This is a genomic window from Streptomyces sp. NPDC046122 (assembly GCF_056429965.1).
This window is the reverse complement of the sequence record NZ_JBWKLQ010000002.1, coordinates 585,583-641,526: the sequence shown is the minus strand read 5'-3', so window position 1 is coordinate 641,526 and position 55,944 is coordinate 585,583. Positions and strand designations below refer to the sequence as shown.

General features: G+C 73.6%; 51 protein-coding genes and 1 pseudogene (2 of these 52 cut by a window edge). 24 read left to right on the top strand and 28 right to left on the bottom strand.

All coding sequences use genetic code 11. The features are described 5' to 3' along the window. Positions 1-68, top strand: partial view of a DUF2277 domain-containing protein gene (locus tag AC07FK_RS07760; protein WP_479103486.1) — the 3' portion only. 160 nt of this gene lie to the left of the window's left edge; only the last 68 of its 228 coding nucleotides appear in the window; its start codon lies beyond the left edge, outside the window; it ends in the stop codon at positions 66-68. Positions 69-72: 4 nt separating this feature from the next. Here AC07FK_RS07760 and AC07FK_RS07755 read toward each other — a convergent pair whose 3' ends face one another. The 4 genes from AC07FK_RS07755 to AC07FK_RS07740 all read right to left on the bottom strand — a co-directional run bounded on the left by AC07FK_RS07755 (position 73) and on the right by AC07FK_RS07740 (position 5,635). After that, the gene (locus tag AC07FK_RS07755; protein WP_479103485.1) at positions 73-723 is read right to left on the bottom strand and encodes a DedA family protein; all 651 of its coding nucleotides are present in this window, start codon (positions 721-723) and stop codon (positions 73-75) included. 228 nt (positions 724-951) lie between these two features. Further along, positions 952-2,868 (bottom strand): FAD/NAD(P)-binding protein, encoded by a 1,917-nt coding sequence (locus AC07FK_RS07750; RefSeq protein ID WP_479103483.1) that lies wholly within the window; start codon positions 2,866-2,868, stop codon positions 952-954. A gap of 313 nt (positions 2,869-3,181) precedes the next feature. Continuing rightward, positions 3,182-4,879: an alkaline phosphatase D family protein gene (locus AC07FK_RS07745; RefSeq protein ID WP_479103481.1), complete on the bottom strand. Its 1,698-nt coding sequence runs from the start codon at positions 4,877-4,879 to the stop codon at positions 3,182-3,184. Between the two features lie 99 nt (positions 4,880-4,978). Further along, positions 4,979-5,635, bottom strand: coding sequence for an HNH endonuclease family protein (locus tag AC07FK_RS07740; RefSeq protein WP_479103479.1), 657 nt, complete (start codon positions 5,633-5,635; stop codon positions 4,979-4,981). A 221-nt stretch (positions 5,636-5,856) separates the two neighbouring features. On the opposite strand from AC07FK_RS07740, the gene AC07FK_RS07735 reads away from it, so the two are divergent. Beyond that, entirely contained in the window at positions 5,857-6,690 is an 834-nt protein-coding gene (locus tag AC07FK_RS07735) for an ABC transporter permease (protein WP_479103477.1), read from the top strand. Between the two features lie 256 nt (positions 6,691-6,946). After that, positions 6,947-7,528, top strand: a complete 582-nt coding sequence (locus AC07FK_RS07730; RefSeq protein ID WP_479103476.1) for a TMEM165/GDT1 family protein — start codon at positions 6,947-6,949, stop codon at positions 7,526-7,528. A 39-nt stretch (positions 7,529-7,567) separates the two neighbouring features. On the opposite strand, the gene AC07FK_RS07725 is transcribed toward AC07FK_RS07730, so the two are convergent. Together AC07FK_RS07725 and AC07FK_RS07720 are read right to left on the bottom strand one after the other, a co-directional pair. Next, positions 7,568-8,233 (bottom strand): HAD-IA family hydrolase, encoded by a 666-nt coding sequence (locus AC07FK_RS07725; RefSeq protein WP_479103474.1) that lies wholly within the window; start codon positions 8,231-8,233, stop codon positions 7,568-7,570. 124 nt (positions 8,234-8,357) lie between these two features. Beyond that, positions 8,358-9,338, bottom strand: a complete 981-nt coding sequence (locus AC07FK_RS07720) for a peptidoglycan-binding domain-containing protein (RefSeq protein ID WP_479103472.1) — start codon at positions 9,336-9,338, stop codon at positions 8,358-8,360. Positions 9,339-9,482: 144 nt separating this feature from the next. On the opposite strand from AC07FK_RS07720, the gene AC07FK_RS07715 reads away from it, so the two are divergent. Beyond that, positions 9,483-11,546, top strand: a complete 2,064-nt coding sequence (locus AC07FK_RS07715) for an MDR family MFS transporter (protein ID WP_479103471.1) — start codon at positions 9,483-9,485, stop codon at positions 11,544-11,546. A 92-nt stretch (positions 11,547-11,638) separates the two neighbouring features. Here AC07FK_RS07715 and AC07FK_RS07710 read toward each other — a convergent pair whose 3' ends face one another. After that, positions 11,639-12,115, bottom strand: a complete 477-nt coding sequence (locus AC07FK_RS07710; protein WP_479103469.1) for a GNAT family N-acetyltransferase — start codon at positions 12,113-12,115, stop codon at positions 11,639-11,641. 99 nt (positions 12,116-12,214) lie between these two features. Here AC07FK_RS07710 and AC07FK_RS07705 point away from each other — a divergent pair, with 99 nt between their 5' ends. Together AC07FK_RS07705 and AC07FK_RS07700 are read left to right on the top strand one after the other, a co-directional pair. Beyond that, on the top strand, positions 12,215-12,856 hold the full coding sequence (locus AC07FK_RS07705) for a hypothetical protein (protein ID WP_479103467.1): 642 nt from the start codon (positions 12,215-12,217) through the stop codon (positions 12,854-12,856). Beyond that, on the top strand, positions 12,853-13,488 hold the full coding sequence (locus tag AC07FK_RS07700; RefSeq protein WP_479103466.1) for a hypothetical protein: 636 nt from the start codon (positions 12,853-12,855) through the stop codon (positions 13,486-13,488). Before AC07FK_RS07705 ends, AC07FK_RS07700 begins: the two co-directional genes overlap by 4 nt. Positions 13,489-13,515: 27 nt before the next feature. Here AC07FK_RS07700 and AC07FK_RS07695 read toward each other — a convergent pair whose 3' ends face one another. Further along, positions 13,516-13,851 (bottom strand): antibiotic biosynthesis monooxygenase family protein, encoded by a 336-nt coding sequence (locus AC07FK_RS07695; RefSeq protein ID WP_479103464.1) that lies wholly within the window; start codon positions 13,849-13,851, stop codon positions 13,516-13,518. Positions 13,852-14,135: 284 nt separating this feature from the next. Between AC07FK_RS07695 and AC07FK_RS07690 the strand changes: the two genes are divergently transcribed. The 6 genes from AC07FK_RS07690 to AC07FK_RS07665 all read left to right on the top strand — a co-directional run bounded on the left by AC07FK_RS07690 (position 14,136) and on the right by AC07FK_RS07665 (position 20,942). Beyond that, positions 14,136-16,169, top strand: coding sequence for a bifunctional glycosyltransferase 87/phosphatase PAP2 family protein (locus tag AC07FK_RS07690; RefSeq protein WP_479103936.1), 2,034 nt, complete (start codon positions 14,136-14,138; stop codon positions 16,167-16,169). Positions 16,170-16,425: 256 nt separating this feature from the next. Then, positions 16,426-18,171: an ATP-binding protein gene (locus AC07FK_RS07685; RefSeq protein WP_479103463.1), complete on the top strand. Its 1,746-nt coding sequence runs from the start codon at positions 16,426-16,428 to the stop codon at positions 18,169-18,171. 120 nt (positions 18,172-18,291) lie between these two features. Next, complete coding sequence (locus tag AC07FK_RS07680; RefSeq protein ID WP_479103934.1) at positions 18,292-18,711, top strand: roadblock/LC7 domain-containing protein; 420 nt, start codon at positions 18,292-18,294, stop codon at positions 18,709-18,711. Continuing rightward, a complete protein-coding gene (locus tag AC07FK_RS07675; RefSeq protein ID WP_479103461.1) occupies positions 18,708-19,070 on the top strand; it encodes a DUF742 domain-containing protein in 363 nt (120 codons plus the stop codon). Before AC07FK_RS07680 ends, AC07FK_RS07675 begins: the two co-directional genes overlap by 4 nt. Continuing rightward, the gene (locus tag AC07FK_RS07670; protein WP_479103459.1) at positions 19,051-19,677 is read left to right on the top strand and encodes a GTP-binding protein; all 627 of its coding nucleotides are present in this window, start codon (positions 19,051-19,053) and stop codon (positions 19,675-19,677) included. The genes AC07FK_RS07675 and AC07FK_RS07670 overlap by 20 nt, the downstream gene beginning before the upstream one ends. Next, a complete protein-coding gene (locus tag AC07FK_RS07665; RefSeq protein WP_479103458.1) occupies positions 19,674-20,942 on the top strand; it encodes a cytochrome P450 in 1,269 nt (422 codons plus the stop codon). The genes AC07FK_RS07670 and AC07FK_RS07665 overlap by 4 nt, the downstream gene beginning before the upstream one ends. A gap of 71 nt (positions 20,943-21,013) precedes the next feature. On the opposite strand, the gene AC07FK_RS07660 is transcribed toward AC07FK_RS07665, so the two are convergent. Continuing rightward, the gene (locus AC07FK_RS07660; RefSeq protein WP_479103456.1) at positions 21,014-22,237 is read right to left on the bottom strand and encodes a cytochrome P450; all 1,224 of its coding nucleotides are present in this window, start codon (positions 22,235-22,237) and stop codon (positions 21,014-21,016) included. A gap of 249 nt (positions 22,238-22,486) precedes the next feature. Continuing rightward, positions 22,487-23,731 (bottom strand): cytochrome P450, encoded by a 1,245-nt coding sequence (locus AC07FK_RS07655; RefSeq protein ID WP_479103933.1) that lies wholly within the window; start codon positions 23,729-23,731, stop codon positions 22,487-22,489. Positions 23,732-23,966: 235 nt separating this feature from the next. On the opposite strand from AC07FK_RS07655, the gene AC07FK_RS07650 reads away from it, so the two are divergent. Then, positions 23,967-25,136, top strand: a complete 1,170-nt coding sequence (locus AC07FK_RS07650) for a steroid 3-ketoacyl-CoA thiolase (protein ID WP_479103455.1) — start codon at positions 23,967-23,969, stop codon at positions 25,134-25,136. 146 nt (positions 25,137-25,282) lie between these two features. Here AC07FK_RS07650 and AC07FK_RS07645 read toward each other — a convergent pair whose 3' ends face one another. The 7 genes from AC07FK_RS07645 to AC07FK_RS07615 all read right to left on the bottom strand — a co-directional run bounded on the left by AC07FK_RS07645 (position 25,283) and on the right by AC07FK_RS07615 (position 32,608). Beyond that, on the bottom strand, positions 25,283-25,690 hold the full coding sequence (locus AC07FK_RS07645; RefSeq protein WP_479103453.1) for an aggregation-promoting factor C-terminal-like domain-containing protein: 408 nt from the start codon (positions 25,688-25,690) through the stop codon (positions 25,283-25,285). A gap of 275 nt (positions 25,691-25,965) precedes the next feature. Further along, the gene (locus AC07FK_RS07640; protein ID WP_479103451.1) at positions 25,966-26,793 is read right to left on the bottom strand and encodes an ECF transporter S component; all 828 of its coding nucleotides are present in this window, start codon (positions 26,791-26,793) and stop codon (positions 25,966-25,968) included. Next, positions 26,790-28,628: an ABC transporter ATP-binding protein gene (locus tag AC07FK_RS07635; protein WP_479103449.1), complete on the bottom strand. Its 1,839-nt coding sequence runs from the start codon at positions 28,626-28,628 to the stop codon at positions 26,790-26,792. The genes AC07FK_RS07640 and AC07FK_RS07635 overlap by 4 nt, the downstream gene beginning before the upstream one ends. After that, the gene (locus AC07FK_RS07630) at positions 28,625-29,749 is read right to left on the bottom strand and encodes an energy-coupling factor transporter transmembrane protein EcfT (protein ID WP_479103448.1); all 1,125 of its coding nucleotides are present in this window, start codon (positions 29,747-29,749) and stop codon (positions 28,625-28,627) included. Before AC07FK_RS07630 ends, AC07FK_RS07635 begins: the two co-directional genes overlap by 4 nt. Continuing rightward, the gene (locus AC07FK_RS07625) at positions 29,746-30,450 is read right to left on the bottom strand and encodes an SCO2322 family protein (RefSeq protein ID WP_479103446.1); all 705 of its coding nucleotides are present in this window, start codon (positions 30,448-30,450) and stop codon (positions 29,746-29,748) included. The genes AC07FK_RS07630 and AC07FK_RS07625 overlap by 4 nt, the downstream gene beginning before the upstream one ends. Continuing rightward, positions 30,447-31,694, bottom strand: coding sequence for a prenyltransferase/squalene oxidase repeat-containing protein (locus tag AC07FK_RS07620; RefSeq protein WP_479103444.1), 1,248 nt, complete (start codon positions 31,692-31,694; stop codon positions 30,447-30,449). The genes AC07FK_RS07625 and AC07FK_RS07620 overlap by 4 nt, the downstream gene beginning before the upstream one ends. A gap of 320 nt (positions 31,695-32,014) precedes the next feature. Continuing rightward, positions 32,015-32,608, bottom strand: a complete 594-nt coding sequence (locus AC07FK_RS07615; protein WP_479103442.1) for an MBL fold metallo-hydrolase — start codon at positions 32,606-32,608, stop codon at positions 32,015-32,017. A gap of 103 nt (positions 32,609-32,711) precedes the next feature. Between AC07FK_RS07615 and AC07FK_RS07610 the strand changes: the two genes are divergently transcribed. Beyond that, a complete protein-coding gene (locus tag AC07FK_RS07610) occupies positions 32,712-33,656 on the top strand; it encodes a GlxA family transcriptional regulator (protein WP_479103440.1) in 945 nt (314 codons plus the stop codon). Here AC07FK_RS07610 and AC07FK_RS07605 read toward each other — a convergent pair. Then, positions 33,637-34,674: an MBL fold metallo-hydrolase gene (locus tag AC07FK_RS07605; protein WP_479103438.1), complete on the bottom strand. Its 1,038-nt coding sequence runs from the start codon at positions 34,672-34,674 to the stop codon at positions 33,637-33,639. The genes AC07FK_RS07610 and AC07FK_RS07605 overlap by 20 nt on opposite strands. A gap of 186 nt (positions 34,675-34,860) precedes the next feature. On the opposite strand from AC07FK_RS07605, the gene AC07FK_RS07600 reads away from it, so the two are divergent. The 6 genes from AC07FK_RS07600 to AC07FK_RS07575 all read left to right on the top strand — a co-directional run bounded on the left by AC07FK_RS07600 (position 34,861) and on the right by AC07FK_RS07575 (position 43,240). After that, entirely contained in the window at positions 34,861-36,327 is a 1,467-nt protein-coding gene (locus AC07FK_RS07600) for an aldehyde dehydrogenase (RefSeq protein WP_479103436.1), read from the top strand. Positions 36,328-36,380: 53 nt separating this feature from the next. Next, positions 36,381-36,560 (top strand): ferredoxin, encoded by a 180-nt coding sequence (locus AC07FK_RS07595; RefSeq protein ID WP_479103932.1) that lies wholly within the window; start codon positions 36,381-36,383, stop codon positions 36,558-36,560. Positions 36,561-36,721: 161 nt separating this feature from the next. Beyond that, the gene (gene lanKC, locus AC07FK_RS07590) at positions 36,722-39,301 is read left to right on the top strand and encodes a class III lanthionine synthetase LanKC (RefSeq protein ID WP_479103434.1); all 2,580 of its coding nucleotides are present in this window, start codon (positions 36,722-36,724) and stop codon (positions 39,299-39,301) included. Positions 39,302-39,382: 81 nt separating this feature from the next. Beyond that, entirely contained in the window at positions 39,383-39,502 is a 120-nt protein-coding gene (locus tag AC07FK_RS07585) for a SapB/AmfS family lanthipeptide (protein WP_107357889.1), read from the top strand. A gap of 164 nt (positions 39,503-39,666) precedes the next feature. Then, positions 39,667-41,388: an ABC transporter ATP-binding protein gene (locus AC07FK_RS07580; protein WP_479103432.1), complete on the top strand. Its 1,722-nt coding sequence runs from the start codon at positions 39,667-39,669 to the stop codon at positions 41,386-41,388. Further along, positions 41,378-43,240, top strand: coding sequence for an ATP-binding cassette domain-containing protein (locus AC07FK_RS07575; RefSeq protein ID WP_479103430.1), 1,863 nt, complete (start codon positions 41,378-41,380; stop codon positions 43,238-43,240). The genes AC07FK_RS07580 and AC07FK_RS07575 overlap by 11 nt, the downstream gene beginning before the upstream one ends. On the opposite strand, the pseudogene AC07FK_RS07570 reads toward AC07FK_RS07575, so the two are convergent. Both AC07FK_RS07570 and AC07FK_RS07565 read right to left on the bottom strand, forming a co-directional pair. Further along, positions 43,166-43,654, bottom strand: a pseudogene (locus AC07FK_RS07570) (LuxR C-terminal-related transcriptional regulator); the annotation flags it as partial. The gene AC07FK_RS07575 and the pseudogene AC07FK_RS07570 sit on opposite strands and share 75 nt — an antisense overlap. 228 nt (positions 43,655-43,882) lie before the next feature. Continuing rightward, positions 43,883-44,497, bottom strand: coding sequence for a TetR family transcriptional regulator (locus tag AC07FK_RS07565; protein WP_479103428.1), 615 nt, complete (start codon positions 44,495-44,497; stop codon positions 43,883-43,885). Positions 44,498-44,727: 230 nt separating this feature from the next. Between AC07FK_RS07565 and AC07FK_RS07560 the strand changes: the two genes are divergently transcribed. The 3 genes from AC07FK_RS07560 to AC07FK_RS07550 all read left to right on the top strand — a co-directional run bounded on the left by AC07FK_RS07560 (position 44,728) and on the right by AC07FK_RS07550 (position 47,984). Next, on the top strand, positions 44,728-46,044 hold the full coding sequence (locus AC07FK_RS07560; protein ID WP_479103426.1) for a glycosyltransferase family 4 protein: 1,317 nt from the start codon (positions 44,728-44,730) through the stop codon (positions 46,042-46,044). 114 nt (positions 46,045-46,158) lie between these two features. After that, a complete protein-coding gene (locus AC07FK_RS07555; protein WP_479103424.1) occupies positions 46,159-46,905 on the top strand; it encodes a class I SAM-dependent methyltransferase in 747 nt (248 codons plus the stop codon). After that, positions 46,902-47,984 (top strand): prenyltransferase/squalene oxidase repeat-containing protein, encoded by a 1,083-nt coding sequence (locus AC07FK_RS07550; RefSeq protein ID WP_479103422.1) that lies wholly within the window; start codon positions 46,902-46,904, stop codon positions 47,982-47,984. The genes AC07FK_RS07555 and AC07FK_RS07550 overlap by 4 nt, the downstream gene beginning before the upstream one ends. A 42-nt stretch (positions 47,985-48,026) precedes the next feature. Here AC07FK_RS07550 and AC07FK_RS07545 read toward each other — a convergent pair whose 3' ends face one another. Beyond that, on the bottom strand, positions 48,027-48,320 hold the full coding sequence (locus tag AC07FK_RS07545) for a hypothetical protein (protein ID WP_479103420.1): 294 nt from the start codon (positions 48,318-48,320) through the stop codon (positions 48,027-48,029). Between the two features lie 72 nt (positions 48,321-48,392). Between AC07FK_RS07545 and AC07FK_RS07540 the strand changes: the two genes are divergently transcribed. After that, a complete protein-coding gene (locus AC07FK_RS07540) occupies positions 48,393-49,175 on the top strand; it encodes a maleylpyruvate isomerase family mycothiol-dependent enzyme (RefSeq protein WP_479103418.1) in 783 nt (260 codons plus the stop codon). Between the two features lie 15 nt (positions 49,176-49,190). Here AC07FK_RS07540 and AC07FK_RS07535 read toward each other — a convergent pair whose 3' ends face one another. The 7 genes from AC07FK_RS07535 to AC07FK_RS07505 form a co-directional block, all read right to left on the bottom strand. Further along, the gene (locus AC07FK_RS07535) at positions 49,191-50,201 is read right to left on the bottom strand and encodes an LLM class F420-dependent oxidoreductase (protein WP_479103416.1); all 1,011 of its coding nucleotides are present in this window, start codon (positions 50,199-50,201) and stop codon (positions 49,191-49,193) included. Positions 50,202-50,322: 121 nt separating this feature from the next. Further along, positions 50,323-51,189: a DUF5336 domain-containing protein gene (locus AC07FK_RS07530; RefSeq protein WP_479103414.1), complete on the bottom strand. Its 867-nt coding sequence runs from the start codon at positions 51,187-51,189 to the stop codon at positions 50,323-50,325. Positions 51,190-51,309: 120 nt separating this feature from the next. Then, positions 51,310-52,299 carry an N-acetylmuramoyl-L-alanine amidase gene (locus tag AC07FK_RS07525; protein ID WP_479103412.1) on the bottom strand — a complete coding sequence of 330 codons (990 nt, stop codon included), beginning with the start codon at positions 52,297-52,299 and terminating at the stop codon, positions 51,310-51,312. Positions 52,300-52,321: 22 nt separating this feature from the next. Next, on the bottom strand, positions 52,322-52,966 hold the full coding sequence (locus AC07FK_RS07520) for a class I SAM-dependent methyltransferase (RefSeq protein ID WP_479103410.1): 645 nt from the start codon (positions 52,964-52,966) through the stop codon (positions 52,322-52,324). 302 nt (positions 52,967-53,268) lie between these two features. Beyond that, the gene (locus tag AC07FK_RS07515; RefSeq protein ID WP_479103408.1) at positions 53,269-53,700 is read right to left on the bottom strand and encodes a hypothetical protein; all 432 of its coding nucleotides are present in this window, start codon (positions 53,698-53,700) and stop codon (positions 53,269-53,271) included. Positions 53,701-53,801: 101 nt separating this feature from the next. Next, positions 53,802-54,722 carry a hypothetical protein gene (locus tag AC07FK_RS07510; protein ID WP_479103406.1) on the bottom strand — a complete coding sequence of 307 codons (921 nt, stop codon included), beginning with the start codon at positions 54,720-54,722 and terminating at the stop codon, positions 53,802-53,804. A gap of 11 nt (positions 54,723-54,733) precedes the next feature. Continuing rightward, positions 54,734-55,944 carry the 3' portion of a hypothetical protein gene (locus AC07FK_RS07505; protein ID WP_479103404.1) on the bottom strand. It continues 19 nt past the right edge of the window, so the window shows 1,211 of its 1,230 coding nt (coding positions 20-1,230); its start codon lies beyond the right edge, outside the window; its stop codon occupies positions 54,734-54,736.

Genomic DNA, 55,944 nt, shown 5'->3' with positions numbered 1-55,944 from the left:
TGGCCGAGGCGACCCGCACGCTCCTCGACGGACTCGAAGTGCGAGGAGCGGGCAAGGCGGCCGGGTAGCCGGCTAGAGCGCCGCGGGGGATTCCGCCGGCGCCCCTGCCGGGACCGGGCGGCGTACGAACAGGGCCGCCAGCGAGCCCGCCGCGAACAGCGCCAGCAGCGAGACCGCCGCGCCCAGCCAGGACGCGCCCAGCCACTGCCCGCCCAGGTAGCCGAGGCCCACGCTGTATCCGGCCCACGCCACGCCCGCCAGGGCCGACCACGGCAGGAACTCCTTCACCTTGCGGTGTGCGGCGCCCGCGCCCAGGGAGACCACGGAGCGGCCCGCCGGAGCGAACCGGGCGATGACGACCAGGACGCCGCCGCCGCGGCTGAGCGCGGTGCCGAGTCGTTCCTGCGCGGTGGTCAGACGGCGCGAGCGGGCGATGGCCCGGTCGAGACGGTCGCCGCCGCGCCAGGCCAGCCGGTACGCCGCGAAGTCACCCAGTACGGAGGCGGTCGTCGCGCACGCGAGCAGCGCGAGGATGTCGGGCACCTGGTGCGCCACCTGGCCCGCCGCCGCGACGGTCGTGGTGCCGGCGGCGGCCGCGGTGGCGGCCGTGATCACCAGGACCCCGCTGGGAAGGACCGGCAGGAAAACGTCCATGACCACACAGAACGCGACCACCGCGTAGATCCATGGGCTGCCGGTCAGCGCCCCCACACTTTCGAACAACGTGACTCCCCGGTTCGTGACAACGCCGCGACGTCGCAGGGGAGCGGCAGGGGCGGCTGTACAGCCATACAGCGTACGCCTGCCATATCGGGGGAGATCGTCAGGGTCGCGACGATGTTGGACATGTCACGTTCAGGGTGCGGACGGGAATACGCCGTCGCGCCGGACGGACAACACGCCGCGAAGACGGCCGCCCCGTCCGTCCGCCACCCCCTGCGCCAGCGCCGCTCAGCCCGGTGTCCGGTGCGACGGCGGGGAGCTGAGGACCGCCGGTGTGCCGGCCGTCGCCGCCGCCCGCAGCGCCGCGCGCGCCACCGCGTCCGCGTCGGTCAGCGTCACCGAGTCGACCCCGGGCCTGGCGCCCGCCGCCGTCACCCAGTGCACGCCCTCGGTGGGCACTCCGAACGCGAACCGCCGCGGGTGCGCCCTTCCCTGACCGTCCACCAGATGGTACGGGCGGCGGGTGACGTCGAGGCCGCCCGTCTCGTACCCGTCGACCGTGTGGGGCCGGCACTCGCCGGTCTTCAGCAGGCGGGCGAGGAGTTCGTCCGCGGTGCGCCGCAGGTCGGGCTCCGGCAGCCGGGCCTCCACGAGGGTCGTGGCCTCGACCCGGGAGCCGGCGATGTCGGGGGACCGGGCGGCGAAGGCGCCGCCGGCCGCTTCCACCGTCATGCGCGGGCCCACCACGTCCAGTACGCCCGCCTCGATCAGCGCCGTCATCTCCTCGATCCGGCGGCGCGGCGGGCCGATGGAGAGGAAGGCGTTCAGCGGCGTGTACCAGCGGTCGAGGTGGTCGCGGCGCGAGGCTCCCGGCAGGCCGGCGTGGTCGACGATCTGCCGCAACTCGTTGCGCAGGTCGCGCAGTACGTCGAGGGCCGCCTTGCGCGGACCCGCGACATTGCCGAGCGCCGCGTGCGCCGCGTCCCGCCGCAGGTGGCGCAGCAGCCAGGCGCGGTGGTCGGCAGGGTTGCGGAAGGTGTGACCGGCGTACGGGCGGGCGGTCAGGTCCCAGCACCAGCGTTCGTCGTGCGGTACGCCGAACTCGGCGAGCACCTCCGCCTCCTGGGCGCTGCGGTGCCCCGTGGCGAGGAACCGGGCGCGGAAAGCGGTACCCCGCGCGGCGGCGCCGAGCAGCACCTCGTAGTAGACGGTCTCCACTTCCTTGGCGACCAGCGGCCATATCTCCGCCAGGAAGTCGGGCGGGTCGCCCGCGTCCGCGCGGGCGCGGAAGGCGGCTGTGACGCGGGGGGTGAGGAGCAGGGGCTCGTGCCTGCCGTACGGGCCCTTGGCGTTGTCGCCGCGCGCCTGGTGCGGTACGCCGCGCCGCGACCCGGCGTACAGGCGCGGCTCGCGGCCCGACGGGTGGTAGACGAGACCGCCGCCCGGAGCGCGGGTGAACGTTCCGCCGCGCCCGGCCGTCAGCAGCGCCATGTGGTCGAAGAAGTTGAGACCGAGGCCGCGCAGCAGGACCGGCTCACCGGGGGCGAGACCGGAGAGATCGAGGTCGGCCGGGTTCGCGGGCGGCAGGTGGCGCAGGCCGTGGCGGGCGGCGTACGCGGCGAGGTGCGACGCGGACGGGTCCTCGTGCACCGGCAGATGGCCCTGGGCGAGGACGACCGCGCCGAGGCCGGTGAGCGTCTCGCCGTTGTCGAGGGTGAGGGCCTGGGGGGAGCCCGGGCCGCCGGAGGAGTCCTGGAGGCTCACCGCCCGGGCCGCGTGTACCTGCACGGTGACCGACTCCGGGGCGCCGCGCACCACCTGGCGGAAGACCCACTCCAGGTACCGGCCGTAGCAGGCGCGGGTGGGGTAGTCGTCGGGGCCGAGCGCCGCCTCGCCGCGCGCGGTTCCGCCGCCCCCGGAGGCGGCCCACTCGTACAGGCTCGGGCCCCGGCGTATCGGGCCCTCGCAGGCGACGCTCGCGTCGGTGAAGAGCGTGACCTGGGAGGCGACCGTGTTCATCAGCAGTTCGGAAGGCTGTCCGGTACGCCAGACCTGTCCCGCTCCCGGCGGCGCCGGATCGACGACGTGCACGGTCAGCCTGGTGTCCGGAGCCAGCGCGGGCACGGAGGCGCAGAGCCGTTCGAGCACGCTGGTGCCGCGGGGGCCGGCGCCCACGACGGCGAGGGCTTGGTGCACTGCGGACAAAGCGGTGACTCCCGGGGCGAGCGTGGCGTGGGGGGCGCTGGAAGCGGAGGGTCCGCATCATCATGCCGGTGGGGTGAGGCAAGTCATAACCCTGTCACGCGGGATCCCCGCCGCTGTGGGGAGGATCACGGCGCGGGCGCGCGAGGGCCGCGGGGAGCGGCCGGGGGCGAGGCCGCGCGGGCGTTGCCCCCGCTCCCCGGGACGGCCGGGGGCCGGTGACGCGGAAGCACGCGCCGCGGCCCGCCCCGCGCCGCCGGCGCCGCACTCACCGCCCGCCCCTCGCCGCCGGGCGCGCGGTCATGGCCCCGTCCGCTCAACGCCGCGCCGCCCGGTCGGCGTTCACGTCCGCGAGTTCCCGCTCCAGTACGGTCGTGAGCCCCGCGCGCCCGCCCTTGCGCGCCCGCGCCTGGTCCAGTCGCAGGACCGCCGACCGGCCCCGCAGCGTCAACGTCATCAACTGGTTGCCGAACCACGGCCCCGACGTCTTCCGCCAGCCGATGCGCGGCTTCCCGAGCCGGCCGTGCCGCGCCAGGAAGCGGCCGAGGCGGCGGCCCGTCCGGCTCCATCCGAAGCGGAAGCCCAGCCGTATCGAGGCGGGAATGCTGTTGTGCACGGGGGAGCAGGTCAGCTGGGCCACCCGCGCCGACGGGCTCCTCCCGTCGTGCCAGTCCGGTTCGGCGACGTACGCGTGGTGCACGTCGCCGGACAGCACGCACACCGTCGCCGGCGCCGAGGGGCCCGAGCCCGCCTCGGCGACGAGGTCCGTGAGCTGGTCGAACGACGCCGGGAACGCCGCCCAGTGCTCCAGGTCGGACCTGCGGCGCAGGCCCTCCCCGAAGCGCGCCCAGCGCCCGCCGGGCCCGCCCCGCTCGCCCCGGCACAGCGCCGCGTTCCAGCCCTCCGCGTCGTGGACGAGCGGCGGCAGCAGCCACGGCAGCGACGTCCCGATCAGCAGGTGGTCGTACGAGCCCGGGTCGTCCAGCGCCTGTTCGCGCAGCCACCGCGCCTCGGCCTCGTCGAGCATCGCGCGCCGGTCCTCCGCCAGCACGCGGGCCGCCCGCGTGTCCACCATCAGCACCCGCACCCGCCCGAAGTCGCGCCGGTAGCTCCAGCGCACGCACGCCGGCTCGGAATCGGCCCGCGCCGCGAACGCGCGCAGGCTGTCCGTGCCGTCGGGGGAGGCCCGTACGGCCGCGTAGAGCTCGTCCGCCGCCAGTTCGGCCGGTGAGAGGTTGCCCAGGTGCTGGTAGACCCAGTACGACATCAGGCCGCTGAGGATCCGCTCGCGCCACCACGGCGTGGCGCGCATCCGCTCCACCCACGACGCGCTGGTGTTCCAGTCGTCTATCACGTCGTGGTCGTCGAAGATCATGCAGCTGGGGACGGTGGAGAGCAGCCAGCGCACCTCAGGGTCCAGCCAGGATTCGTAGTACAGCCGGGTGTACTCCTCGTAGTCCGCGACCTCGGCGCCCGGCGGCTCGCGCAGATCGCGCCGGGCCGCGAGCCAGGTCCGCGTCGCCTGCGAGGTCTCGTCGGCGTACACTTGGTCGCCGAGCAGCAGCAGTACGTCGGGACGCCGCGCCGAGGGGTCCGCCGCGAGACCCGCCGCGAGCGTGTCCAGGGCGTCCGGGCCCACGGGGTCGTGCTCGCCCTCGGCCGGAGCGGCCCAGCGGCACGAACCGAAGGAGACGCGCACCTCCTCGGCGGGCCCGGCGGGCGTGCGGATGGTGCTCGGCGGGAAGGGGGAGCCCTCCAGGGGCCACACCCGCCGCCCGTCGAGCAGCACCTCGTACGCCGTCTGCGAGCCGGGGCGCAGCCCGGTCACGGTGATCAGCGCGTAGTGGTGCCCGGCGATCTGGAACGTACCGGACGAACCGCCCGCACCGCCCGCGCCGTCGTCGCACCGCACCTCCGCCGTGCAGGGCCGGTCCGTCTCGATCCAGACGGTCGCCGTGTCACCGGCGTCGCGGTCGACGTACCGCAGCAGTGGTCCCAGCCGAAGCCCGGCCATAAGTCGTCCTCCTCAGTCGCCCCGAAGGGTACGGAACGCCGGGGGAGGACGGGTGGGTTTCTGCGTTCCCGTTCCTGGTCAGCGGTTTCCCGGGCCCGGTCAGCAGGTGTTGAGGACGCCCTGGAGCGCGCTCTTCTCGGCGGAGTCCACGGTCAGGTTCCAGTGGTGCTTCACGTGCACCCACATCCGCGCGTACGTGCAGCGGTAGGCGGTGCGCGACGGCATCCACTCCGCCGGGTCCAGGTCGCTCTTGGCCTGGTTCACGTTGTCGGTGACGGTGATGAGCTGCGGGCGGGTCAGGTCGTTGGCGAAAGCCTGCCGCTGGGACGTCGTCCAGCCGCTCGCGCCGGAGCGCCAGGCCTCGGCGAGCGCCACGACGTGGTCGATGTCGAGGTCGGAGGCGGCCGTCCAGGTGGCGCCGTCGTATTCGGAGTACCAACTTCCGCCGACGGCGGCGCAGCTGGAGTCCTGCTGGACGTTGGTGCCGTCCCGCTTGAGGACGACCTCGCGGGTGTTGCACGCCCCCGACTGGGTGATCCAGTGCGGGAACTTGTCGCGGCTGTACCCGGTCGACGAGCCCTCGGCCCGTTCGGTCAGCTGGCCCAGGTACGTGCGGGCGGTGGCCGCGCTCACGGGGGTGGGCGGGGACGCCTGGGCCGTGGGGGCGGTGAGCAGGACGCTCGTGCCGGCGAGGGCGGCGGACGCGGCGAAGACGGCTATGCGGCGCCCTGCTCGACGCGCGTAGACACCAGACATGGGGAACTCCCTTGTTGTGGGGGGACCGGCCGGGACCGGGGTCGGGCGGGTACGCGGGCGAGGTAGGACGCACCGGTACCGCCCGTCGCCGGGCTCGGTCAGCTTGGCGGCGCCGGGTTACCGGTGGGTGGGCGCCGGGTAACAGCGTGACGACATGAGCACGTCACATCAAGACGTACTGACGTTCCGACACCGTTCCTCCACGGGCCTAGGGTTGACCGGTGACCGCCCTGCCGGCGACGGCCCTCGCCACCGACGCCCACGTCCTGCTGCCCGTCGACTCGACGCTCGCGGCGGTGCTCGCCGTACTGCTCGCGGTCGCGGTCACGGTGGTCGCCTGGGCGCGCCTGTCCGACGACGGGTCGCGCCGCCGGGCCCGCTCGGTGGCCGCCGCCGGCGTGCGGGCCGCCGTCCAGCTCGTCGCCGTGTCGCTCCTGATCGGCTGGGTCGTACGCTCCGGATGGCTGCTGCTCGCGTTCCTTCTCTTGATGTACGCCGTCGCCGTGCGCACCGCCGGACGCCGCGTCACCCCCAACGCCACCTGGTGGTGGGCCGCCCCACCGATCGCCGCCGGGGTCTTCCCGGTCGTCGCCGCGCTCGTGCTCACCGGGCTCGTACCGGTCGACGGCATCGCGCTCGTCCCCGTCGCCGGCATCCTCATCGGCGGCGCGCTCACCGCGACGGTGCTGGCCGGCAGGCGTGCCCTCGACGAGCTGGGACTGCGGCGCGGGGAGGTGGAGGCGGGCATGGCGATCGGCCTCCTGGACCGCGACGCCAGGCTGGAGGTCGCCCGCCCCGCCGCCTCGGACGCGCTGCTGCCCGGCCTCGACCAGACCAGGACGGTGGGCCTGGTCACCCTGCCGGGCGCCTTCGTCGGCATGCTGCTGGGCGGGGCGTCCCCGCTGCTCGCCGGGATGGTGCAGCTGTTCGTCCTGGTCGCGCTGCTCGCGGTGCAGGCGGTCGCGGTCGCGACGGTGCTGGAACTGGTGGCGCGGGGGCGGCTGCACCGGGACGAGCCGCAGGCGGCGGCGGGGCAGGGGGACGAAGGGCCCTGACCGGGACCGGAACGGGTCGCGTACCCTGTTCGGAGCAGAAGGGGAGTAGCTCTTCGCCGGACCGTCGACATACTGCTGAGCACGCCTCAGCCGGCGCCCGGAGGCGGACGGGGACCCATCAGGACCCCGGCCCGCCAGCGAGACCTTCGGCCGCAGTGTTGTTGTCTTTCACGACGCTGCCGTGCCGAAGCGACCCCTGATTCACGCAGGTTTCTCTCGGCGCGGGCAGCCCGACCGATTGAGGAACCCCACCCCCGTGATCAGTTTCACCATCCTGGCGATCACCTTCGGCACCGTCTTCCTCGCCGAGCTCCCCGACAAGACCGCCCTGGCCGGTCTCATGCTCGGCACCCGCTACCGCGCGTCGTACGTCTTCGCCGGCGTCGCCGCCGCCTTCGCCGTGCACGTGGCCCTCGCCATCGCGGCGGGCAGCGTGCTGACCCTGCTGCCGCACCGTCTGGTGCAGGCGGTCGTGGGTGTCCTCTTCCTCGCCGGCGCGCTGGTCCTGCTCTTCAAGAAGGACGACGAGGAGGAGGAGATCAAGGCCCCCGCCGACCAGTCGTTCTGGAAGGTCTCGGGCGCGGGCTTCATGCTCATCCTGGTCGCGGAGTTCGGCGACCTCACCCAGATCATGACGGCCACCCTGGCGGCCCGCTACGACGACCCGGTGTCGGTGGGCATCGGCGCGGTGCTGGCCCTGTGGGCGGTCGCGGGCATCGGCATCGTGGGCGGCCGCACCCTCATGAAGTACGTGCCGCTGGCCCTGATCACGAAGGTCGCGGCGGCGCTGATGCTGGCCCTGGCGGCGTTCAGCCTGTACGAGGCCGTGACCGGCTGACCGCGGGCGCCCGCCCCGTCGGGGCGGGCACGTCCGCGCTCAGGCGGTGATGTGCAGGTTCAGCGTGCCGTCGGGCAGGGCCTCGACCCGTACCCGCGTGAGGTCGTCCACGTGCGCCGTCGGGCTGTGGACGGCCGCGCGCGGCCCCACGCCCACCACGCGCATGCCGGCCGCCCGGCCCGCCGCGATGCCCGCCTGCGAGTCCTCGAACACGACGCAGTCGGCCGGGTCGTGGCCGAGCTCCGCCGCGCCCTTGAGGAACCCCTCGGGGTCGGGCTTGCTCGCGCCCACCAGCTCGGCCGTGACGCGCGTGACCGGCATCGGCAGCCCGGCGGCCGTCATACGGGCCTGCGCCAGCGCCTCGTTCGCCGAGGTGACGAGGGCGTGCGGCAGGCCGGAGAGGGCCGCCATGAAGGCGGGGGCGCCGGGGACCGGTACGACGCCGTCGACGTCGGCGGTCTCCTGGGCGAGGAGCTCGCGGTTGTCGGCGTAATTGCGCTCGACGGGGCGGTCCGGCAGGAGCACGGCCATGGTGGCGTAGCCCTGGCGGCCGTGCACGACCTTGAGCGCCGCTTCCGGGTCCAGGCCGTGTGCGTCGGCCCAGCGCCGCCAGACGCGCTCCACGACGGCGTCGGAATCGACCAGCGTGCCGTCCATGTCCAGGAGGAGCGCGCGGGCGTGCAGAACAGTGGCGGGGGCCGGCATCGGCGTACTCCAGAGCGCGGAAGAAAAGACAAGCGGCCCCGCCCGCCGGTCAGGGAAAACGGGCGGAGGCCACTTTGTTCCTCCACGATACAAAAAGTGGGGGGCGAACGCCACCCCGCGCGTTTCAGGACGTCTCCGCCTCCAGTGCGCTGCGCGTCTGCGGTCCGTACGTGCCCGGGGCGTCGCCCTGGATGCCCCGGGACTCCTGGTACGCCCGCACGGCCTGCTCGACGCGGTCGTTGTACCGGCCGTGCCCGGGGCCGCTGTAGAACCGGGCCTGCGCCAGCCGGTCCTGCAGTTCCGCGACCTCGGAACCCCGGTCGCCCCGGCTCAGGACGGGGGCGGTCTGCGGCGGCTGCTCCGCCGGGCCGGTCGCGGGCGCTGTGGGCGCCGCGTCCGAGGCGTCGGCGTCGGGTGCCGCGCCGCGCAGCACGTCCGCCGACGGGGTCGCCGAGCGCGGGGCGCCGGCGGGAGCCGACGCCGAGACCGACGCCGAGGCCGACGCGGACGGGCCCGGGGTACCGGACGCGGCGTCCGGCTCCGGCGCCCGTGTGGGGGGCGCCTGTGACGACGCGTCCGACGCCTCGGGCGCGTCGGTCGGCGCCGGTGGCTTGGTCGGCGTGTCCGGCAGCGCGTACTCCTGCTTCTCGCGGCCGGAGAACAGCCCGCCGGCGAACGCCGCGACGCCCACGACCGCCACGGCGGCCGCGGCCACCGCGAGCCACAGCGCCGGGCCCCTGCGCCGCTCCCGGCGACGTGCGGCGCGCCCCGGCCGTACGCCGACTTCGTACAGATCGCCCCCGTCGGCTCCGTCGGCTCCGTCGCTGTACGCGTACGCGTACGCGGCGGTGTCGGTGGCATCCGGCTCAGGCCCGCCCAGCACGCCGAGCGGCATCGTCGCCGCGGCGGAACCGCCGGCCGTCGGGTAGTGGGGAGGTGTGTCGTGCTCGTGCGCCGACGGCTGCCCGTAGAGCGTCACGTACGGACGTATCCGGAGCGGATGGAAGTCCTCCGCCGCCCGCTCCGCACACCCGCAGCCGGGTCTGCCGTCCTCGGACGCGGCACCCCCGTCCGTACCGCACTCAGGACATGTGTGTCCGTTCACCGTCGGTCCCTCCCTCGAACTGCCAGCGATTATGCAGACCGGCAGACGGGAAGCCCAGCGGCCACCGGGCTCGGCAGGCCATATCGGCCCACAACGATCAGGATGGAAGGGTGCCCGACTCCCAGGGGACCCGAGGAGCAGCCCATGGCCCAGCAACCCGGCGGCGCCCCCGCCGCAGCCCCGGAGGCCGGTCCCGGCGCGGGACCGGCCGACAGCCGGCGGACCGTTCTCGTGGCGATCGGAGCCCTGCTGCTCGGCATGCTGCTCGCCGCCCTCGACCAGACCATCGTGTCCACCGCCCTGCCGACGATCGTCAGCGAACTCGGCGGCATGGAGCACCTGTCCTGGGTCGTCACGGCCTACATGCTCGCCGCGACCGCGGCCACCCCGCTGTGGGGCAAGCTCGGTGACCAGTACGGCCGCAAGAAGCTCTTCCAGGCCGCGATCGTCATCTTCCTGATCGGCTCCGCGCTCTGCGGCGTCGCGCAGAACATGTCGCAGCTCATCGGCTTCCGCGCGGTCCAGGGGCTGGGCGGCGGCGGCCTGATGGTGCTGTCCATGGCGATCGTCGGCGACCTCGTGCCGCCGCGCGAACGGGGCAAGTACCAGGGCCTGTTCGGCGCCGTGTTCGGCGCCACGAGCGTCCTCGGCCCGCTCCTCGGCGGCCTGTTCACCGAGCACCTCAGCTGGCGCTGGGTGTTCTACGTGAACCTCCCCATCGGCGTCGTCGCCCTCCTGGTGATCGCCGCCGTACTGCACATCCCGGTCGGCGCCGCCCGCCACACCATCGACTACCTCGGCACCGCCCTGATCGCCTCGGTCGCCGCCTGCCTCGTCCTCGTCGCCTCGCTGGGCGGCACCACCTGGGCCTGGGACTCGGCGCAGATCATCGGGCTGGCGGTCCTCGGGGCCCTGCTGCTCGCGTGGTTCGTCCTCGTGGAGCGCAAGGCGGCCGAGCCGGTCCTGCCGCTGAAGCTCTTCAAGCTGCGGACGTTCACCCTCGTCGCCGTCATCAGCTTCGTCGTCGGCTTCGCGATGTTCGGCGCGATGACCTACCTGCCGACGTTCCTCCAGGTGGTCCAGGGCGTCAGCCCCACCATGTCCGGCGTGCACATGCTGCCGATGGTGCTCGGCATGCTGATCACCTCGACCGCCTCCGGCCAGATCGTCAGCCGTACGGGCCGCTGGAAGGTCTTCCCGATCGCCGGCACGGGCATCACCGCCCTCGGACTGCTCCTCCTGCACCAGCTGACCGAGACCACCGGCACGTGGGAGATGAGCGCGTTCTTCTTCGTCTTCGGCGCCGGACTCGGTCTGGTCATGCAGGTGCTGGTGCTCGTCGCGCAGAACGCCGTCCGGTACGAGGACCTCGGCGTCGCCACCTCCGGCGCGACGTTCTTCCGCTCCATCGGGGCGTCCTTCGGCGTCGCCATCTTCGGCACGGTCTTCACCAACCGGCTGCTCGACAAACTCGACAGCGCCCTCGCGGGGGAGCAACTGCCGCCCGGCATCGGGCCCCAGCAGGTGGCGGCCGACCCGAGGGACATCGCCCTGCTGCCGCCCGACCTGCGGGCCCCGGTGCTGCACGCGTACTCCACCTCCATCACCGACGTCTTCCTCTACGCCTCGCCCGTGGTGCTCATCGCCTTCGTGATCGCCTGGTTCCTCAAGGAGGACAGGCTGCGCAGGTCGGTGACGGCCCCCGACGCCGGCCAGACGCTGGCGTCCAACCCGGTGGAGCGTTCCTCCTACGACGAATGCGTCCGCGCCCTCTCGGTGCTCGCCACGCGCGAGGGGCGGCGCAGGGTCTACGAGCGGATCACCGAGAAGGCGGGCTACGACCTGCTGCCGGCGGCCAGTTGGCTGCTGCTGCGCATCAAACGCGCGGGCGCCGTCGAACCCGCCAGGCTCGCCGACGTCACGCCGGTGCCCCTGCGGGCCGTCAACGAGGCGTCCCGGCAGGTGGAGGAGCGCGGGCTCGCCCGGCGCGAGGGGCTGCAACTGGTGCTGACGGACAAGGGGACGGCGGTCGCCGAGCGGCTCACCGAGGCCCGCGAGGAGTCCCTGGCCGAGCTGCTCGGCGACTGGTGGGGACCCGACCGGCCGACCGATCTCATCAAACTGGTCGAGGAGCTGAGCGCCGAGGTGAGCGGCTCCGACGAGGACCGCCCCTTCACACGGCAGCCCGCGCCCGACCACCATCTGTGACCGCCGCCGGGGCCGGATGCGCGGCGGCCGTACGAGCCGTGCGAGCCGGCACCGGCTCGACCTGATCGCACGGGTCGTCCCGCCGGCGCGGCCTACAGCGACTTGGCGAACCAGTGCTCGGCGTACGGCCCCTGGTTGAACGCCGGGACCTCGGCGTACCCGTGTCTCGCGTACAGCGCGCGGGCCTCCACCAGGTCGTCGCGGGTGTCCAGCCGCACGCACCCGGCGCCCAGCTCACGGGCCGCCGCCTCCAGCGCGGCCAGCAGCAGCGCCCCGCCGCCCGTGCCCCGGAAGGCGGGGCGTACGTACACCCGCGTCAGCTCGGCGGTGTCCGGGGCGACCAGGAGGAGCCCGGCGCAGGCCGCGGCCGCGCCGTCGTGACGGCCGACGACGAACTCGCCCGTGGGCCGCGCGAGGCGCTCCGCGCCGTCGTCGGCGAGCCCCTCGTCTATCTCCCGCGCCGTCGCGGGACGCCCCCAGTAACGGCCCGCCACCTCGGCGTAGTAGTCGCGCCGCAGGGCCGTCGACTCGGGGGTGTCGTAGCGCTCGGGGGTCACGGTCCACGTCATGGTCATGTCTGTACCCCGGCCACCGGCCGTTTGGCCAAGGATTTACGGGCAACCCGCTGCGTAACAAGCCGTGACAGACAGACAACCGGGAAGGCAGCCATGTCCACAGTCTGGATCATCGCCCTGATAGCGGTGGTCGTCGTCCTCCTCGTCGCCGTGTTCCTCGTCGCCGGACCGGGCAGGGGCGGTGGCGGGCGCGGGCTGAAAAGGCGGTTCGGTCCCGAGTACGACAGGGTCGTCGCCCACCACGACGGCGACACGAAAGCGGCGGAGCGCGAGCTCGAAGCACGCGTGAAGCGGCACGGGTCGCTCGAACCGCGGCCGCTGAGCCCGGAGATCCGTGAGCAGTACGTCGCCCGCTGGGCCGCCGTGCAGGAGCAGTTCGTCGACTCCCCGCAGCGCGCCGTCGCCGAGGCCGACCGGCTGCTGGCGCGGCTCGCGGCCGACCGCGGCTTCCCGGCCGACAGCCAGTACGACGAGCAGGTCTCCGCGCTGTCCGTGCACCACGCGGACAAGGTGCAGGGCTACCGCAGGGTGCACCGCGCCGCGCACACCGACAGCAGCACGGAGCAGATGCGCGAGGCCATGCTCGACGCGCGTGAGCTCTTCGAGACGCTGGTCACCGCCAAGCCGGCGGACAACGGCCGGCATCGCCAGCAGCAGGCGGACGGCCACCGCGGCCGCTCGCACGCCCCGTGGTCGCCGGGCAGGGGCCACCACCCGAAGGGGAGTGGTGCGTGATGACGTACGACGCCGAACCGAACCGCACGAGCCCGCAGCAGCCGGCCGCGCCGCAGCAGCCGCCGCCGGTGCCCGAGCGGCGCGCGCCGCGGCAGGCGGGCCCCGGTCCGCTCCCGACGCCGGGGGAGGCCCCCGGGCAGGCGGGCCCCGGTCCGCTCCCGACGCCGGGGGAGGCCCCCGGGCAGGCGGGCCCCGGTCCGCTGCCGGCGCCGGGGGAGGCTCCTGGAGCCGCCTCCGCCGGTCCTTCCGGGACCGGCCGTCAGGGCGAGCGCACGGGTACCTCCGCCCACCTCGGATCCGCGACCGGCTCGGAGGGCTCGGCCGGTCCGGCCGGCTCCGCCGACCACGGCCGGTCCGCGGAGGCCCCGCTGTTCCCGCAGGGTGAGCGCGACAAGCTGGCCCTGCGCCTCCAGCAGGCCGTCAACACCTTCGTGGACGGCCCCCGGCACGCGGTCGAGGAGGCCGACGGCGTCTTCGAGGAGGCGGCCCGCCTCCTGACCGACGCGGTGGCCGAACGGCGCGGCTCCCTCCGCTCGGCCTGGTCGGGCAAGGACCGCGAGGCCGAGACGGAGGAACTGCGGGTGGCGCTGCGCACGTACCGCGAGGCGACGGAGCGCCTGTTGCGCATGTAGACGTACGAGCTGTGCGGGGTGAGCAGGTCAGCCGTTCCTCGGACCGGCCTGCTGGACCACCTCGAACGACCACAGCGTGGAGCCGGAGGCGGCGGGCCTGGGACGCTCGCCGCCTTCACCCGCGCCCGGGCCGCCCTGGTGGGCGGCCTTCATCGGCCCCTCCATCCACGCCTGGAACGACGCCTCGTCGGCCCACCGGGTGTAGACGAGGTACTGGTCGGTCCCGTCGACGGGCCGCAGCAGCTCGAACCACTCGAAGCCGTCGGAGTTCTCCACGGAACCGGCCCGTGCCGAGAACCGCTTCTCCAGTACCTCACGCTGCTCGGCCGGGACGGTCAGCACATTGATCTTCACGATGCTCATGCGCCCATCCTGCCGCACGCGCCGCGTGTGCCCCGCGAAGCCCTCGGTGACTTCGCCCCCGCCGCCTCCGTCGTGATCCTTTCGCGCGCGGACGCCGGGACGGGGATCGTGGAAAGGGGGATCCTCCGGCCAAAACCGGATGACAGCCAGGCGAAGCAGGGGTTGCCTGCGTCTTCCGTACGGGTCGGTGCGAGGCTCTACGCACCGTGCACGCGGGTGCAGGGAGACGTGGGGAGGGTCAGCGCGACGTGGCGAATGCGGAGCGGGGCGGCGCCGTCGGGGCGATGGGCGCCGGGAACAGGGTCGGAGCCGCACGGATAGCCCTCTGGGCGGTGGTGGCGGCACTCGGCGTACGGCAGATCGCGATGCTGCTGCGGACGCCGCCGGGTGAGCGCCTCACCGACCTGGAGACCTGGATCGGCGAAGAGGGCGTACTGCGCGTGGCGGGGTCGCTCTACGACTCCGACCGTTTCATCGGTACACCGTTCGCCGGGCTCGTCCTCAAACCACTGGCCCGCTCCGCGGAGCAGAGCCTCGGCGTCGCCTGGACCTTCGGGACGCTGCTGCTCGTCGCCGTACTGGGCATGGTCGTCGCCCGCGCCCTGCCGGGTCCCGTGTCCCGGCGCACCGCGCTCCTGGCCGCCCCGGTCGCCATCAGCCTGCTGATGCTGTCGCTGCCCGTCCGCAACACCCTGCACCTGGGCCAGACCAGCGTCATCCCGGTCCTGTTCGTGCTCCTCGGCTGCTTCCAGGCGCGCGGGGAGCGCAGCTGCGGCGTCCTCGTCGGCATCGCCGCCGCCCTCCAGCCCACGATGCTGCTGTTCGCGCCGCTCCTGTGGCTGACGGGCCGCAGACGCGCCGCGCTCACCACCGGCGCCACCTTCGCCGCCTGCTCGGCGCTGGCGTGGGCCGCGCTGCCGCACGACTCCTGGACGTACTGGGTGCACCACGTGGCCGGCGCCGGGCTGGGCGCACGGCCCGACAGCCTCGCCAACCAGTCGCTGCACGGCGCGCTGCTGCGCCTCGGGCTCGAAGGGCCGCTGGAGACGGCGCTCTTCCTGCTGCTGGGGGCGGCCGTCGCCGTACTCGGACTGCGGCGCGCCGTCCGGTACGCGCGGGACGGCCAGGTGCTGCTCGCGGTCGCCGTGACCGGCTGCGTCGCCGTGGCCGTGTCGCCGACGGCCTGGCAGCACCAGCTGCTGTGGGTGCTTCTCGCCGTGGCCGGCCGGGTCGGCAAGCGGTCGGCGGACCGGACGGTGTGGCCCGCGGCCGTCGTCCTGGTGATGACGCTGCCGGGGACGATGCTGCTGCCGAACGTGGGGCCGCTCATCCCGGTCCGCGACAACGCGCTGCTGGTGGCCGCGCTCGCGGCGGCGTGCGCGGTGCCGTTCCTGCCGCGGACCTCGCCGTACTGGCTCCGGCCCCTGCCCACCGACTGCGCGAGACCGGTCGCGGGCCGCTGGAGCAGGGTGCCGCTGCTGCCCTTCTGGCGCCGGGTCCTCAGCCGCCCGAACCTGCTCCTCGAACTGCTGCTCATCCGCGCCGCCTACTCGGTCTACTCGCAGGTGCGCACCGCCGCCGCCGGCGGCCGCGCGGCCGCCGAGGACAACGCCCGGCAGATCGTGTCGGCCGAGCGGTTCCTGCACATCGACGTCGAACACTGGATCAACCACGCGGTGGCGAAGGCGGACGGTCTCGAAGCCTTCTTCAACTTCTACTACTCCTCGTTCCACTTCCTCGTCCCGCTGGCGATCCTCGGCGTGCTCTACGCCCGCCGCCCGGCCGACTACCGCTGGGCCCGCACCTCCCTCGGCTTCGCGACCGTCCTCGCGCTGGCCGGGTTCTGGCTGTACCCGCTCGCCCCGCCGCGTCTGATGCCGGGCCTCGGCTACATCGACACGATCCACGGTCCGCAGGACCTCGCGAGCCCGGAGTACGGGGCGCTGACCGCGCTGACCAACCAGTACGCGGCGATGCCCTCCCTCCACTTCGGCTGGTCGCTGTGGTGCGGGCTGGTGGTCCTCCTGCTCGCGCCGAAACCGTGGATGAGGCTGCTCGGCCTGCTCCACCCCTTCTTCACGGTGCTGGCGATCGTCGCCACCGCCAACCACTGGGTGCTGGACGCGGTGGGCGGGGCGGCGGTGGTCGGGGCGGGCTTCGCCCTGACGTACCTGCTGGCCGGTCCCCGCGAGCTGCTTCCACCGGCGCCGGCGGAACCCGCGCCCGCGGAACCCGGGCCGGCGGAGCCCGCGCCCGCAGAGCCCGCGCCGGAGCAGCCGGTCTCCGACGCCGCGTCAGCTCCCTTTCGGGGCCGCTAGTTCCGGTTGTCGCGGCCGTCCTCTCCGCGCCGGTCCCGCGTGGTCGGAGGGCGATCCGCCGGTTCCGCCGGTACGCGAAATCGGGAGGTTCTGCGCAGCTGCCCGAGGCAAGGGTGATCCCCGCCCTGAGGTCTCACGGACGGTGGTTACCATGGCCAAGGATCAGCGGATCTTCGTCGTCAACTCACCTCCTTCCGCGACCAGATGACGGCTCCGCCGCCGTCTGCCCCCCACACACCGTCTGAGGGACTGTGCTATGACTTTGCCCGCCGCCGCCCGCCCGCGCCGCGCACCGCGGGGGCGCCCGCCCTGGGCCGTGTCGGCAGCCGGCCTGGCCGTCGCCGCGGCGGCCGGCGGCACCGTGGTGGCGGTGGCCCCGGACCAGGCGTACTCCTGGGTGCTCGGGACCGTCGTCGTCGCCGGCCTGTGCGTCGTCGCGCTCGTCGTCACCGCCGCCGTACTGGCCCGGCGTCTCGCCGCCGCCCGCCGCGCCGCCCACGACGAGCAGACCGCCCTGCGTGAGCGGGTGTCCCGCGCCACCGGGGACACCGCGCACCTCGTGAACGTCACGCTGCCGCAGATGGTGCAGCGCGTGCGCGACGGTTCGGACGCGTACGAGGCCCTGGCGTCCGCCCAGCGTCCCGCCGACCCGCAACTCGAAAGCCTCCTGCGGTTGTTCACCACCGAGCTGGCCGAAGCGGCGCGCCGCACGGCGGCGGCGGAAGCAGCCCGCGACGCCGCCGTACAGCAGCTCGGCCGGGGCGTCGACGACCTGGAGCGCCTGTCGGTCACCGCCCTGCCCGCCGCCGTCGCGGCGCTGCGCCGGGGCGCGTCCGCCGACACGGTCCTCGCCGCACTCGACATGCCGGGCGAGGGACGGCTGCGCGTGCTGCTGGAGCAGATGGTGCGGGAACTCGGCGTCAGCGAGCGCCGCGCCGCCGCCGCGCGGGCCGCGAGCGCCAAGGCGCTCGGCCGGGTGCAGGCCCGGGCCGTCAGCATGCTGGCCGACCTCCGCGAGATGCAGGACCGGCACGGCGCCGACGTGTTCAGCGACCTGCTCAGGCTGGACCACAGCACCTCGCAGCTCGGACTGCTCACCGACCGCCTCGCCATCCTGATGGGCGGCCGGGCGAGCCGGGCGTGGAACAAGCCGATCGTCATGGAGAGCATCCTGCGGGGCGCGGTCGGGCGCATCGCCGACTTCCGCCGGGTGCGGCTGCACTCCGCGAGCACCGTCGCGATCGCCGGGTTCGCCGCCGAAGGCGTCATGCACCTGCTGGCCGAACTGATGGACAACGCGGCCAACTTCTCGCCGCCCATCGACGAGGTCCACGTGTACGTGGAGGAACGCAGCGCCGGCATCGTCGTCACCATCGAGGACAGCGGTCTGCGGATGTCCGACGCGGCCATGCGCCGCGCGGTGGAAGCCGTCTCCGGCAAGTCCACCGACCTGGCGGCCCTCCAGGGCACCCGGCTCGGCCTCGCGGTCGTCGGGATCCTGGCCGCCAAGTACGGCATCTCCGTCAACTACCGGCCCTCCTCCCGGGGCGGCACCGGCGTCGTCGTCCTGCTCCCGCCGCAACTGCTGGCCCAGCAGCGCGGTCCGGTGCCGGTCTCGGCCACCGGCCAGGCGCCGGCGCAGCCGCGTACCGGCGAGCTGTCCGCCCGGACGCGTACGGCCGTACTGGAGGCCCCGGCGCCCGCCCCGGCCGCCCTGCCCGCCCCGGACGTCTCGCCCGCGCTGCCGCCGCTGCCCTCGCGCGCCGCTGCCCCGGCCGAGGGGCCCGAGGCTCTCGCCGGCCCCGACGCTTCCGCTCAGGCCGCGACCCCGGGCGGCCTGCCCGTACGGCCGCCGGGGCGCACGATGGCCGCCGCCGACCGGGGCCGCCCCGCGCCCGGGGCCGCCGACGAGCCGCCCACCCCGCCGGCACGCAACCCCGGGGCCGGTTTCGGCGCCTTCCACCAGTCCCAGCGCCGCAAGGACCCCCGCCCGCCCGGCTGAGCACCACCGTGCCCCACCCCGGCGTGCCGCCGCCCCCGCGGGCGGCCGACCCTCTCACCTGACCACCGAGATTGGAGGCACGGGCCGACCGCGCCCCGCGTCGACCGGCCCATGACCACCGTGCAGACCACCGACACCAGCCTCACCTGGCTCCTGGACAACCTCGTGGAGCACACCCCCGGCACCCGGCACGCCCTGGTGCTCTCCCGCGACGGCCTCAAGCTGTGCCGCAGCAGCAACCTCACCCTCGACCAGGCCGACCAGCTGGCCGCCATCGCCAGCGGGATGCAGTCCCTGGCCCACGGCGCGTCGGTGGAGTTCGGTGACGGCACCGGAGGCGTGAACCACCTGATGGCCGAGTTCCGCGGCGGTCTGCTCCTCATCGTGGAGGCGGGCGAGGGCGCCCACCTCGCCGTCGTCGCCGCCGACAGCGCCGACCCCGGTGTGGTCGGCCACAACATGAGCGAGATGGTCGAGCAGATCGGCGAGCACCTGCGGGCCGAACCGCGCAACCGTGCGCAGGACAGTCCGACGTCATGACCCGCCGCCCCGTCGACACCGGGTCCCCCGACCGCCTCTACACGGTGACCGGTGGCCGCAGCCACACCGCGGACACCACGGTGTTCGATCTGGTGACGCTGGTGGTCAGCGAGTGCGACCCGACACCGGGCATGCAGTCGGAGCACGTACGGATCCTCACGCTGTGCCGTCATCCCGCCGCGGTGGTGGAGATCGCCGCCGAACTGCGCATGCCCATCACCGTCGTACGGATCCTCCTGGAGGACCTGCTGGACGCCGGACGGATCACCGCCCGCCGTCCCCGGGCCGCCGCGGCCGCCGCCGACCTGCCCGAATCCGCTCTGCTGAAGGAGGTGCTGCATGGACTCCGCAATCTCTGAGGCGCCGGCCCAGGCGCCGGAGCGCACCCCGCTCGCCGACGCCGCCGACACCGGACTGAAGATCGTCATCGTCGGGGGATTCGGCGTGGGCAAGACCACGCTCGTCAGGTCGGTGAGCGAGATCCGCCCGCTGAACACCGAGGAGTACATGACGCAGGCCGGTGTCGGCGTCGACGAGACGACCGGCCTCGCCCACAAGACCACCACGACGGTGGCCTTCGACTTCGGCCGGATCAGCCTCAACGAGACGAAGGTGCTCTACCTCTTCGGCGCTCCGGGGCAGGAACGTTTCTGGTTCCTGTGGGACCGGCTGTTCTCCGGCACCCTCGGCGCGGTCGTCCTGGTCGACACCCGTCGCATGAGCGACTCCTGGTACGCCATCGACCGCCTGGAACACCACAAGACGCCCTTCGTCGTCGCCGTGAACCGGTTCGACGACGACGCCGCGTACCACTCCCTGGACGAGATCCGGCAGGCACTGGCGCTGCCCGCGCACATCCCGCTGCTCGACTGCGACGCCCGTGTGCGCAGCGACGGCAAACGCGTCCTGATCACCCTCGTCGACCACCTCTACCAGCTGGCCCTGGCCCAGGAGACCACCACATGAGCGACCCCACCGCCACCGCCTCCGGGGCGACGCCTCCGCCGGGCTGCCCCGCGCACGCGGGCGCGATCCGGCTCAGCGGCCTCCAGTACCAGCAGACCCCCGCCGAGCTGTACCGCACGCTGCGCCGCGAACACGGTGCCGTCGCGCCGGTGCTGCTGGACGGCGACGTCCCGGCCTGGCTGGTCCTCGGCTACTCCGAGGTCTCGTACGTCACCACCCACGACGAATTGTTCGCCCGCGACTCCCGGCGCTGGAACCAGTGGGACGCGATCCCGGCCGACTGGCCGCTGCTGCCGTACGTCGGCTACCAGCCCTCGGTCCTGTTCACCGAGGGCTTGGAGCACCAGCGCCGCGCCGGAGTCATCAGCGAGGCGCTGGAGGCGGTCGACCAGTTCGAGTTCGGCTACAACTGCCGGCGGATCGCCGACGAGCTCATCGACGTCTTCGCGGGCAGCGGCGAGGCCGAGCTGATGGCGGCGTACGCCCACGCCCTGCCGATGCGCGCGGCGGTCCAGATGTGCGGGATGCCGGCCCACAGCACCGACACCGACGACCTCGTCGAGGACCTGCGGATGTCCCTGGACGCGGCTGAGGGCGACGACCCGGTGGCGGCGTACGGACGTGTGGGCAAGCGCCTTCAGGAGCTCGTCGCACAGAAGCGGGCGACGCCCGGCCCGGACGTCATCTCCCGGATGCTCACGCACCCGGCGGGCCTGGCGGACGAGGAGATCGTCCAGGACCTCATCTCCATCATCGCCGCCGCCCAGCAGCCGACCGCCAACTGGATCGGCAACGCCCTGCGCCGGCTCCTCACCGACGACCGGTTCGCGCTGAACGTCTCGGGCGGGCGGCTGAGCGTCGGTCAGGCGCTCAACGAGGTCCTGTGGCTGGAGACCCCCACCCAGAACTTCATCGGCCGCTGGGCCGACCGCGACGTCCAGCTCGGCGGCCGCCACATCAAGGCCGGCGACTGCCTGGTCCTGGGCTTCGCGGCCGCCAACACCGACCCGCAGATCTGGCCCGAGGGTCACGTCGGCGCGGAGGGCAACTCCTCGCACCTGTCCTTCAGCAACGGCGAGCACCGCTGCCCCTACCCCGCTCCGCAGCTCGCCGACGTCATGGCCCGCACCGCCGTCGAAGCCCTCCTGGAGCGGCTCCCGGACGTGATGCTCGCGGTCGAGCCGGAGCAGCTGACCTGGCGGCCGTCCATCTGGATGCGCGGCCTGACCACCCTGCCGGTGTCCTTCACCCCGTCCTCCCACTGACGGGTTCGCCGCGCCGGTGACCGCCTCGGGCACGCCCGGGGTCACCGGCGCGGGGCCGGGGCCCCGGCAACTCAGCCGACGGGCGTGAACGCCACCGGCACGCTCTGCGGACCCCGGGTGAACACGCCGTGCTCGACGATCTCGGCGCCGTCCGCGAGCCGCAGGCCGGGCATGGCGTCGAGCAGCTGGTTCACACCGGTCTGCACCTCCGCCCGCGCGAGCAGCGCGCCGACGCAGAAGTGCCGTCCGAGGGCGAAGGCGAGGTGGTCGGCCGCGGCGGAGAAGGCGTTCGTCGCCGTGAGGTCCTCGCGGAAGATGTCGAACCTGTCCGGGCGGGCGTACCGGCTCTCGTCGCGGTTGGCGGACCCGATCAGGCAGGTGACGGTCGCGCCGGCCGGGATCGTGCCGCCGCTGAGCGTGACCTCCTTGGCCGTCTGGCGCATGATCATGTGTACGGGCGGGGTGTAGCGCAGCGTCTCGGCGAAGGCCCGGTCGATGAGGGTGCGGTCCTGCTGCACGGCGGCCAGCTGGTCCGGGTGGGCGAGGAGGTTGGCGAAGAGGGCCGCGATCGCCTTGTCGGTCGTCTCGCCGCCGGCCGCGAGGAGCAGACTGCAGAACGCCTTGATGTCCTCGTCGCTCATGCGCACGCCGTCCACCTCGGCCTGGCACAGCGTGGACAGCAGGTCGTCGCCCGGGGCCTTCCGGCGCTCCTGGATGATCGGGATCATGTACTGCGCGAACTCGACGCGGGTCCGCTCACCCGCCGCCGCCACCTCGGGGTCGCCGGCCAGATTGCCGAGGAACGCGATCACGGTGGTGTACCAGTGGTGGAACTTCGCGTGGTCGCCCTTGTCGAGCCCGAGCATGTCCGCGATCACGTTCACCGGGAAGCGGGTCGCGAACGCGTCGACGAGATCGACCGCGCCCCGGTCGCGGAACGTGTCGATCAGCTCGCGGGCGTTGCGCTCGATGACCGGCAGGAACATCTCCTGGAGGTCCTTGCCGCGGAAGGCGGGAGCCACCAGCGCCCGGCGCACGGCGTGTTCTCGGCCACTGAGCTGGAGGATCGTCTTCCCGTGCACGGGCTCGATCTGCCAGTCGTAGTTGTCGGTCGTGAACACCGACTCCTTGTCCTTGAAGGCCCGTTCCACGTCCTCGTACCGGGATATGACGTAGCTCTGCATCGCCTCGTGCCAGAACAGCGGGGCGGACTTGCGCATCACCTCGTAGGCGGCGTACGGGTTCTCGGCGAACTCGGGCGAAAGCAGGTCGGGGACGTGCTGGGCCGTGGTCATGGTCGGGTGCTCCCTTGAACGGTAAACAGGCGGACACCCGAACGTTATTGATCAATCGTCACTACCGATAGAGCAGGCCCGCTCACAGTGCGACATCCTGGCCCGGCAGACCATGCTGCCCGGCCCCGCCGAACGGCGTTCTCGGCGAGGTCGGCCGGGCCCGCGGTGCGTACGACGACCGCGGCCGGTGAGAGGTGGGGGCGGGGCGTAGGGGATCACCCCCGCCTCCCGGTTCCCGGGCCCGCGGAGTCAGCGGTGGGTCACCCGGAGCTCCTTGATGCCGTTCAGCCACGCCGAGCGCAGCCGGCGCGGGTCGCCCGCGAGCTTCAGACCGGGCAGCGCGTCGGCGATCGCGTTGAAGATGAGGTTGATCTCCAGCACGGCGAGGGACTTGCCGAGGCAGAAGTGCGGGCCCCCGCCGCCGAATCCGAGGTGCGGGTTCGGGTCGCGGGTGATGTCGAACGTCCCCGGATCGGTGAACACCTCGGGATCGTTGTTGGCCGACGAGTAGAAGAGCCCGACGCGGTCGCCCTTCCTGATCCGCTGCCCGCCCAGCTCGACGTCCTGCGTCGCCGTCCGCTGGAACGAGACGACGGGCGTCGCCCAGCGCACGATCTCCTCGGCCGCCGTGCCCGGCCGCTCGCGCTTGTAGAGCTCCCACTGCTCGGGGTGCGTCAGGAACGCGTGCATTCCGTGGCTGATCGCGTTGCGCGTCGTCTCGTTCCCGGCCACGGCCAGCAGGATGACGAAGAAGCCGAACTCGTCCGGGCCCAGGTTCCCTTCGCCCTCCGCCGCCACGAGCTGGGACACGATGTCCTTGGCCGGGCACTCCTTGCGGGCGGCCGCCAGGTTCATCGCGTACGAGACGATCTCCATGGCCGCCTCGGTGCCGACCTCCTCGGTGATGGCGTACTCGGGATCGTCGTACGCCGCCATCTTGTTCGACCAGTCGAAGATCTTGGTCCGGTCCTCCTGCGGTACGCCGATGAGCTCGGCGATGGCCTGGAGGGGCAGTTCGACGGCGATGCGGGTGACGAAGTCGAAGGTGCCGTCGTCGGCCGCGCCGGCGACGGCCGCCCCGACGATCGAGCGGGCGCGGTCGCGCAGGGCGCCCTCGAGCGAGCGGATCGCACGCGGAGTGAAGCCGCGCTGGACGATCTGGCGCACGCGGGTGTGCTCGGGCGGGTCCATGTTGAGCATGATCAGCTTCTGGACCTCGATCTGGTCGCGGCTGATCGTCTCGTTGAAGCGGATGACGGCCGTGTTGGTGTGCGAGGAGAAGAGCTCCGGATGCGTGGAGACGTACTTGACGTCGGCGTGCCGGGTGACGGCCCAGTACCCCTCGTCGTCGAAACCGGAGATGCCGGGGGGCTGCGCGCACCACCAGACCGGCGCGGTACGCCGCATCTGTGCGAACTCCGGATGCGGCACGCGGGCGAGGAGCAGGTCGGGATCGGTGAAGTCGAACCCGTCGGGCAGCGCGGGGCAGTGCATCGGCAGCTCCCATGTCTGACGACCCATCAGAAGTTGCCGGGAATGTAGTAACGGGTTCTACAGGAGGCAAGGGGCCCGGCGTCATCTGTTGCGTGTGGAGACGGTGCGCAAGGCGTGCAAGACCCTTGCGCTGCCGGGGCGGTACTCATAAGACTGCTCGGAGAACTAGAACGCGTACTAGTTGGCAGCCGCCGCGGGCGCCGGGGGAGGCCCGCGGGTGAGGAGAGGACGGCTCATGGCCGCGGAACCCGTCATCGTCGAAGCCGTACGCACCCCCATCGGCAAGCGCGGAGGCGCGCTCGCCAACCTGCACCCCGCCTATCTGCTCGGCGAGACGTACCGCGAACTCCTCGGCCGTACGGCCATTCACGCCGACTGCGTCGAACAGATCGTCGGCGGCACGGTCACGCACGCCGGCGAGCAGTCCATGAACCCCGCCCGCAACGCCTGGCTGGCGGTCGGCCTGCCGTACGAGACGGCCGCGACGACCGTGGACTGCCAGTGCGGCTCGTCCCAGCAGGCCGCCCACATGGTCGCCAACATGATCGCCGCGGGGGTCATCGACGTCGGCATCAGCTGCGGGGTGGAGGCCATGTCACGTGTCCCGCTGGGGTCGGGGTCCAAGCACGGGCCGGGGAAACCGTGGCCGGACGAGTGGAACGTCGACCTGCCCAACCAGTTCGAGGCGGCCGAGCGGATCGCCCGCAAGCGCGGCCTGACGCGCGAACGGGTCGACTCGCTCGGCCTGTTGTCGCAGGAGCGGGCGGCGACCGCCTGGGCGGAGGAGCGCTTCAAGCGCGAGACGTTCGCCGTGCAGGTGCCGACGACCGAGGAGGAGCAGGCGGCGGGGCAGGGCATGTGGCGGCTCGTCGACCGGGACGAGGGGCTGCGGGACACGTCCATGGAGGCGCTGGCCCGGCTCAAGCCGGTGATGCCGACCGCCGTCCACACGGCGGGGAACTCCTCGCAGATATCCGACGGGGCGAGCGCGATCATGTGGGCGTCCAAGCGGATGGCCCGGGCCCTCAAACTCAAGCCGCGCGCCCGGATCGTCGCCCAGGCCCTGGTCGGATCCGACCCGCACTTCCATCTCGACGGGCCGATCGACGCGACGCGCGCGGTGCTCGGCAAGGCGGGCATGTCGCTCAAGGACATCGACGTCGTCGAGATCAACGAGGCCTTCGCGTCGGTGGTGCTGAGCTGGGCGCAGGTCTTCGAGCAGGATCTGGCGAAGGTGAACGTGAACGGCGGGGCGATCGCGCTCGGCCATCCGGTGGGCGCGACGGGCGCCCGCCTGATCGCGACGGCCTTGCACGAACTGGAGCGCCGCGACAAGGAGTTCGCGCTCGTCACGATGTGCGCGGGCGGCGCGCTCGCCACCGGGACGATCATCCAGAGGTTCTGACGCGAGGGGCGGGCGTGCCCGCTCCCCGGCGGCCGGGACTCGGCCCGGCGTGCCGGGGCAGGGCCCGGTGCGCCGGTGGCGCGCCCACGTTCGGCCCCTCTCGCGGGCTGCCGGGGGGTGGCTTGCAGTACGGCGTGCGGGCCGGGTCAGTACCAGCCGTTGGACTGCCAGAAGTCCCAGGCGCCGCACGGGCTGCCGTACCGGTCGTTCATGTAGTCCAGGCCCCACTCGATCTGGGTGGCCGGGTTCGTCTTCCAGTCCGCGCCCGCCGAGGACATCTTGGCGGCGGGCAGGGCCTGGACCAGGCCGTACGCGCCGGACGAGGCGTTGCTGGCCTGCGGGTTCCAGCCGCTCTCGTGCTCGACGATCTTGTCGAAGCAGGAGAACTGGGCGGCGTCCGGGATCATCTGCCGGGCGACGGCCTGCGGGCTCGCGGCAGCGGCCTCGGAGACGCCGCCGCCCATGACCACACCCACGGACCCGAGCAGCACGGCGGCGCCGGCGGCGAAGGACTTGGGGCGGGCGACGAGGCGGGTGATGACCGGAAACGACACGTGAGGACCTAACGTCGGGTACGGGGGACGTCGCGGGCGGGCCGGTGATGACCGGCGTACCGCTCCCGGCGACTGCTCCAATGAAGCAGGGCCCCTGCCCCGGTGCAATCACCCCTCTTACTAGCAGGACCGGCGGATCGGGCCCATCGGCCCGCGGCGCTGTGATCCGGGTCTGTGCAGGTCAGGGGTGCGCGGGAGGGTGTGCAGGCGGTCCGGTCGGCCTACTGCCCGGCCTAGTGGAGGACCAAGGTCCTGTGGGCCCTCTCACCGGCGGATCAGCCCCGCGGGGCCTCGAATGTGACCTGGGCCTCGAAGGCGGCGCGGCGGGTGGCCCGGCGCAGTGCCCTCAGGAGGGTGGCGCCGGTGGTGAGGACCAGGACGACGGTGAGCGCGGCGCGGCCCAGGTCCCAGCCGAGGGAGGTGGTGGCGCAGTACGCGAGGAAGCGGGCCAGGTTCTCGTTCACCGGATCGCCCGGCCGGAAGGACACGCCGGACGCCATGCCGCCGATGTACGTCCAGCCCTGCAGGTTCATGACGGCCCCGTACAGGAAGGCCGCGACGAAGCCGTACGCCGCGAGCATCGCCAGCTCCGCCCGGCCGCGCAGGCGCTCCGCGCCCGGCAGCAGGCCCGCGCCCATCGTGAACCAGCCCATGGACAGCATCTGGAACGGCATCCACGGACCGACCCCGCCCGTGAGCAGCGCGGACGCGAACATCGTCACCGAGCCGAGCACGAACCCGAACCCGGGGCCCAGGACGCGGCCGCTCAGCACCATCAGGAAGAACATCGGCTCCAGGCCGGCCGTCCCCGCCCCGAGCGGGCGCAGTGCCGCCCCGACGGCGGCCAGTACGCCCAGCATCGCTACGGCCTTCGCGTCGAGCCCGGCGTCGGCGATGGTCGCGACGACCACGGCGACGAGGAGCGGAAGGAGAGCGGCGAGGAGCCACGGGGCGTCCTCGGAGTGGTGCGTGGCGAGCCCCGAGCCGGGGTCGGCGAGCAGCGGCCAGCCGAAGGCGATCACCCCGATCGCGCTGACGAGGAGCAGCGCGGCGACCGAGCGGGGACCGAGGCGTACGGCGCGTACCGGCTTCGGCGTGCTCACGAGGCCACCCCGTCCAGTGCGTCGCGCACCTGCGTCACGGTCAGCCACTTCTCGGGGGCGAGGATCTTCGCCACCTGCGGTGCGAAGGCGGGGGAGGACACGACGACCTCGGCCGTCGGGCCGTCCGCGACGACCTCGCCGTCGGCGAGGATCATGACGCGGTGCGCCAGTTCCGCCGCGAGTTCCACGTCGTGCGTCGCCAGCACGATCGCGTGCCCCCGGGCGGCCAGGTCGCGCAGCAGGCCGATCAGGCGGGTCTTCGCGGCGTAGTCGAGGCCGCGGGTGGGCTCGTCGAGGAGGAGCAGCGGGGGGCGTCCGGTGAGCACGACGGCCAGGGCCAGGGCCAGGCGCTGGCCCTCGGACAGGTCCCGGGGGTGCGTGTCGTCCTGGATGCCGGGGAGCAGTCCGGCGACCAGGGCCCGGCACGTCCCCGGTTCCGCGCCCGCGTCGCCGTCGGCCGCCGCGCACTCGGCGGCGACGGTGTCGGCGTACAGCAGATCGCGCGGCTCCTGCGGGACCAGGCCGACCTCGCGGACCATCTCGCGGGGACTGGTGCGGTGGGGGGTGCGGCCGCCGACGGAGACCGTGCCGGTGGTGGGTTCGATCATGCCGACGAGGGCGGAGAGGAGGGTGGACTTGCCCGCCCCGTTGCGGCCCATGAGCGCGACGGTCTCGCCGGGGCCGACGGTGAAGGTGACGCGGCGCAGCGCTTCGATGCGCCCGCGCCGGACGCCGAGCCCGGCGACTGTGGCGACCGCGCCGGCGCCCGCGACCGGGCGTGCGTGCGGGTGTGCGAGGGCGTCCGGGTGTGCGAGGGCGTCCGCGGCGCGGGCCGGTTCGCCGGAGCGGCGCCGCAGCAGGCGGCGGAGCCCTTCCCCTGCCCGCCCCTTGCCGACGCCGCGGGCTTCGCCCCCGCCCCCCGGGCCGTCCACCGCCGGGAGGACCGGCCTCTCCGGCGTCCCGGGAGCGAAGTCCGGGGTCCGGGAAGAGGCGAGTACGGGAACCCGACCCGGCTCCGCGCCGGCCAGGGCCGTGCGCAGCGCCGTCGCCCGGCGACGGGCGTCCCGTACGGACAGCGGCAACGGCTCCCAGCCCGCCACCCGGCCCAGCCCCACCACCGGCGGGAACACCGGGGAGACGGACATGACCGCCCCCGGTTCACCCACCACCGGCGCCTCCCCGCGCCCCGGCAGCAGGATCACCCGGTCCGCGTACTGCACCACCCGCTCCAGGCGGTGCTCGGCCAGCAGCACGGTCGTGCCCAGGTCGTGGACCAGGCGCTGCAGCACCGCCAGCACCTCCTCCGCCGCCGCCGGGTCCAGCGCCGAGGTCGGCTCGTCCAGCACCAGCACCCTGGGGTGCGGCGTGAGCACCGAGCCGATCGCCACGCGCTGCTGCTGGCCGCCGGAGAGGGTGGCGATGGGGCGGTCGCGCAGCTCGGCGAGGCCGAGCAGGTCCAGCGTCTCCTCGACGCGGCGGCGCATCACGTCCGGCGCGAGGCCGAGCGACTCCATGCCGTACGCCAGTTCGTCCTCCACGGTGTCGGTGACGAAGTGGGCGAGCGGGTCCTGCCCCACCGTGCCGACCAGATCGGCCAGTTCGCGCGGCTTGTGCGTCCGGGTGTCGCGGCCGTCGACCGTCACGCGTCCGCGCAGCGTGCCACCCGTGAAGTGGGGGACGAGACCGGAGACCGTGCCGAGCAGGGTCGACTTGCCGACTCCCGACGGGCCGACCAGGAGGACCAGCTCGCCCTCCGGCACCGTGAGATCCACGCCCCGGATCACGGGCGACGCGGCGTCGGCGTAGCCGACCGACACATTCTCGAACCGGATCACTTCGAAGTCGCTTTCGTCGCAGGGGACACGTGCGGCACCGGAGCCACGAACGCCGGCAGCAGGCCGATCAGCACGGACGCCGCCGGCCACAGCGGGAACGTGGGCGCGACCAGAGGCACCACCCCGGGGTGCAGGGCCGCCGGATCGTTCGCGGCGGCAAGGATCATCAGCGCCGCGACGGTGCCCCCCGACCCCGCCACCAGCCACGCCCGTACGCCCCACGCGTCCGGCCGGTAGCGGGTACGGACGCTGCGCCGGCCGCCGAGGCGCAGCCCCGCCAGCGCGGCGGCCAGCCCGGCGGCCGTGACCGGCAGGCCGTACACCTCGCCGTCGGCGGTCAGCAGCCCGTACGCACCGGCGCACACCCCCAGCAGCCCGCCGAGCGTCAGCGCGGTCGTCGTGTGCCGGACGGCGGGCGGGACTTCGGCGGTGCGCCCGTAGCCGCGCGCGTCCATCGAGGCGGCCACCGCCACCGAGCGTTCCAGTGCGCCCTCCAGGACCGGCAGCCCGATCTGGAGCACGGCCCGTACGCCCCCGGCCGGACGGCCGCGCAGGCGGCGCGCGGTGCGCAGCCGCGCCACGTCGGCCACCATGTTCGGCGCGAACGTCATCGCCACCACGACGGCGACCCCCGCCTCGTACAGCGCCCCCGGCAGCGACTTGAGCAGCCGGGCCGGGTTGGCGAGCGCGTTCGCGGCGCCCACGCAGATCAGCAGCGTGGCCAGCTTCGCCCCGTCGTACAGCGCGAAGACCAGTTGCTCGGCCGTCACGCGTCCACCGATCCGCACCCCCTGCGCCCAGTCGGGCAGCGGCACTTCGGGGAGTGTGAGGACGGTGTGGCTGCCCGGGATCGACGAGCCGAAGAACGCCGAGAACACGAGCCGGATGCCGATGACGAGCAGGCCGAGCTTCACGAACGCCCCGTACGAACGTGCCCACGGGGCATCCGTCCGCCGCGCCGCCACCACGTACCCCGCCACTCCCACCAGCATCCCCAGCAGCAGCGGATTGGTGGTCCGCGACGCGGCGGCGGCCAGGCCGAGCGCCCACAGCCACCACGCCCCGGCGTGCAGGGCGTTGCTGCGGCTCGCGCGCGGCGCGCGCAGGGTCATGGTGATCATCCGCGGCGGCGGCGCGCCTGCCACACGCCCGCGACGCCGAGCGTCAGCACGGCGGCGAGGCCCACGAGCACACCGGCGGAGGGCCCGCCGGCCGCGCTGTCGTCGGTGGTCCCGGTGGTCCCGGCGGTCGAGGACGCCGTCGAGGGCGCGGACGCGTCACCGGACGGGTCGGCGTCGCGGCCGGAGACCTGCTCCCCGCAGCCCGTCCTCGGGTAGCCGGAGATCGCGCACAGCAGCGCCGAGCTGTCATAGCGCAGCGGCTTCGCCACCGAGGCGAGCGCGTCCGCCGCCGTGGCGTCCGTACCGGTCCGCGCGCACGCGGTGCGCCGCGCGGGCGGCCGCTCCCCGGCCGGGGCGTCGGCCGCCGTGCCGGGGTCGATGACGACGGCCACCCGCTTGGCGCCCTTCCTGGCCGGCGTGCTCCCGCAGACGGCGTCGAAGGACCCGGCGGCGTGGCGGGGCCGGGCCGAGTCCTGCGCGTCCTCGCTCACGGAGAACCGGAAGCCGATCACGGCGCCGTCCTCGGGCCTCGCCATGGCGGGGCCCTGGGTGGCGTACGTCCACGCGCCGCCGTCGTTCTCCCAGAACGACCAGTAGCGGTAGCCGGTGGCCGCCTGCGCGGTCCCCGTGCCCAGCACTGCGAGGAGCGCGGCGCCGAGCACGAGGAGCAGGGCGGCCGGACGCTTCCGTACGGTCGTCACCGCTGCTGGTTCTTCTTGCGGCCGCTGATCAGGATGCCGACGCCGACGCTCGCCACGAACAGGACGGCGACGATCCACCAGTCGCCGAACGCGCTGTCGCTGTCGTCCTTCTTGTCCTCGGTCTTCTTCTCGGCCGCCTCGGGGGCCGGCCCGGTGGCGTTGAGCGCCTTCACCAGGTCGGCGCCGCCGAAGCTCCTCGGGTCGGTGCCGGTGGCGTGGGCGGCGAGGACGAGCTGCGCGTACGCGGCGGGGCCGTTCTCCTTCGCCCAGGACGCCGAGTTCTTCTTCAGCCACTCCAGCGGCTTCCGGGCCTCCTGCGCCCCGCCCTGCGCGGCCAGCGCGACGACCGCGTCGGCCGTGTTGCCGAAGTCGGGCTGCGGCTCGGCGTCCTCGGCGCCCGGCATGGGAGGCGTGTCGAGGTGGCCGGTCTTCGCGAGGACGCCGTCGAGGTACGCGGCGCCGTTCGCGGCGGCCTGCTCCGGCGTCGGCTTGCCCTTGACGCACGTGACGGGCTTCGCGTCGGGCCGGTCGCCGGGCTTCCCCGCCTCCGCGTTCAGTCCCAGGCCGAGCCCGCCCAGCACGCCCGCCGCCGTCGCGTCGGCGTTGGGCGCGAGCTTGCCGGACTTGTCCGGCTGGTAGGCGAACGCGCCGCCGCCCTTCTTCGCGTCGCACGGCACCGAGAAGGTGACCAGCGCGTCGTACGGCGACTTGCCCTTCTGCGACGTCACCCCGGCCGGCTTCTCGCCGGCCGCGGCCAGCGCGCCGATCGCGATCGAGGTGGAGTTGGCGTCGCTCGGGCTGCCGGGGTTGTAGCCCCAGCCGCCGTCCTGGTTCTGTGACGCCTTCAGCCAGCCGACGCCCTTCTTCACTGCGGCGTCCTGGCCGCCGAGCGCGCTCAGCGCCTGCACGGCGGCGGCGGTGGCGTTGCTGTCCATCACGGTCTTCGACGTGCACGGCTCGGCGGCGTCGGCGCGGAAGGACGGGAAGCTGCCGCTGTCGCACTGCTGCCCGACGAGCCAGTTCACCGCCTTGGCGGCGGGCTCGACGCCCGCCGTGTCCTGCGCGAGGAAAGCCAGCGACTGCCGCCAGACACCGTCGTACGTCGGGTCCTTCTCCCCGTAGAGACCCGAGGGGACCACGGGCGTGGGGGAGGGAGCGGCGACGGCGGTCGTGGCCGTGGCCGCCGACGCGCAGAGTACGGCGGAAGCGGCGAGCACGGTGGCTGCGCTGCGGCGAAGGGTCATGACGGGCGGGGGCCTCTCCTGCTGAGGAGCCGGGCCCGGGCGCGCGGAAACCACGCACCAGGCTCCGGCTCCGTATACCTCGACGGTGCCGAGCCTTGGTCATGCCGGACCGGGCGTTGCGACTCACCGCCCTCGGGGGGCGGATGACGAAGGGGGTCTCCCCTGCTCGAGCGCAGCCGAGAGCTTGGGGAAGGGGCAGTGCCGGATTCGCACCGGCTTCTCCCAGAACGGCATGATGACGACTCGCACACTCTACCGGCCCGTACCGGGCGGCCCCCGGGGCGGTCGGGGCATCGCGGCGGCGCCCGCCCGCGGCCCGTCTACAGCGGCGCCGAGGCGTCCGCCGGGAAGGCGCCGCCGTGGCCGGGGACGATGACGTCGGCGATCGCCAGGACCCGTTCCCTGCTCGCCCTCAGCCGCGCGAGATCCGGGGCGACCGGGTCTTCGACCGGACCGTTCGGCCGCCACCACAGGTCTCCGACGAACGCGACCACCCCGTCCGGGGTGCCCACCAGCACCGTCACGTCCTCCTCGCTGTGGCCGGGAGTCCTGATCAACTTGACGGACGGGGTCAGTTCGTACCCCTCCGCGTCGCGGTCGGTCCACTGGTCGGCGTGGTAGATCGCCTTGTGGTCGTGCATGCGGGCCCGGCCGAACAGCCCCGCGTTGATGACGTTGTCCGGGTGGTGATGGCTGAGGACGACATCGGTGATGTCCTCGGCGCCCAGGCCCCTCGCGGCGAGCGGGTCCAGGATCCGGCCGCGGCTCGCGACCATGCCCGGGTCGATGACGATGTGCAGGTCCCCGTCGGTCACGTACGAGACGGTGGCGGCGACCCCGGGGCCCGTCGAGGTGGTGTAACCCGTGGTCAGAATCGTGTAGCCGGCCGTACGGCCGCGCGGTGCGTCGCTCATGGGACCAGCCTCCCGTCGGCGCGCGGCACGCACGAGTGGCACATGTGCCATGTATCGCGGGATTCGTGCCACCCCCGCGCGCACCCGCTGCCAGACTGCGTGGATGCCCCCGTTCCGTACCGTCGCCGCCTACGCGCCCCCGGGTGTCGGCCTGCTCAGCGTCGGCGTCGTCGGCGAGATCTTCGACGAGCGCGACTTCACCTTCGCCCTGTGCACGGACCGCCCGGGCCCGGTCCCCACCGACCACGGGCTCTCGCTCGCCGTGGAGCACGGACTCGACCGGCTCGCCGAGGCCGATCTGGTTCTCGCCCTGCCGTGGAGCGGCTTTCGCACACCGCCTGCGGACCCCGTCCTCGACGCGCTGCGCTCGGCCCACGAGCGCGGCGCCACGGTCGCCGCCCACTGCGTCGGCACGTTCGCGCTCGCCGCCGCCGGACTGCTCGACGGCCTGCGCGCCACCACCCACTGGCGCTTCGCCTCCCTGCTCGCGGCCCTGCATCCCGCCGTCACCCTCGATCCCGGCGCCCTGTACGTCGACGAGGGCCGCACGGTCACCGGGGCGGGCGCCGCCGCCGGATTCGACCTCTGCCTGCACCTGCTGCGCCGCGAACACGGCGCCGCGGTGGCCAACGCCGTCGCCAGGGACCTCGTCCTCCCTCCGCACCGCGAGGGCGGCCAGGCCCAGTACCTCGCGGCCCCGGTGCCCGAGAACTGCGCCGACGACCGTCTCGGCGAGGTCCTCGACTGGGCCCGCGCCCACCTCGACCGGCCCCTCCCGGTCGGCGAACTGGCGCGCCGCGCCCTCATGAGCCGCCGCTCCTTCGCCCGCCGCTTCACCGCGGCGACCGGCACCACGCCGCACGCGTGGCTGCTCACCCAGCGCCTCAACACCGCCGAAGAGCTGCTGGAGACGACGGAGCTGTCCGTGGAGGACATCGCCCGCCGCGTCGGTTACGCCGGCGCCGCCGTCCTGCGCGAGCAGTTCGTACGCCGCCGGGGCGTCCCGCCCCGCGACTACCGCCGCGCCTTCACACAGCGACGTACGTGACCGGGCCGTCGCCCGGGACCGCTTCCGCGTGGCCCAGCTTCACCAGGCGGCGCAGGTGGGCCTCGGCCTCCGAGACGGCGATGTTCCTGGACCCGTACGGGATCTCCGCCCAGGGCCGGTTCCACTCCATCCGCTCGGCGAGCTGCCAGGCGGTGAGGGGGGTGGCGAGCAGCGCGCGGAGGCCGGTGAGGCGGTCCTCGTGGTGGTCGAGGAGCGCCCCGACGCGCGCGGCGGCGTCGGTGAACGCGTGCTGGTGGGCCGGGAGCACCTCGGCGGGGGCCAGCCGGGCGACACGCTCGAGGGAGTCGAGGTAGTCGCCCAGCGGATCGGTGACCGCGGTGTCGTCGGGGTCCTCGTACAGGCCGATGTGAGGGGTGATGCCGGGGAGCAGGTGGTCGCCGGAGAAGAGGCGGCCGTTGCCGGGGAGGTTCGCCGGGTGCGTCTCCTCCAGGTGCAGGCAGACGTGACCGGGGGTGTGGCCCGGGGTCCACACCGCGCGCAGCCGGCGGCCGGTGAGGGGGAGCAGGTCGCCGGGGACGATCTCGCGGTCGGGGAGCGCGGCCCGCAGACCCGGCAGGGTGCGCACGCGACCCGAGTCGCGGGCGGAACGGAGCGGGGCGAGGTGCTCGTCGGGCGCGCCGGCGGCGGTCAGCTTGGCGGTGATGTAGCCGAGCCAGGCGCCGGGCTCCGCGCTCCGGGTCCGGCGTACGACCTCGGCGTCGGCGGCGTGCATGGCGATCCACGCGCCGGACGCCTCGCGCACCTGGCCGGACAGGCCGTGGTGGTCGGGGTGGTGATGGGTGACGAGTACGCCGTGGATCTCCGGGACGGACGTGCCGAGCGCGGCCAGACCGGCGGCCAGCGCGTCCCAGGACGTGGGGTCGTCCCAGCCCGTGTCGATCAGCACCGGGCCGTCGTCGGTGTCGAGCAGGTGGACCAGGGTGTGGCCGAGCGGGTTGTCCGGGATGGGGACCGCGAGGGACCAGACGCCGCCGCCGTGCTCGGTCACCTGCGTCATGGATCCCCGATTCCTCGACGGTTGGTAGAACTGGTTCCAATAGTCGCCCAGGCAGACTTTCCTGCAAAGGGGCGGGCGGTGGCTTCCGTGGACTCCCAGGACTGGAACTGGTATCAGTTCTGATGCATCGTCAGAATGCTCGGGCGAGCGTCGCCGGGCCGTGTGAGCCGTGGGAGGCAGACAGTCATGACCGAGCTTGTGGAGCACCGGAAGCTGTACATCGGCGGCCAGTTGACCGACCCGCTGGGCAGCGAGGTCATCGACGTCGTCTCGCCGCACACCGAGCAGATCGTCGGCCGGGTGCCGCACGCCTCGCGGGCCGACGTCGACCGCGCGGTGGCCGCCGCGCGCGAGGCGTTCGACCAGGGGCCCTGGCCCCGGACGACGCTCGAGGAGCGGATCGCCGTCGTCACCCGGATCAAGGACGCGATCGCCGTACGGCACGAGGAGATCGCCCGCAGCATCACCTCGCAGAACGGGTCGCCGTACACCGCCAGCGTCATGATGCAGGCGCTGGCCGCGATGATGGTCTGGGACGCCACCATCGCCGTCGCGCGCGACTTCCCGTTCGAGGAGCGGCGGACCGGGGTCCTCGGGCCGCTCCTCGTGCGCCGGGAGCCGGCCGGGGTGGTCGCGGCCGTCGTGCCGTGGAACGTCCCGCAGTTCACGGCGGCGGCCAAGCTCGCGCCCGCGCTGCTGGCGGGCTGCACGGCCGTGCTCAAGGTGTCGCCGGAGACGCCCCTCGACGCGTACATCCTGGCCGAGATAGCCACCGAGGCCGGGCTGCCCGAGGGCGTCCTGTCGATCCTCCCGGCCGACCGCGAGGTCAGTGAGTACCTCGTCGGGCATCCGGGCGTCGACAAGGTGTCGTTCACCGGCTCCGTCGCGGCCGGGAAGCGTGTGATGGAGGTCGCCGCGCGCAACCTCACCCGGGTGACGCTGGAGCTCGGCGGCAAGTCGGCGGCCGTGATCCTGCCGGACGCCGACCTGGAGGCGGCCGTCGCGGGGATCGTCCCCTTCGCCTGGATGCTCAACGGCCAGGCGTGCGTGGCCCAGACCCGCATCCTCACCCCGCGCTCGCGCTACGACGAGTTCGCCGAGGCGTTCGCCGCCGCGGCCGGGGCCCTCACGGTGGGCGACCCGTTCGACCCGGCCACCGAGGTCGGCCCGCTCGTCGCCGAACGCCAGCAGCGGCGCTCCCTCGACTACATCAGGATCGGACAGGAGGAGGGTGCGAAGATCCTGACGGGCGGCGGACGCCCGGCGGGCGCGGAACGCGGCTGGTACGTCGAGCCGACGCTCTTCGGCGGGGTCGACAACGGGATGCGCATCGCCCGCGAGGAGATCTTCGGCCCGGTCGTCTGCCTGCTGCCGTACGACGGCGAAGGCGACGCCGTGCGGATCGCCAACGACTCGGAGTACGGGCTCAGCGGCAGCGTGTGGACCGCCGACGTCGAGCACGGCATCGACATCGCGCGGCAGGTCAGGACCGGCACGTACTCCGTGAACACCTTCAGCATCGACATGCTCGGGCCGTTCGGCGGCTACAAGAACTCCGGCATCGGCAGGGAGTTCGGGCCCGAGGGGTTCGGCGAGTACCTGGAGCACAAGATGATCCACCTGCCGGCGGGCCACGGTCGGGGGGACGCGTGACGGGGGACCGCTGGCACGTCGAGGTCGACCGGGGCGTGTGCATCGGCTCGGGCATGTGCCTGAACAACGCGCCGGGATCCTTCGCCCTGGACTCCGCCCGCCAGTCGCACCCCGCCGACCCGGACCTCGACGCGAACGAGAAGGTGCTGGCCGCGGCGGAGGGCTGTCCGGTGGAGGCGATCGCGATCACGCTGCTCGGAAGCGGGGAGGCGGTCTTCCCGCCCGACGAGTGAACCGCCCGCCGCCCCGCCGCCCCGAAGCTGTTCAGTGTCGAACAAGTGCGAACGCTTCTTTACCTATGAGTACCGCACACCCATGACGTGACAGGTGTGACTGTTCCTCCCGTACGGCCCGTGGAAATCTCGGTGTCACCGCAGCCGCCGAGGGGGGACGCATGGACAACCGGTACGAGGTCTTCTGCCTCGCCGACAGGCAGTTCTACGAGACCCCGGACCGTGTCTCGGCGGGGCGGCCCGGTACTTCCTCGCCGGCGCCGCTCTTCGAGGCGGCCCAGCGCGAAGTGCCTGCCGGATGGCGGAGATTCGTCTCCGGCGACTGGATGCACATCAACCCGGTCGACGACCAGGGCGCGCCGCTGCCGGGCCGGCCGCTGCAGGGCTGGAAGATCCACGTGTCGGCCTGCCTGGACAACGCGGAGAAGACGGCCGCGAAGGTGTGGGACTACTGCGTCCCGCGCGGCCTGCCGTTCAAGTTCGTACCGGGACCGCAGCCGCTGCACCTGCGCAACTCCAAGTACGCCGGGCGCGGCTCCAGCGGCAAGTTCGCGACGCTCTACCCCGCCGACGAGAACGAACTGCACGTCGTGCTCCGGGAACTCGGCGAACTGCTCGAAGGCGAACCCGGACCGTACATCCTCACCGACCTCCGCTGGGGCGACGGACCGCTGTACGTCCGCTACGGCGGTTTCGCGCACCGGTACTGCGTCGACGCCAAGGGCGCGCTCGTCCCGGCGATCGAGAACGCTGACGGGACCCTCGTCCCGGATCTGCGCGAGCCGTCCTTCCACGTCCCGGACTGGGTGGAGCTGCCCGCGTTCCTCGCACCGCACCTCGCGGCCCGCAACGCCACCACCACGAGTGACCTGCCGTACCGCATCGAGAGCGCCCTGCACTTCTCGAACGGCGGCGGGGTCTACCTCGGCGAGGACCTGCGCAGCGGCGAGAAGGTGGTCCTGAAGGAGGCGCGCCCGCACGCCGGGCTGGCCGCCGACCGGGCCGACGCCGTCACCCGCCTGGAGCGCGAACGGGCCGCCCTGGAACGGCTGTCGGGACTCGGCGTCGCGCCCGAGGTCCGCGACTGGTTCGTGCTCGGCGACCACCGCTTCCTGGTCATGGACCACCTGCCCGGCCGTACCCTCAACTCCTTCTTCGCCCAGCGCCACCCGCTGCTGGAGCCCGAGCCCGACCCGGACGCCGTCGCGGACTACTCCCGCTGGGCGCTGCGCATCCACCGCGCCGTGGAGGAAGCGGTCGCCGCCGTGCACAGCCGGGGCGTCGTCTTCAACGACCTGCACATGTTCAACATCATGGTCGGGCCGGACGAGGAGTCCGTACGCCTCCTGGACTTCGAGGCCGCCGCGGGCGCCGAGGAGAACCACCGCCAGGCCATCGCCCACCCCGGCTTCATCGCGCCCCGCGAGCGCACCGGGTTCGACGTCGACCGCTACGCCCTCGCCTGCCTGCGGCTGGCGCTCTTCCTGCCGATGACCACCCTGCTGGTCGTCGACCGCGACAAGGCGCGCCATCTCGCGGAGGTCGCCGCGCGGCAGTTCCCGGACGTGCCGCGCGACTTCTTCGACGAGGCGGTCGCGGTCATCCGTGAGACGGACCCGGCCGGCGACGGCCGGCCCTACCTGCCCGTGGAGCCCGCCGACTGGCCGGGCGGCCGGGACTCGGTCGCCGCGGGCATCCTGGCCTCCGCCACTCCCGACCGCGACGACCGGCTCTTCCCCGGCGACATCGCCCAGTTCTCCGACGGCGGCGGGCTCGGCATCGCGCACGGCGCCGCCGGGGTGCTGTACGCGCTCGGCCAGGCCGGCGCCGGACGGTACGCGCAGGGCGAGGAGTGGCTGCTGCGGCACACCGCGCCGCCGCCGCTCGGCACGCCGCTCGGACTCTACGACGGACTGACGGGCGTCGCCCACGTCCTCGACGGACTCGGGCACCGCGAACGGGCCCTGGAGCTGGTCCAGCGGGTGCTGGACGAGAAGTGGCAGCGGCTCGTCCCCGGACTGTACGGAGGGCTGTCCGGCGTCGGGCTCGTGCTCGCCGCACTCTCGCGTACCACCGGGGAAACGGTCCTCCGCCAACGGGCCCTCGAAGCCGCGCAGATCCTCGCCGACCGGCTCGGCCCCGGCGGCGGCCCCGCCGGCAAGCGCACCGGCCTGCTGCACGGAGCCACCGGCCCCGCCCTGCTCTTCCTGCGCCTGTACGAGGACACGGGCGCACCGCAGCTCCTCGACCTGGCGGCCGACGCCCTGCGCGCCGACCTCGCGCGCTGCGTCCGCAACAGCACCGGCACCCTGCTCGTCGACGAGGGGACGCGGACCATGCCGTACCTCGGCGCCGGTTCCGTGGGCATCGGCATGGTGCTCGACGACTTCCTCTCCCACCGCGGGGACGAGGAGTTCCAGGCGGCGCGGGCCGGCATCGTACGAGCGGCCCGCTCGCGCTACTACGCTCAGCCCGGACTGTTCAACGGGCGCGCGGGCATGGCCCTCCACCTGTCCAGGACCACCGCCCCCGAGGCGCGGCCCGAGCACCTCGCCGCGCAGCTCGAAGGACTCGGCTGGTACGCCCTGCCCTACGAGGGCCACCTCGCCTTCCCCGGCGACCAGATGATGCGCCTGTCCATGGATCTGGGCACCGGCGGCGCCGGCGTACTCCTCGCACGGGCAGCGGCGCGCGGCACCGGCGCGCACCTGCCCTTCCTCCCGCCGCTGCGGCGGCCCTAGAACCGGTACGGCTCCGACCCGGAGACGTACCGCACCAAGAAACCCCGTCCCCACGGGAACGGACAACCGAAGGGAACCACCATGGCACTCCTCGACCTCCAGAGCCTGGACACCCCCGAGACCGACGGCGGCGACCAGAGCAGCCTGAGCCTGCTGGCCTGCGACAAGCACAGCTCCAACAGCTTCCTGCTGTGTCTGTGACGTTGTCCCTGTGACGTCCTGTCTGTGACGTCGCGAGACATCTTCGGGACGACGTTCTGACAGAGATGCGGTCCCGGTGGCTCACCGCTCCCGGGGCCGCACATCTGTCGCACCAGGAAGACCGGCGGTGACGCGCAGTGGACCCACAGCCCGATCAACACCGAGTGGCCGACCGGCTGTTGCTCGAATCCGTCCGGCACAGCGCGGTCCCCGGCGCGGCCGTCCTGGTCCTCAGCACCGGGGGAGCGGTCGTCGGCCTCGCGCTTCCCGCCGTACTCGGCCGCACCCTGGACCTGCTCCTCTCCGGACGCCCCGCCACCCCCTGGCTCGCCGCCTGCGCGGCGCTCACCTGCCTGCTCGTCGTCGTCGACGCGCTCGACGGGGTGCTGACGGGAACCACCAACGCCCGCTCCACCGCCTGGTTCCGCCGACGCCTGCTGCGCCACGTTCTGGCGGCCGGGCCGCGCACCACGGACCGCACACCGCCCGGTGACGTCGTCTCCCGCCTGGTCGGCAACGCGGCGCACGCCGGAGGAGCAGCCGCCGCGCTGGCGGGCACGGTCGCCGCCGTCGTGACACCCGTCGGCGGGCTCGTCGCCCTCGCGGTCGTCGATCTGTGGACGGCCGGGGCGTTCCTCGTCGGCGTGCCGGTGCTCGCCCTGCTGCTCAAGGTCTTCGTCCGCGAATCGGGCGACAGCGTCGCGCGCTACCAGGAGAGCCAGGGTGAGATCGCCGCCCGCCTCGTGGAAGCGGTGGGCGGAGCCCGTACGATCGCCGCCGCCGGCACCGCCCGGCGCGAACAGGCCCGCATCCTGGAGCCGCTCGCCGGCCTCAGCGCCCAGGGCTACCGCATGTGGCGGGTCCAGGGGCGCTCCACCGCACAGGCCGCCGTGATCGTGCCGCTGCTCCAGATCGCCGTGCTCGCGGTGGCCGGAGCCCGCCTCGCGGCCGGCGAACTCTCGGTCGGCGGGCTGCTCGCGGCCGCGCGGTACGCCGCGCTCGCCACCGGCATCGGCATTCTGGTCGGCCGCCTGAACGGCCTCGTCCGCAGCCGGGGCGCGGCCCGCCGGCTCGCCGGGCTGCTCGCCGTGCCGGCCACCGCCCACGGCGACGCGCGCCTGCCGGCCGGCGACGGGACGCTGGAGCTGCGCGGCGTCACGGTGAACCGCGGAGACCGCACCGTCCTCGCCGGCCTCGACCTCACCGTCCCCGGCGGCACCTCGCTGGCCCTCGTCGGGCGCTCGGGGTCCGGCAAGTCCACCGTGGCCGCGGTCGCGGGCCGCCTCGCCGACCCCGACCGGGGGACGGTCACGCTCGACGGCGTACCGCTGCGCGACCTGCCCCGCGACGTGCTGCGCCGCGCCGTCGGCCAGGCGTTCGAGCGGCCCGCGCTCCTCGGCACCACGATCGGCGGCACGATCGCCTTCGGCGCCGACGAACCGGACGCGGCGACGGTGCGGGAGGCGGCCCGTACCGCCTGCGCGGACGACTTCGTACGCCGCCTTCCCGACGGCTACGACACCCCGTGCGCCGAGGCCCCGCTCTCCGGCGGCGAGGTGCAGCGCCTGGGGCTGGCGCGGGCGTTCGCGCATCCCGGGCGGCTGCTGATCCTCGACGACGCGACCTCCAGCCTCGACACGGTCACCGAACTGCGGGTGGGCGAGGCCCTGACCCGGGAGGCCGGCGTCCGCACCCGGCTGATCATCGCGCACCGGGCCTCGACGGCGGCCCGCGCCGATCAGGTCGCCTGGCTCCACGAAGGCCGGATCCGCGCCGTCGGGCCGCACGCGCGGCTCTGGCGCGAACGCGGCGACTACCGCGCGGTGTTCACGGAAGCGCAAGCGCACGCCGAGGAAGGAACGGACCGGCCGCCCCATGACGACTGACCCGCGCCCCCGCCCACCCCGCCTGCGCACCCTGGGCCTGCGCTTCCTGAACCGGCGGCGGCCCGTGCTGGCCCGGCTGACGGCCTGGTCGCTGCTCGAGGCCGTGCAGACGTTCCTCTTCGGCTACGCGCTCGCCCGCGCCCTCGACCACGGCTTCCTGGCCGGCAGCACGCACACCGGGCTGGGCTGGCTCGCGGTCGCGGCGGCGGCCGTGGCGGCCGGGGCGTACGGCACCGGGCGCGTCTTCCGGGCCGTGTCCGAGCTGGTGGAGCCCCTGCGGGACGGCCTCGTGCGCCGGGTCGTCGACCGCGCCCTGGCCCGGGCCGACCACGGGGCGGTGTCCCGGCTCACCCACCAGGTGGAGATCGCCCGGGACACCTTCGCCGGTCTGGTGATGGTCTCCCGCTCGTTCGTCTTCACGGCGGCCGGGGCACTGGCCGGGCTCGCCTCGCTCGCGCCCGCCCTGCTGCTCGTCGTGGTGCCGCCGCTGGTGCTGGGACTCGGTCTGTTCCTGGTGACGCTGCGCCCGATGGCCCGCCGCCAGGAGACGTTCCTCGCCGCCGACGAGGCGGTCGCGGAAGTGCTGGACGCGACCGCCGCCGGGCTGCGGGACATCGCCGCCGGCGGCGCGGAGTCCCGTACGGCCGCCGACGCCGACGCCCGGTTCGACGCCGAGTTCCGCGCCGCCCGCACCCTCGCCCGCTGGGGGGTGCTGCGGGTGCTGGCGGTGGCGGTGGCCGGCCGGCTGCCGGTGGTCCTGCTGCTGGTCACCGCCCCCTGGCTGCTGCGGCGGGGGGTGACGCCCGGCGATCTGGTGGGGGCGCTCACGTACCTCATGTACGCCCTGCTCCCCGCGCTCCAGAGCCTGATGCAGGCGCTCGGCACGGCGGGCTCCCGCCTGACGGTGGTGCTGCGCCGCCTCACGGAAGGGGGTAGCGAGCAGGCGTACGCCCCGGCGCCCCGGACCCCGGTCACGACGAGGGCGGCCCGTGCGCAGGAGCCGCCGGCGGTGGAGCTGCGGGGGGTCACCTTCGCCTACGGGCCGCACGCCGAGCCGGTGTTCCGGGGGCTCGATCTCGCCGTACCGGCCGGTGGCCGGCTCACCGTGGTCGGGCCCAGCGGCATCGGAAAGTCCACCCTGACCGCCCTGGCCGCCGGGCTCCGCGCGCCGCAGGCCGGCGAGGTCCTGCTCTGCGGCGAACCGGCGCGCGACGCCGCGCACCGGCGGACCCTGGTGCCCCAGGAGGCGTACGTCTTCTCGGGCCCCCTGCGGGACAACCTCACCTACCTGTGCCCCGACCCGCCGCCCGACTCCGCAGTGCTCGCGTCCGCCCGGGCCGTCGGGGCGTACGAACTGCTCCGGCGGCTCGGCGGGCTCGACGCCGACGTGGTGCCGGGGCGGCTGTCGGCGGGCGAGCGGCAGCTGATCGCGCTCGCCCGGTCGCACCTGGCCCCCGTGCCGGTCGTCCTGCTCGACGAAGCGACCTGCCATCTCGATCCCGCCGCCGAGGCCCGCGCCGAGCGCGCGTTCGCCGAGCGCCCCGGCACCACCCTGATCGTCGTCGCCCACCGGATGAGCTCCGCCCGGCGCGCCGACCGGATCCTGGTGATGGACGGTACGCGGGCCGTCTGCGGGACCCACGACGAGCTGCTCGGGCGCTCCGCGCTCTACCGCGATCTGGCCGGCGGCTGGTCAGAGCCAGCCGGCTCCCTGGGAGATGCGGATGGCGTCCACGCGGTTGCGGGCCCCGGTCTTGCGGGTGATCGCGGCCATGTAGTTGCGCACCGTCCCGTTGGTCAGGTGCAGGCTGTGGGCGATCTCGGTGACGTCCGCGCCCTCGGCGGCGAGTGACAGCACGCTCAGCTCACGTGTGGTGAGGGGGCTGTGCGCGGCCTCCAGGAACTCGCAGGCGAGCAGGTCGTCGACGAAGCGCCCGCCCGCGGCGACCCGCCGTATCCCCTCCAGCAGCCGCTCGGCGGGGGCGTTCTTGCTGACGTACCCGTGGGCGTCGGCCTCGTGCGCCCGGCGCAGGAGGCCGGGCTTGCCGGACGGGGCCAGGACGAGCAGCGCGCAGTCCGGGTAGGCGCCGCGCGGGCCCGCCACCTCCGCCGCGGCGGCCAGCGCCGGTGACCCGGCCCCCTCCGTGTCGGCCACGCACACCTGCGGCGGTAACGACCGGGCGCGGCCCAGCGCTCCCGCCGACGCGCTGGCGGATATCTCGATGTCGGGCTCCTTTTCGAGCAGTGCGGCCAGCCCGGACCGCATAAGACAGATGTCGTGCACGAGAAGAACACGGATCACGCCGCTCACTGCCTGCTCCCCCTGGGGTTACACCGCTGCGCAACGCTGCATGGACATGGCACGTCGCTCATTAGTACCCGGGACTGCCGATGTCACGGGTGCGGAATCAGGCCAAGGGGGAGCACGGGAGGGGCGCGGCGGGCGCACCCGCGCCTCCCATGCGCCTGCTACCAGCGGTGATGAGCCTGCTCCTCAGTGTGATCGCTCGGGTCTGGTCAGGTCGATCAGCCGGCACACCGTCTCGATATCTATCTTCACCTGGGCGATGGAGGCCCGTCCCGACAGCCAGGTGATCAGTGCCGAGTGCCAGGTGTGCTCGATGACCCGGACCGCCGAGAGCTGCTCCGGGCTGGGCGGCCCGGACAGGTTCATCGCGTCCAGGATGATCGCCGTGGTCTGGCGCGACACCGTGTCGACCTCGGGGCTGACGCTGCGGTCGGCGAAGGTCAGCGCCCGCACCATCGCGTCCGCGAGCTGCGGCTCGCGCTGCAGCGCCCGGAAGGCGCGCATCAGGGTCTCGGCGACCCGCTCGGCCGCCGTCTCGCCGCCCGGCGGACGCTTGCGCAGCGTCGTGTGCATGTGCTGGAGCTGGTCCTGCATGGTGGCGACCAGCAGGTGGACCTTGGACGGGAAGTAGCGGTACAGCGTGCCCAGCGCGACGCCCGCGGCCTCGGCGACCTCGCGCATCTGCACCGCGTCGAAGCCGCCCCGGCTCGCCAGCTGGGCGCTGGCGTGCAGGATGCGGCGGCGGCGCGCCTCCTGGCGTTCCGTCAGTGGCGGCGACGAGGGCTTGACTTCCGCTGTCATGCGTCCCATTCCATGGCATTTGTCCGTACGCCGGGCATGGGGGGCCGGGACCCCCGGGTGGCACAGCATGGCAGGACGCCGGTCGTGGCGCGAATCACCTGATCCGGCGCTCGCGGCGGCCGTACCTGCCGGTAGATTCAAAGCTCGTCGGACGTTCGATACTGAAACTTGTTCTAGGTTAGCGCCAGCGGCTACGCTCCGGCCAAAGAGTAGTGAGAAGGGGGCCGGGAGTGACCGCTGAGGCCATAGAGGCGGGCCCCCACGCGGGGGGTCCTGTCCAGGGCGACCGACCGCTGCGCATCGCGCTCCTGACGTACAAGGGAAACCCCTTCTGCGGGGGCCAGGGCGTCTACGTGCGCCACCTCTCCCGTGAGCTCGCGCGCCTCGGCCACAGCGTCGAGGTCCTCGGCGCCCAGCCCTACCCCGTACTCGACGAGGGCGTACCGCTCACCGAGCTGGCCAGCCTCGACCTGTACCGCAGCCCGGACCCCTTCCGCACGCCGAAGCGCGACGAGTACCGCGACTGGATCGACGCCCTCGAAGTCGCGACGATGTGGACCGGCGGCTTCCCCGAGCCCCTCACGTTCTCGCTCCGCGCCAAGCGCCACCTGGCCGCCCGCCGGGGCGACTTCGACGTCGTCCACGACAACCAGACGCTCGGCTACGGACTGCTCGGCGACCTCGGCGCGCCCCTGGTCACCACCGTCCACCACCCCATCACCGTCGACCGGCAGCTCGACCTCGACGCTGCCGGAAGCCGCCGCAAGCGGGCCTCCGTACGCCGCTGGTACGGCTTCACCCGCATGCAGAAGCGCGTCGCCCGCCGCCTGCCCTCGGTGCTCACCGTCTCCGGCTCCTCGCGGGAGGAGATAGCCGAGCACCTCGGCGTACGCCGCGACCGCATCCGCGTCGTGCACATCGGCGCGGACACCGGCCTCTGGTCGCCCGACCCGTCCGTCGCCGAGATCCCCGGCCGCATCGTCACCACCTCCAGCGCCGACGTCCCGCTCAAGGGGCTCGTCCACCTCGTCGAGGCGCTCGCCAAGCTCCGCACCGAGCGGCCCGACGCCCACCTCGTCGTCGTCGGCAAGCGCGCCGAGGACGGCCCGGTCGCCCAGGCCATCGAGCGGTACGGCCTCCAGGGCGCCGTCGAGTTCGTCAAGGGCATCAGCGACCAGGAACTCGTCGACCTCGTGCGCGGCGCCCAGGTCTCCTGCGTCCCCTCCCTGTACGAGGGCTTCTCGCTGCCCGCCGCCGAGGCGATGGCCACCGGCACCCCCCTCGTCGCCACCACGGGCGGCGCGATCCCCGAGGTCGCCGGAACCGACGGCGAGACGTGCCTGGCCGTGCCACCCGGCGACGCGGGCGCGCTGGCCGCCGCACTCGGCCGGCTCCTCGGCGACCCCGCGCTGCGCCGGCGCCTCGGCGCGGCGGGCCGCGACCGGGTGCTGGAGCGGTTCACCTGGGCCAAGGCCGCCCAGGGCACCGCGGAGCTCTACCGGGAGCGGATCGCCGCCCACAGCGCGGTCCGCGGGGGAGCCCGGTGAGACCCCGCTGACGCGGACTCCGCCCACGCGGACCCCGCCGACCCCCGCCACCCCAGCCACGCGCGCCCGGTGATCCGGCGCCGCGACCATCTCCATCCGGAAGGGCAGACCCCCGTGCTGACCGTGGACTTCTCCCGCTTCCCGCTCGCCCCGGGCGATCGCGTGCTCGACCTGGGCTGCGGCGCGGGCCGGCACGCCTTCGAGTGCTACCGGCGCGGCGCCCAGGTGGTGGCCCTCGACCAGAACGGCGAGGAGATCCGCGAGGTCGCCAAGTGGTTCGCCGCCATGAAGGAGGCCGGTGAGGCCCCGGCGGGCGCCACCGCCACCGCCATGGAGGGCGACGCGCTCAACCTCCCCTTCCCCGACGCCTCGTTCGACGTCGTGATCATCTCCGAGGTCATGGAGCACATCCCCGACGACAAGGGCGTGCTGGCCGAGATGGTCCGCGTCCTGAAGCCGGGCGGCCGCATCGCCGTCACCGTGCCGCGCTACGGGCCGGAGAAGATCTGCTGGGCGCTGAGCGACGCGTACCACGAGGTCGAGGGCGGTCACATCCGCATCTACAAGGCCGACGAACTGCTCGGCAAGATGCGCGAGGCGGGCCTGCGGCCGTACGGCACGCACCACGCCCACGCGCTGCACTCGCCGTACTGGTGGCTCAAGTGCGCCTTCGGAGTCGACAACGACAAAGCGCTGCCGGTCCGCGCCTACCACAAGCTGCTGGTCTGGGACATCATGAAGAAGCCCCTGGCCACCCGCATCGCGGAGCAGGCGCTCAACCCGCTCGTGGGCAAGAGCTTCGTGGCGTACGCGACCAAGCCGCACCTGCCGGCCGCGTCGGTCGCGGCGGACGCCAAGTGACCGGGCTCTGGCGCGGCCCGGAGCGTACGGAACACCTCGTCCTGCCCGGCGTCCTCACCGCCGAGGAGGCCGCCGAGACCGTGGCGGGCATCCTCGCCGCGCAGCGCGAGGACGGCGCCATCCCGTGGTTCCGCGGCCACCACCTCGACCCGTGGGACCACACCGAGGCCGCCATGGCGCTCGACGCGGCCGGCGAGCACGACGCCGCCGAGCGCGCCTACGCGTGGCTGGCCCGGCACCAGAACGCGGACGGTTCCTGGTACGCGGCGTACGACGACGGGGACCCGGAGCGGGTCACCGACCGGGGGCGCGAGACGAACTTCTGCGCGTACATCGCCGTCGGCGTCTGGCACCACTACCTCGCCACCGGCGACGACGCGTTCGTCGACCGCATGTGGCCGGCCGTCTACGCGGCGGTCGAGTTCGTCCTCGGGCTCCAGCAGCCCGGCGGCCAGATCGGCTGGAAGCGGGAGGAGGACGGCACCCCCGTCAATGATGCCCTGCTGACCGGCAGTTCCTCCATCCACCAGGCGCTGCGCTGCGCGCTGGCCATCGCCGAGCAGCGCGAGGAGCCGCAGCCCGACTGGGAACTGGCGGTCGGCGCGCTGCGGCACGCCATCCAGCGGCACCCGGAGCGGTTCCTCGACAAGAACCGCTACTCGATGGACTGGTACTACCCGATCCTCGCCGGCGCGGTCACGGGCCCCGAGGCCAAGGCCCGCGTCGAGGCGGACTGGGACCGCTTCGTCGTGCCGGGCCTCGGCGTGCGCTGCATCGTCCCGAACCCCTGGGTGACCGGCGGCGAGAGCTGCGAACTCGCGCTCGCCCTGTGGGTGATGGGGGAGTCGGACCGGGCGCTGGAGATCCTCCAGTCGATCCAGCACCTGCGGGGGCCGGACGGCATGTACTGGACGGGGTACGTGTTCGAGGGCGACCGGGCGATATGGCCCGAGGAGCTCACCACCTGGACGGCGGGCTCCCTGCTGCTGGCGGTGGCCGCTCTCGGGGGCGACGAGGCGACCACCGCGGTCTTCGGCGGCGAACGTCTGCCGCTGGGCCTGGACCCGGACTGCTGCTAGCCCTTTGCCCGGGCCCGGAAACGGCGAGCCCGGGCGCCGGTGTCAGTGGCGGCGGACGACGTTCGCCAGGGCGTGCCCGACGAAGAGGTAGACGATCGCCGCGAGCCCGTACCCGGCCACGACGCGTGCCCAGGCCTCGTCGAAGGTGAACAGGTCGTGGGACCAGCCGGCCAGCCAGCGGGCGGCGTCCTGGACGAAGTTCACCAGGTCGTTCGCGCGGTTGGCGTCCAGCAGGTACATCAGGATCCACAGGCCGAGGATGAAGGCCATGACGTCGGCGACGACGATGAGGACGGTCGCCGCCTGGTTGCTTCCACTGCGATGACGTGGGGACATGTCGAACGTGTTGCCGTTTTCCGGCCGATAAAACGGGGGTGTCGCCGCGCCCCGGTTCACTACAGTGCCCCTATGACCGACCTGGGCCACGCACGTTACTGCGACGAAATCGTCCACCAGACCGACCTGTTGAGGGCCGTGCTGATCGATGCCGACCTGGGCGCGAAGGTGCCGTCCTGCCCCGAGTGGACCCTCGGCCGGCTCGCCCGGCACGTCGGCGCCGCCCACCGCTGGGCCGAGGCGATCGTACGCACGAAGGCGTCCGAGGCCCTGCCCGAGGACCAGGTGCCCGGCATCACCGGACCCGGCGACGCCGAACCGGCCGCGCTGGACACGTGGTTGGAGGAGGGAGCGCGCAAGGCCGCCGACACGCTGCGTGCCGCCGGGCCGGAGGCCGGGGCGTGGTCCTGGAACGGGGACCACCGGGCGGCGTTCTGGGCGCGGCGCATGACCCACGAGACGGTGGTCCACCGCGCGGACGCGGCGCTCACCGCGTCGATCGCCTTCGAGGCCGACCCCGAGGTGGCGGCCGACACCCTCGACGAGTGGCTGGAGATCGTCGCCTGGTCCCAGTCCACCGGCGCCGACGAGCAGGCGAACGAGCTGCGCGGCGCAGGGCGCTCCCTGCACCTCCACGCGACGGACGTTCCCGGCGCGGAGTGGCTGATCGAGTTCGGCGAGGACGGCTTCACCTGGCGCCGCGCCCATGAGAAGGCGACGGTCGCCCTGCGCGGCCCCCTCGCCGACGTACTCCGGGTCTTCTACCGCCGCCTGCCCGCCGACAGTGACCGGGTCCAGGTGCTGGGCGACGCGGAACTGCTGGACTTCTGGCTGGAGCGGGCGACGTTCGGCTGAGAGCCGCCGCCCGCGTCAGCCGTTGAGTTCCGCCAGTACGCGCAGGGTGTACGGGTCCGGGGCCGTCACCAGCAGGTCGGTCACCGGGCCCGCGCGCCACAGCTCCAGGCGTTCCGCGATGCGCTCGCGCGGGCCCACGAGCGAGATCTCGTCGGCGAACGCGTCGGGGACCGCGAGCACCGCCTCCTCCTTCCGCCCCGCCAGGAACAGCTCCTGGACGCGATGGGCCTCCTCCGCGAAGCCCATGCGGGCCATCAGGTCCGCGTGGAAGTTGCGGGCCGCGTGGCCCATGCCGCCGATGTAGAAGCCCAGCATGGCCTTGACCGGCAGCAGGCCCTGGGCGACGTCGTCGCAGACCTTCGCCCGCGCCATCGGCGCGATCACGAAGCCCTCGGGGAGGCCGGTGAGCGACGCCGCGTACACGTCGGTGCGCGTCGGCGACCAGTAGAGCGGCAGCCAGCCGTCGGCGATGCGGGTCGTCTGGGCTATGTTCCGCGGGCCCTCCGCGCCGAGGAGGAGCGGCAGCGAGGGCCGGAGCGGATGCGTGATGGGCTTGAGGGCCTTGCCGACGCCGACCGCGTCCGGGCCCCGGTACGGGAGCGGGTGGAACCTCCCGTCCACCTCCACCGGCGCCTCGCGGGCGAACACCTGGCGGATCGTGTCGACGTACTCCCGCGTCGCGGTGAGCGGGCTCGCGGGGAAGGGCCGCCCGTACCAGCCCTCGACGACCTGCGGGCCGGAGAGGCCGAGCCCGAGCATCATCCGGCCCCCGGAGAGGTGGTCCAGGGTCAGGGCGTGCATGGCCGTGGCGGTGGGCGTGCGGGCGGCCATCTGCGCCACGGCGGTGCCGAGCCGGATGCGGGAGGTGTGCGCCGCGATCCAGGTGAGCGGGGTGAACGCGTCGGAACCCCACGCCTCGGCGGTCCACACGGAGGCGTAACCGAGGCGCTCCGCCTCACGGGCCAGGGCGAGATGGCCGGGGTCCGGGCCGCGGCCCCAGTAGCCGAGAGCGAGTCCGAGGCGCATCCCTGAGTCCCTCCGGGCGACGACCCGACCTGACGGTACGTCAGATCGCTGACCGGGCGACTGTACGGCAACGGCCCCCCGCCCGGAAGGGTGAGGGGCCGTCCTGCGGCGCCGCGAGGGGTCAGCCGCGCTGGATGCCGGTGGTGTCCTGGAGGACGCCGCGGCGGCCGTCCTGCGTCTGGGCGACCAGGCCGGGGCCGCGCTGCTCCACCGCCAGGTACCAGGTGCCGGGCGCGAGTTCGGCGATCGGCGTCGGCGAACCGTCCTCCGCGTACAGCGGCCGGGCGACCGGAACCGCGAACCAGAACGGGGCGAAGTCACCGGCGGCAGCGGCGGGCGCACCGCCCTGCTGCGCCTGCGCCGCCGGAGCCTGCTGCTGGGCCTGCGGCTGCTGACCCTGCTGCGGCTGCGCGCCGTACGGCTGCGGCTGACCGGGCTGGCCGGGCTGCCCGCCGTACGACGGCTGCTGCGCGCCGGGGTAGCCGTAGCCGCCGGGGCCCGGCTGACCGGGCTGCCCGCCGTACGGCTGCGCGACCTGCGGCTTCGGGGCCGGCATGAGCGGGGCCTTGAGCGCCGGAACGAGCGGCGCGGCGACGGCGCCGGCGGCGAGGATCAGGACCGCGAGCAGGCCGAGGATCTGGCCGGGGCCGGAGTCGCTGCCGTCGATGATCGTCCAGAAGGCGGTCCAGGCCGCGAACACGGCGAAGGCGACACCGAACTGGCCGAGGTCGATGCCGGCGATCTTGCGCTGCTGCGGCAGCGAGCGGGACACCACGATGAGCGCCGCCGCGATCACACCGGCGAGGTAGATGCTCATCAGGACGCCCAGGCTGTCCCAGGCGTTGCCGGCGTCGAGGGCCGGAGGGCAGAACTGCCCCGAGCAGGCCGGCTTGTCGAACGACTTGAAATCGAGGAACGAGGCGATGAACAGCACCACCGCTGCTCCGATCACCACGCCGTCGCCTCGAGTGAGGGAGCGGATGTTCACTTTGAAGGTCCTTAGTGGGTCGACTCGTCGGGGCGGCACAGTGTGAAGCTCGGGGGCAGCTCCCCATCGTACGGATGAATGTATCGTCCCTCCGGCAGAGTCGGCCGCCGGGTGTCAGACCTACCCGCCCAAGTAGCTTCCGATGCCGTCGGCGATGCCCTGCGCCGCCTTCTGGCGCCAGCTTTCATCGGTCAGCAGCGCGGCGTCCTTCGGATCGCGCATATTGCCGCATTCGATGAACACCTTGGGCACAGTCGACAGATTGAGCCCGCCGAGGTCCTTGCGGACGTCCAACCCCGTGCCGTCGCCCACGTAGTTGGAGGGCGCGCTGCCGGTCGCCTGGACGAACCTGCCCGCGATGCGCGTCCCGAGTTCGCGCGAGGGGCCGACGATCTTCGAGGTGTCCGAGGCTCCGCCCTTCACCAGCGCGGGCAGAATCACGTGGAAGCCGCGGTTGCCCACGGCCGAGCCGTCGGCGTGGACCGAGACGACGGCGTCGGCCTTCGCCTCGTTGCCGATACGGGCCCGCTCGTCCACGCACGGCCCGTACGGCCGGTCCTCGTTCTGCACGAGCTTGACCGTCGCGCCCTCCTTCTCCAGGAGCGCGCGCAGCCGGCGCGAGACGTCGAGGGTGAAGGACGCCTCGGTGTAGCCGTCGTTGGTAGTCGTGCCGGTGGTGTCGCATTCCTTGCGGTGTGTCCCGACATCCACCAGTCTGTTGATTTCGCGTGTGTGGCGAAAATTGCCCGGGTTGTGGCCGGGGTCGACCACCACGGTCTTGCCGGCGAGGGGCCCGGTCGCGTCCGGCTTCTCGTCCTTGCCCGTTCCGGAAGGGGAGGGCAAGCCGGTCGGCGCGGGCGGCGTCGTGGGCGCCGACGGCTTGGCGTCGGCGGGCGGCGACGCGGACCCGGTGCGGCTCTGGCCCGGCTGCGGCACCACCTTCGGCGGATCGCCGCCGCCCGGACCGCTCATCGCCTGCCACACCAGCCAGCCCGCGAGGGCGGTGGGCACGAGCGCGGCGACCGCGACGGCGGCGTTCCGGCGGCCGGGGCGGCGGGACGGGGGCGGAGGAGTGGCGGGGGGAGTGGGGGGCTCGCTGTCGTACGACACCCGGCGATGCTAACCGCGCCGGTCAGATCCCCGGTGAAACACGGCGCAGGACGCGCAGCGAGTCGGTCACCGAGATCTCGGCGAAGGCGCCGGACGCGAGCGCGCGCCGGTACACCCGGTACGGGGCCTGGCCGCCGTCGGCCGGGTCGGGGAAGACGTCGTGGATCACGAGCAGCCCGCCGGTGGCCACGTGCGGCGCCCAGCCCTCGTAGTCGCCGCCTGCGTGCTCGTCGGTGTGGCCGCCGTCGATGAAGACGAGCCCCACCTCGCCGCCCCATACCGCCGCGACCTGCGGCGATCGCCCGACGACCGCGATCACGTGCTCTTCGAGGCCCGCCGCGTGCAGCGTGCGGCGGAAGGTGGGGAGGGTGTCCATCAGACCGACCTCGGGGTCCACGACCGTCGGGTCGTGGTACTCCCAGCCGGGCTGCTGCTCCTCGCTGCCCCGGTGGTGGTCGACGGTCACCGCGACCGTGCCGGCCTCCCGGGCGGCGTCGGCCAGCAGGATCGTGGAGCGCCCGCAGTACGTGCCGACCTCCACCAGCGGCAGCCCGAGCGCCCCGGCCTCGGCGGCGGCGGCGTACAGCGCCAGCCCCTCGCGCACCGGCATGAAGCCCTTGGCTGCCTCGAAAGCGGCGAGGGTCTCGGGCTTGGGCGCGGCGGCCATGGGTCCTCCGGACGGGCGGATGCGGTTACTGGGCGGTCACATCCTAGGGGCCGGCCGGGGGCTCCTGTCCGCGGCCTCCACCGCCAGCCCGCCCGGCCTGCCGGGCGGCTCCAACGGCGCCCAAGCGCGGAAAGGGGCACGATCGTCGGCGGTCGGCGGTCGGCGGTCGGCGGTCGGTGGTCTGTGTCTGGTGCCTGGTGCCTGGTGATCGGTGTGGTGAAACGTGACGGGTGATGCGTGATGCGTGGTCGGTGCGCACACCGGCGCGGCCGCGCACCCGCGGCCGCGCCGGCTTCGGTGCGTCAGCAGTAGGCGCCCCAGCGGTGCGAGGCGACGTTGTCGTTCATGGCCTCGCCGCCTCCGTTGCCGTTGTGCGGGAAGTAGTCGTAGCGCATGTCCATCAGGTAGCTGCCGTTGCCCAGGCAGTAGGCGGCGCCGACGTTGCCGGTGCCCCAGTACAGGCGCACGTCCTCGTAGGCGCCCGCGTAACCGTTGTTGTGCACGGACGACGCCTGGTTGCGCATGTTCCGGTCCGCCCAGTCGGAGCTGCTGTTGGACCAGGTGGCCTGACGGCCGCCCTTCCACGAGTGCTCCCAGGCGTACAGGAGGCCGTCCGCGGCCGCGGCGGCGGTGCCGGCCGGCGCGGGAGCGGCTTGCGCGGTGGCGGGTGCAAGCCCGAGTGCGGTGACGACCGCAGCTGTGGCGAGCAGGAACCTGCCTCGGTGCGTAGACATGATCGATCCCCTCGTTGATTCGCTGTTGTATCTCTGGACCCCGCCGTTTCCGGGCCGCAGTGGTCCGCGGACCCGGTGCGGGAACTCGTGGTGCCGGCTCCTCAGGAGGCCAGCACGTCGCGCGCCCGTGGCAGCGCGCCGGTCCGCAGGCGCTCCACCTGGTCCACCGCTGCCCGGTGCTCCTGGCGCAGTGCCCGGTCGTGGCGCCGGTCCAGCCGTACGGTGACGGCGGACAGTCCGCTGCTGAGCGCGCACCCGGCTTCCCGGACCGCGACCCTGATCTCCGCCGATCTGTCCCCGGTCCCGGCGTCCCCCAGGAAGTCGGCCCTGCTCTTCGACGGGTCGCGGTAGTGGTGCCCGCTCGCCCGCATGCAGGCCGACCACGTCTTGACGGCCCGGCCGTACTCCGGCTCCGCGAGCACCCGTTCGTACCGGTGCGCCTTCAGGTTCGCGACCAGGGTGCTCGCCGCGTACCAGCCGGGAAGATCGCCGTAGAGCTTCCGCCACGCCTGCGCCCTGCACCCGGTGGCGCTGTGCCCCATGACCATCCCGCCGGGCAGTCGCGAGGTGAGCTGCCGGGCGCCCGTGCGGGTGCCGTTCAGCGCCGTGATCGCCGCTCGTCTGCGTTCCTCGGACAGTCCCCGCAGGTACACCTGGTTCGGGTCCTCGGCGCGCAGCCGGTCGATCCGCGCGTTCAGGGTGCTTCCGTAGCCGTACCGGCGGGCCCACGCCGGATCGTCGACGACGTAGGGGAACTCCCGTGCCTCGGGCACCGGCTTCGCGGACTCGGCCCAGTACCTGAAGCCGGACGCTGCCATGCAGCGGCGTCTCAGTTCCTGTTCCGCGTCGTGCAGCAGCTTCAGCTCGCCCGCCGTGGCGGGCCCCGCGGCCGTGGTGGCCGGGCCAGAGTTCTTCGGCGGGGCGGCCGCGTCCGTCCGTACGGCGGAGCAGCCGGTGGACAGCAGCAGGGCCAGGAGAGCCGCTGCGGCTCCCGGGGCGATCCGGCGGGGACGCTCCTTCACCTGCGCTCCCCTCAACAGACCCGGACGCCGGGCAGCTCGTTGCCCGGTGACTGGACGTAGATGTTGGTCATGTAGCCGCCGTATTGGGGCAGATAGGCCCACCAGGAGTTGGTGTACGGCGGCACGGAGACCGTCTGTCCCTGCTTCTGGCAGGAGACCAGCACCTCGACACCGGCGGGCAGAGTCGTCAGGGTGGCGGATTCGGTGGTCGCCGCGGCGCGGACCCGGACCCCGGAGCTCCAGGTGCCGAACCAGGTGCCCGCCGCCTTCTGCGCGCCCGGGACGACGAGCGAGCGGGTCAGCCTGCCCAGGTCCGAGTACGCCCTGCCGTACGGGGTGCCCTGCGGGTGCAGGGTGAGGACGGCCACGATCGCGCGGTCGCCGGCCCCGACGGTGCCGGTGGTGTGCAGGGCCGGGCGGGTGAGGTCCACGCCGTTCGCCGTCTTCGCCGTCTTCCCCGCCGCGGGGCCGGAGCCGGCGGACGCCCCGGCGGTGGCCGGCGTGACCGTGGCCGGCGCGGCGGTGCAGCCGCCCGAGCTGAACTCGGACCAGCCCTGCTTGACCGCCCACGGTCGTTCGAAGGCTCCCGCGATGCCGAAGTGCTGGTCGAAGCCGTCGGTCGCGCAGCGCGTCGACCGCCGCAGGTTGCCCATCACGTAGTCGCGCAGGGGTGCGGGCGCACTGTCCAGCAGGTAGCGGTAGATCCGTACGGTGTCTGCGGCGCTGACGGCGGTGTAGCCCCAGTAGCCGGGGTGCGTCGACGGCGGACGGCTGGTGTGGAGCAGGCCCAGCCGGGCGACCATCCGGTCGACGATGGCGCTCTGGCCGTTCTGGATCCAGTAGTGGTCGGCCCCGTCGTCGTCGCTGCTGCGCAGCATCGCGTCCATCCGCGCGCGGTCCGCGGCGGGAAGGTCGTACGTGGGGCCCTTGTTCCACAAGTGGTCCAGGGCGAGCAGCAGTTTCACGACGGACGCCGACCGGAAGGGCGTCGTGGTGTTCAGCTGCTCGGTGAAGGTCCCGGTCTGCCGGTCGAATACGGCCACCCCGGCGGTGACGCCCGCGGGGACCTCGGACGAGGCCGTCCGGTCGCTCGCGCCGGCGCTCGGCGCCCGGTGCGCCGCCGTCGGGGTGGCCGACGCGGTCGCCACCGGTGCGAGGCACACCCCGGCGAGCAGGAGGGTGAGGAAGGCGCGCGGTCCGGCACCGGACCGGCGCACCCGTA

What these genes read in the sequence shown, in the direction of transcription:
- AC07FK_RS07745 (WP_479103481.1), bottom strand. Translation starts at nt 4,879, where the DNA reads ATGGCCGGGCTTCGGCTGGGACCACTGCTGCGGTACGTCGACCGCGAC.
- AC07FK_RS07740 (WP_479103479.1), bottom strand. Translation starts at nt 5,635, where the DNA reads ATGTCTGGTGTCTACGCGCGTCGAGCAGGGCGCCGCATAGCCGTCTTC.
- AC07FK_RS07725 (WP_479103474.1), bottom strand. Translation starts at nt 8,233, where the DNA reads ATGCCGGCCCCCGCCACTGTTCTGCACGCCCGCGCGCTCCTCCTGGAC.
- AC07FK_RS07715 (WP_479103471.1), top strand. Translation starts at nt 9,483, where the DNA reads ATGGCCCAGCAACCCGGCGGCGCCCCCGCCGCAGCCCCGGAGGCCGGT.
- AC07FK_RS07710 (WP_479103469.1), bottom strand. Translation starts at nt 12,115, where the DNA reads ATGACGTGGACCGTGACCCCCGAGCGCTACGACACCCCCGAGTCGACG.
- AC07FK_RS07705 (WP_479103467.1), top strand. Translation starts at nt 12,215, where the DNA reads ATGTCCACAGTCTGGATCATCGCCCTGATAGCGGTGGTCGTCGTCCTC.
- AC07FK_RS07695 (WP_479103464.1), bottom strand. Translation starts at nt 13,851, where the DNA reads ATGAGCATCGTGAAGATCAATGTGCTGACCGTCCCGGCCGAGCAGCGT.
- AC07FK_RS07690 (WP_479103936.1), top strand. Translation starts at nt 14,136, where the DNA reads ATGGGCGCCGGGAACAGGGTCGGAGCCGCACGGATAGCCCTCTGGGCG.
- AC07FK_RS07685 (WP_479103463.1), top strand. Translation starts at nt 16,426, where the DNA reads ATGACTTTGCCCGCCGCCGCCCGCCCGCGCCGCGCACCGCGGGGGCGC.
- AC07FK_RS07675 (WP_479103461.1), top strand. Translation starts at nt 18,708, where the DNA reads ATGACCCGCCGCCCCGTCGACACCGGGTCCCCCGACCGCCTCTACACG.
- AC07FK_RS07670 (WP_479103459.1), top strand. Translation starts at nt 19,051, where the DNA reads ATGGACTCCGCAATCTCTGAGGCGCCGGCCCAGGCGCCGGAGCGCACC.
- AC07FK_RS07665 (WP_479103458.1), top strand. Translation starts at nt 19,674, where the DNA reads ATGAGCGACCCCACCGCCACCGCCTCCGGGGCGACGCCTCCGCCGGGC.
- AC07FK_RS07660 (WP_479103456.1), bottom strand. Translation starts at nt 22,237, where the DNA reads ATGACCACGGCCCAGCACGTCCCCGACCTGCTTTCGCCCGAGTTCGCC.
- AC07FK_RS07655 (WP_479103933.1), bottom strand. Translation starts at nt 23,731, where the DNA reads ATGCACTGCCCCGCGCTGCCCGACGGGTTCGACTTCACCGATCCCGAC.
- AC07FK_RS07650 (WP_479103455.1), top strand. Translation starts at nt 23,967, where the DNA reads ATGGCCGCGGAACCCGTCATCGTCGAAGCCGTACGCACCCCCATCGGC.
- AC07FK_RS07630 (WP_479103448.1), bottom strand. Translation starts at nt 29,749, where the DNA reads ATGATCACCATGACCCTGCGCGCGCCGCGCGCGAGCCGCAGCAACGCC.
- AC07FK_RS07620 (WP_479103444.1), bottom strand. Translation starts at nt 31,694, where the DNA reads ATGACCCTTCGCCGCAGCGCAGCCACCGTGCTCGCCGCTTCCGCCGTA.
- AC07FK_RS07615 (WP_479103442.1), bottom strand. Translation starts at nt 32,608, where the DNA reads ATGAGCGACGCACCGCGCGGCCGTACGGCCGGCTACACGATTCTGACC.
- AC07FK_RS07610 (WP_479103440.1), top strand. Translation starts at nt 32,712, where the DNA reads ATGCCCCCGTTCCGTACCGTCGCCGCCTACGCGCCCCCGGGTGTCGGC.
- AC07FK_RS07605 (WP_479103438.1), bottom strand. Translation starts at nt 34,674, where the DNA reads ATGACGCAGGTGACCGAGCACGGCGGCGGCGTCTGGTCCCTCGCGGTC.
- AC07FK_RS07600 (WP_479103436.1), top strand. Translation starts at nt 34,861, where the DNA reads ATGACCGAGCTTGTGGAGCACCGGAAGCTGTACATCGGCGGCCAGTTG.
- AC07FK_RS07595 (WP_479103932.1), top strand. Translation starts at nt 36,381, where the DNA reads ATGTGCCTGAACAACGCGCCGGGATCCTTCGCCCTGGACTCCGCCCGC.
- lanKC (WP_479103434.1), top strand. Translation starts at nt 36,722, where the DNA reads ATGGACAACCGGTACGAGGTCTTCTGCCTCGCCGACAGGCAGTTCTAC.
- AC07FK_RS07585 (WP_107357889.1), top strand. Translation starts at nt 39,383, where the DNA reads ATGGCACTCCTCGACCTCCAGAGCCTGGACACCCCCGAGACCGACGGC.
- AC07FK_RS07575 (WP_479103430.1), top strand. Translation starts at nt 41,378, where the DNA reads ATGACGACTGACCCGCGCCCCCGCCCACCCCGCCTGCGCACCCTGGGC.
- AC07FK_RS07565 (WP_479103428.1), bottom strand. Translation starts at nt 44,497, where the DNA reads ATGACAGCGGAAGTCAAGCCCTCGTCGCCGCCACTGACGGAACGCCAG.
- AC07FK_RS07545 (WP_479103420.1), bottom strand. Translation starts at nt 48,320, where the DNA reads ATGTCCCCACGTCATCGCAGTGGAAGCAACCAGGCGGCGACCGTCCTC.
- AC07FK_RS07540 (WP_479103418.1), top strand. Translation starts at nt 48,393, where the DNA reads ATGACCGACCTGGGCCACGCACGTTACTGCGACGAAATCGTCCACCAG.
- AC07FK_RS07535 (WP_479103416.1), bottom strand. Translation starts at nt 50,201, where the DNA reads ATGCGCCTCGGACTCGCTCTCGGCTACTGGGGCCGCGGCCCGGACCCC.
- AC07FK_RS07520 (WP_479103410.1), bottom strand. Translation starts at nt 52,966, where the DNA reads ATGGCCGCCGCGCCCAAGCCCGAGACCCTCGCCGCTTTCGAGGCAGCC.
- AC07FK_RS07515 (WP_479103408.1), bottom strand. Translation starts at nt 53,700, where the DNA reads ATGTCTACGCACCGAGGCAGGTTCCTGCTCGCCACAGCTGCGGTCGTC.